This is a genomic window from Streptomyces sp. TRM68367, assembly GCF_014495685.1.
Classification (GTDB): domain Bacteria; phylum Actinomycetota; class Actinomycetes; order Streptomycetales; family Streptomycetaceae; genus Streptomyces.
Map to the genome: position 1 here is coordinate 69,690 of NZ_JACTVI010000011.1, position 57,671 is coordinate 127,360.

The 57,671-nt window shown below is 71.5% G+C and carries 44 protein-coding genes and 4 pseudogenes (1 of these 48 only partly in view); 19 read left to right on the forward strand and 29 right to left on the reverse strand.

The features are described 5' to 3' along the window. From H8R17_RS10835 to H8R17_RS10845, 3 genes are all read right to left on the reverse strand, one after another. Positions 1 to 655 (reverse strand): SRPBCC family protein (locus tag H8R17_RS10835; RefSeq protein WP_187822936.1); only part of this gene is annotated, 655 nt, incomplete at its 3' end. Beyond that, complete coding sequence (locus H8R17_RS10840; RefSeq protein WP_187822937.1) at positions 636 to 1,013, reverse strand: helix-turn-helix transcriptional regulator; 378 nt, start codon at positions 1,011 to 1,013, stop codon at positions 636 to 638. The genes H8R17_RS10835 and H8R17_RS10840, both read right to left, overlap by 20 nt. Before the next feature lie 70 nt (positions 1,014 to 1,083). Further along, on the reverse strand, positions 1,084 to 1,536 hold the full coding sequence (locus H8R17_RS10845) for a phospholipase (RefSeq protein ID WP_187822938.1): 453 nt from the start codon (positions 1,534 to 1,536) through the stop codon (positions 1,084 to 1,086). 186 nt (positions 1,537 to 1,722) lie between these two features. Here H8R17_RS10845 and H8R17_RS10850 point away from each other — a divergent pair, with 186 nt between their 5' ends. Further along, positions 1,723 to 2,823, forward strand: coding sequence for a glycerophosphodiester phosphodiesterase family protein (locus H8R17_RS10850; RefSeq protein ID WP_187822939.1), 1,101 nt, complete (start codon positions 1,723 to 1,725; stop codon positions 2,821 to 2,823). Positions 2,824 to 3,350: 527 nt separating this feature from the next. On the opposite strand, the gene H8R17_RS10855 is transcribed toward H8R17_RS10850, so the two are convergent. The 3 genes from H8R17_RS10855 to polX form a co-directional block, all read right to left on the reverse strand. Continuing rightward, complete coding sequence (locus H8R17_RS10855) at positions 3,351 to 4,007, reverse strand: dienelactone hydrolase family protein (RefSeq protein WP_262505179.1); 657 nt, start codon at positions 4,005 to 4,007, stop codon at positions 3,351 to 3,353. A 196-nt stretch (positions 4,008 to 4,203) separates the two neighbouring features. Further along, complete coding sequence (locus H8R17_RS10860; RefSeq protein ID WP_187822983.1) at positions 4,204 to 4,662, reverse strand: TIGR03668 family PPOX class F420-dependent oxidoreductase; 459 nt, start codon at positions 4,660 to 4,662, stop codon at positions 4,204 to 4,206. Between the two features lie 34 nt (positions 4,663 to 4,696). Continuing rightward, complete coding sequence (gene polX, locus H8R17_RS10865) at positions 4,697 to 6,460, reverse strand: DNA polymerase/3'-5' exonuclease PolX (protein ID WP_187822941.1); 1,764 nt, start codon at positions 6,458 to 6,460, stop codon at positions 4,697 to 4,699. A gap of 127 nt (positions 6,461 to 6,587) precedes the next feature. Here polX and H8R17_RS10870 point away from each other — a divergent pair, with 127 nt between their 5' ends. Further along, positions 6,588 to 6,890 carry a hypothetical protein gene (locus H8R17_RS10870; protein ID WP_316959373.1) on the forward strand — a complete coding sequence of 101 codons (303 nt, stop codon included), beginning with the start codon at positions 6,588 to 6,590 and terminating at the stop codon, positions 6,888 to 6,890. A 30-nt stretch (positions 6,891 to 6,920) separates the two neighbouring features. Here H8R17_RS10870 and H8R17_RS10875 read toward each other — a convergent pair whose 3' ends face one another. The 9 genes and pseudogenes from H8R17_RS10875 to H8R17_RS10915 form a co-directional block, all read right to left on the reverse strand. Then, positions 6,921 to 7,376, reverse strand: a complete 456-nt coding sequence (locus H8R17_RS10875) for a hypothetical protein (RefSeq protein WP_262505180.1) — start codon at positions 7,374 to 7,376, stop codon at positions 6,921 to 6,923. Beyond that, a pseudogene (locus H8R17_RS10880) lies at positions 7,363 to 8,031 on the reverse strand (carbohydrate ABC transporter permease); the annotation flags it as partial. The pseudogene H8R17_RS10880 and the gene H8R17_RS10875, both read right to left, overlap by 14 nt. After that, positions 8,026 to 8,775, reverse strand: a pseudogene (locus H8R17_RS10885) (carbohydrate ABC transporter permease); the annotation flags it as partial. The pseudogenes H8R17_RS10885 and H8R17_RS10880, both read right to left, overlap by 6 nt. Further along, positions 8,772 to 9,227: pseudogene (locus H8R17_RS10890) on the reverse strand (carbohydrate ABC transporter substrate-binding protein); the annotation flags it as partial. The pseudogenes H8R17_RS10885 and H8R17_RS10890, both read right to left, overlap by 4 nt. 50 nt (positions 9,228 to 9,277) lie before the next feature. Further along, positions 9,278 to 10,039: a cupin gene (locus tag H8R17_RS10895; RefSeq protein WP_187822985.1), complete on the reverse strand. Its 762-nt coding sequence runs from the start codon at positions 10,037 to 10,039 to the stop codon at positions 9,278 to 9,280. Beyond that, positions 10,036 to 10,962 (reverse strand): PmoA family protein, encoded by a 927-nt coding sequence (locus tag H8R17_RS10900; RefSeq protein ID WP_187822942.1) that lies wholly within the window; start codon positions 10,960 to 10,962, stop codon positions 10,036 to 10,038. The genes H8R17_RS10895 and H8R17_RS10900 overlap by 4 nt, the downstream gene beginning before the upstream one ends. After that, positions 10,959 to 12,074: a Gfo/Idh/MocA family protein gene (locus H8R17_RS10905; protein ID WP_187822943.1), complete on the reverse strand. Its 1,116-nt coding sequence runs from the start codon at positions 12,072 to 12,074 to the stop codon at positions 10,959 to 10,961. The genes H8R17_RS10900 and H8R17_RS10905 overlap by 4 nt, the downstream gene beginning before the upstream one ends. Positions 12,075 to 12,329: 255 nt before the next feature. Continuing rightward, positions 12,330 to 13,079: a response regulator gene (locus tag H8R17_RS10910; RefSeq protein ID WP_187822944.1), complete on the reverse strand. Its 750-nt coding sequence runs from the start codon at positions 13,077 to 13,079 to the stop codon at positions 12,330 to 12,332. Further along, a complete protein-coding gene (locus H8R17_RS10915; protein WP_187822945.1) occupies positions 13,076 to 14,707 on the reverse strand; it encodes an ATP-binding protein in 1,632 nt (543 codons plus the stop codon). The genes H8R17_RS10910 and H8R17_RS10915 overlap by 4 nt, the downstream gene beginning before the upstream one ends. Positions 14,708 to 14,944: 237 nt before the next feature. Here H8R17_RS10915 and H8R17_RS10920 point away from each other — a divergent pair, with 237 nt between their 5' ends. The 3 genes from H8R17_RS10920 to H8R17_RS10930 are packed head-to-tail and all read left to right on the forward strand — an operon-like array spanning position 14,945 to position 17,959. Then, positions 14,945 to 15,931, forward strand: coding sequence for a tripartite tricarboxylate transporter substrate binding protein (locus H8R17_RS10920; protein WP_187822986.1), 987 nt, complete (start codon positions 14,945 to 14,947; stop codon positions 15,929 to 15,931). Continuing rightward, positions 15,928 to 16,464: a tripartite tricarboxylate transporter TctB family protein gene (locus tag H8R17_RS10925; protein WP_187822946.1), complete on the forward strand. Its 537-nt coding sequence runs from the start codon at positions 15,928 to 15,930 to the stop codon at positions 16,462 to 16,464. The genes H8R17_RS10920 and H8R17_RS10925 overlap by 4 nt, the downstream gene beginning before the upstream one ends. A 1-nt stretch (position 16,465) precedes the next feature. After that, positions 16,466 to 17,959 (forward strand): tripartite tricarboxylate transporter permease, encoded by a 1,494-nt coding sequence (locus H8R17_RS10930; protein WP_187822947.1) that lies wholly within the window; start codon positions 16,466 to 16,468, stop codon positions 17,957 to 17,959. A gap of 59 nt (positions 17,960 to 18,018) precedes the next feature. Here H8R17_RS10930 and htpG read toward each other — a convergent pair whose 3' ends face one another. Continuing rightward, positions 18,019 to 19,914 carry a molecular chaperone HtpG gene (gene htpG / locus H8R17_RS10935; RefSeq protein WP_187822948.1) on the reverse strand — a complete coding sequence of 632 codons (1,896 nt, stop codon included), beginning with the start codon at positions 19,912 to 19,914 and terminating at the stop codon, positions 18,019 to 18,021. Between the two features lie 241 nt (positions 19,915 to 20,155). Between htpG and H8R17_RS10940 the strand changes: the two genes are divergently transcribed. After that, a complete protein-coding gene (locus H8R17_RS10940) occupies positions 20,156 to 21,541 on the forward strand; it encodes a S28 family serine protease (protein ID WP_262505181.1) in 1,386 nt (461 codons plus the stop codon). Between the two features lie 631 nt (positions 21,542 to 22,172). Continuing rightward, positions 22,173 to 22,487 (forward strand): alkylmercury lyase, encoded by a 315-nt coding sequence (locus H8R17_RS10950; RefSeq protein ID WP_187822949.1) that lies wholly within the window; start codon positions 22,173 to 22,175, stop codon positions 22,485 to 22,487. 38 nt (positions 22,488 to 22,525) lie between these two features. Here the strand turns inward: H8R17_RS10950 and H8R17_RS10955 are convergent, their stop codons facing one another. Beyond that, positions 22,526 to 23,215 carry a class F sortase gene (locus tag H8R17_RS10955; RefSeq protein ID WP_187822950.1) on the reverse strand — a complete coding sequence of 230 codons (690 nt, stop codon included), beginning with the start codon at positions 23,213 to 23,215 and terminating at the stop codon, positions 22,526 to 22,528. 365 nt (positions 23,216 to 23,580) lie between these two features. Further along, on the reverse strand, positions 23,581 to 24,264 hold the full coding sequence (locus H8R17_RS10960; protein ID WP_187822951.1) for a hypothetical protein: 684 nt from the start codon (positions 24,262 to 24,264) through the stop codon (positions 23,581 to 23,583). A gap of 298 nt (positions 24,265 to 24,562) precedes the next feature. On the opposite strand from H8R17_RS10960, the gene H8R17_RS10965 reads away from it, so the two are divergent. Beyond that, complete coding sequence (locus tag H8R17_RS10965; RefSeq protein ID WP_187822952.1) at positions 24,563 to 26,017, forward strand: glyceraldehyde-3-phosphate dehydrogenase; 1,455 nt, start codon at positions 24,563 to 24,565, stop codon at positions 26,015 to 26,017. 224 nt (positions 26,018 to 26,241) lie between these two features. Here H8R17_RS10965 and H8R17_RS10970 read toward each other — a convergent pair whose 3' ends face one another. From H8R17_RS10970 to H8R17_RS10980, 3 genes are all read right to left on the reverse strand, one after another. Next, entirely contained in the window at positions 26,242 to 26,370 is a 129-nt protein-coding gene (locus H8R17_RS10970) for a hypothetical protein (protein ID WP_262505182.1), read from the reverse strand. A 121-nt stretch (positions 26,371 to 26,491) separates the two neighbouring features. Beyond that, complete coding sequence (locus tag H8R17_RS10975; protein ID WP_187822953.1) at positions 26,492 to 27,982, reverse strand: L-fucose/L-arabinose isomerase family protein; 1,491 nt, start codon at positions 27,980 to 27,982, stop codon at positions 26,492 to 26,494. Between the two features lie 49 nt (positions 27,983 to 28,031). After that, positions 28,032 to 29,336 (reverse strand): MFS transporter, encoded by a 1,305-nt coding sequence (locus tag H8R17_RS10980; protein WP_187822954.1) that lies wholly within the window; start codon positions 29,334 to 29,336, stop codon positions 28,032 to 28,034. Between the two features lie 208 nt (positions 29,337 to 29,544). Here H8R17_RS10980 and H8R17_RS10985 point away from each other — a divergent pair, with 208 nt between their 5' ends. Beyond that, on the forward strand, positions 29,545 to 33,513 hold the full coding sequence (locus tag H8R17_RS10985; RefSeq protein WP_187822955.1) for a glycosyl hydrolase: 3,969 nt from the start codon (positions 29,545 to 29,547) through the stop codon (positions 33,511 to 33,513). A 130-nt stretch (positions 33,514 to 33,643) separates the two neighbouring features. Here H8R17_RS10985 and H8R17_RS10990 read toward each other — a convergent pair whose 3' ends face one another. Together H8R17_RS10990 and H8R17_RS10995 are read right to left on the reverse strand one after the other, a co-directional pair. After that, entirely contained in the window at positions 33,644 to 34,663 is a 1,020-nt protein-coding gene (locus tag H8R17_RS10990; RefSeq protein WP_187822956.1) for a LacI family DNA-binding transcriptional regulator, read from the reverse strand. Positions 34,664 to 34,827: 164 nt separating this feature from the next. After that, positions 34,828 to 37,986, reverse strand: a complete 3,159-nt coding sequence (locus H8R17_RS10995) for a glycoside hydrolase (protein ID WP_187822957.1) — start codon at positions 37,984 to 37,986, stop codon at positions 34,828 to 34,830. Between the two features lie 175 nt (positions 37,987 to 38,161). On the opposite strand from H8R17_RS10995, the gene H8R17_RS45650 reads away from it, so the two are divergent. The 3 genes from H8R17_RS45650 to H8R17_RS11010 all read left to right on the forward strand — a co-directional run bounded on the left by H8R17_RS45650 (position 38,162) and on the right by H8R17_RS11010 (position 41,772). Continuing rightward, positions 38,162 to 38,515 carry a hypothetical protein gene (locus H8R17_RS45650; protein ID WP_223124875.1) on the forward strand — a complete coding sequence of 118 codons (354 nt, stop codon included), beginning with the start codon at positions 38,162 to 38,164 and terminating at the stop codon, positions 38,513 to 38,515. Further along, the gene (locus H8R17_RS48625; RefSeq protein WP_223124876.1) at positions 38,455 to 39,471 is read left to right on the forward strand and encodes an oligopeptide/dipeptide ABC transporter ATP-binding protein; all 1,017 of its coding nucleotides are present in this window, start codon (positions 38,455 to 38,457) and stop codon (positions 39,469 to 39,471) included. Before H8R17_RS45650 ends, H8R17_RS48625 begins: the two co-directional genes overlap by 61 nt. Before the next feature lie 84 nt (positions 39,472 to 39,555). Then, a complete protein-coding gene (locus H8R17_RS11010) occupies positions 39,556 to 41,772 on the forward strand; it encodes a VPS10 domain-containing protein (protein WP_187822958.1) in 2,217 nt (738 codons plus the stop codon). A 30-nt stretch (positions 41,773 to 41,802) separates the two neighbouring features. On the opposite strand, the gene H8R17_RS11015 is transcribed toward H8R17_RS11010, so the two are convergent. Both H8R17_RS11015 and H8R17_RS11020 read right to left on the reverse strand, forming a co-directional pair. Beyond that, on the reverse strand, positions 41,803 to 42,294 hold the full coding sequence (locus H8R17_RS11015) for a pyridoxamine 5'-phosphate oxidase family protein (protein WP_187822959.1): 492 nt from the start codon (positions 42,292 to 42,294) through the stop codon (positions 41,803 to 41,805). A gap of 51 nt (positions 42,295 to 42,345) precedes the next feature. Then, positions 42,346 to 43,137 carry a PIG-L deacetylase family protein gene (locus H8R17_RS11020; RefSeq protein WP_187822960.1) on the reverse strand — a complete coding sequence of 264 codons (792 nt, stop codon included), beginning with the start codon at positions 43,135 to 43,137 and terminating at the stop codon, positions 42,346 to 42,348. Between the two features lie 95 nt (positions 43,138 to 43,232). Between H8R17_RS11020 and H8R17_RS11025 the strand changes: the two genes are divergently transcribed. After that, a complete protein-coding gene (locus tag H8R17_RS11025; RefSeq protein ID WP_262505183.1) occupies positions 43,233 to 43,715 on the forward strand; it encodes a MarR family winged helix-turn-helix transcriptional regulator in 483 nt (160 codons plus the stop codon). Between the two features lie 203 nt (positions 43,716 to 43,918). Next, the gene (locus H8R17_RS11030; protein WP_262505184.1) at positions 43,919 to 46,411 is read left to right on the forward strand and encodes an MFS transporter; all 2,493 of its coding nucleotides are present in this window, start codon (positions 43,919 to 43,921) and stop codon (positions 46,409 to 46,411) included. A 175-nt stretch (positions 46,412 to 46,586) separates the two neighbouring features. On the opposite strand, the gene H8R17_RS11035 is transcribed toward H8R17_RS11030, so the two are convergent. After that, positions 46,587 to 48,758 (reverse strand): glycoside hydrolase family 36 protein, encoded by a 2,172-nt coding sequence (locus tag H8R17_RS11035; protein ID WP_262505185.1) that lies wholly within the window; start codon positions 48,756 to 48,758, stop codon positions 46,587 to 46,589. 118 nt (positions 48,759 to 48,876) lie between these two features. Here H8R17_RS11035 and H8R17_RS11040 point away from each other — a divergent pair, with 118 nt between their 5' ends. The 5 genes from H8R17_RS11040 to H8R17_RS11060 all read left to right on the forward strand — a co-directional run bounded on the left by H8R17_RS11040 (position 48,877) and on the right by H8R17_RS11060 (position 55,615). Then, positions 48,877 to 49,914 carry a LacI family DNA-binding transcriptional regulator gene (locus H8R17_RS11040; protein WP_187822962.1) on the forward strand — a complete coding sequence of 346 codons (1,038 nt, stop codon included), beginning with the start codon at positions 48,877 to 48,879 and terminating at the stop codon, positions 49,912 to 49,914. A gap of 56 nt (positions 49,915 to 49,970) precedes the next feature. Further along, positions 49,971 to 51,302 (forward strand): ABC transporter substrate-binding protein, encoded by a 1,332-nt coding sequence (locus tag H8R17_RS11045; protein ID WP_187822963.1) that lies wholly within the window; start codon positions 49,971 to 49,973, stop codon positions 51,300 to 51,302. A gap of 2 nt (positions 51,303 to 51,304) precedes the next feature. Further along, complete coding sequence (locus tag H8R17_RS11050; protein WP_187822964.1) at positions 51,305 to 52,228, forward strand: carbohydrate ABC transporter permease; 924 nt, start codon at positions 51,305 to 51,307, stop codon at positions 52,226 to 52,228. Between the two features lie 5 nt (positions 52,229 to 52,233). Continuing rightward, positions 52,234 to 53,058: a carbohydrate ABC transporter permease gene (locus H8R17_RS11055; protein ID WP_187822990.1), complete on the forward strand. Its 825-nt coding sequence runs from the start codon at positions 52,234 to 52,236 to the stop codon at positions 53,056 to 53,058. An 88-nt stretch (positions 53,059 to 53,146) separates the two neighbouring features. Continuing rightward, positions 53,147 to 55,615 (forward strand): CBM35 domain-containing protein, encoded by a 2,469-nt coding sequence (locus H8R17_RS11060; protein WP_187822965.1) that lies wholly within the window; start codon positions 53,147 to 53,149, stop codon positions 55,613 to 55,615. A gap of 155 nt (positions 55,616 to 55,770) precedes the next feature. On the opposite strand, the pseudogene H8R17_RS46590 reads toward H8R17_RS11060, so the two are convergent. From H8R17_RS46590 to H8R17_RS11075, 3 genes and pseudogenes are all read right to left on the reverse strand, one after another. Next, positions 55,771 to 56,181 (reverse strand): annotated as a pseudogene (locus H8R17_RS46590) (hypothetical protein); the annotation flags it as partial. A gap of 26 nt (positions 56,182 to 56,207) precedes the next feature. Next, on the reverse strand, positions 56,208 to 56,873 hold the full coding sequence (locus H8R17_RS46595) for a substrate-binding domain-containing protein (protein WP_316959374.1): 666 nt from the start codon (positions 56,871 to 56,873) through the stop codon (positions 56,208 to 56,210). Continuing rightward, positions 56,846 to 57,671, reverse strand: the 3' portion of a protein-coding gene (locus H8R17_RS11075; protein WP_316959375.1) for a protein kinase domain-containing protein. It continues 1,034 nt past the right edge of the window; only the last 826 of its 1,860 coding nucleotides appear in the window; the start codon falls outside the window, past its right edge; its stop codon occupies positions 56,846 to 56,848. Before H8R17_RS11075 ends, H8R17_RS46595 begins: the two co-directional genes overlap by 28 nt.

Here is a 57,671-nt window from a genome sequence, read left to right on the forward strand (position 1 = left end):
GCCCTTCGCCCGAGCCTTCACCGCCCTCTTCCGTGGCCGTGTAGGCCGCCGTCGTCCGGTCGGCCATCTCGCGTGCCGTCGGCTCCGCCTCGCCGCCCGCGACGTTCGCCGCGTACCAGGACTCGCTGCTGGCCGTCATGAACTGCCGGCCCTCCTCCGCGCCCACCCACGCCATGAACTGCCGAGGATCCACGGGCTCGCCGGTCGAGAGGTGCAGGAACAGCCCCCGGAGCATCATGTCCCAGCCGACGCCGACCGCGCCGGGCCCGAACTGCGCCCACTTCTTGTCGTCGACGTGGGCGATGTGCTCCAGCACGAAGCGCGTCCCGCTCTCCTCGGGCGCCAGCCGCAGCTCGATCCAGCTGACCTCGCCGCCGTACTCCCAGGTCGCGAAGAAGCTCCTGGGCGGGTCGCAGCGCTCGATGGTGCCGCCGGCGTTGCCCTCCAACTGGTAGCGGCCGCCCAGCCGTAGTTCGCCCGAGACCGGCAGGAGCCAGCGGGGGATGCGCTCGGCGTTCGTACAGGCGTCCCAGACGTCGTCGACCGTGGCGTCGTACGACCGGCTCAGGGTGACCACACGGGCCTCACCCGCCCTGAAGGTGCGCCGGCCGACCTGCCGGCTCACGGCGTTGATCTCATGTGTCACGTCGGTCATCAGTACTCCTCGGGGCTTCCTCGGCGCCGCGCAGCCGGCGCTCGCGCTTGCCGCGCGCCAGTTCCGTGGCCAGGGCGTCGAGATGGGGGGTCCAGAAACGGCGGAAGCGGTCGAGCCAGGCGTCGATGTCCCGCAGCGGTTCGGAGTTCACGGCGTACAGGCGCCGGGTGCCCTCGGGGCGCACCGTCGCGAAGCCGTTCTCCCGCAGCACCTTCAGATGCTGCGAGACCCCGGGCTGCGATATGCCGAACTCCTCCCGGATGACCTCACAGACGGCCCCGGAGGTCATCTCACCGTCGGCCAGCAGCTCCAGTATCCGGCGGCGCACCGGGTCCCCGAGCACATCGAAGGCGTGCATGGCGCCAATATACCAGGGGTTGCTTATATAAGCGACCCCTGATAATATCGGGGCGTACGGACGGCTCCCGTCAGCCGAAGGCGCGCACGGCCCGGTAGTACGTCCAGGCCGTGCTGTTGCACGCGGTCTTCGTGCCGCCGGTGTACCCGGCACACACCCGCTTGAGGTCCTCGTAGAAGGCGCTGTCGAGGCGTGTCTTGTTGGCGCTGAAGGTGCCCGCGGCCTTGTAGTTGCGGTAGCCGAAGTCATGCCGTGCGCAGGACAGGGTGAAGGGGAAGCCGAACGGGTTGTCCGGCGAGGAGGAGCAGTAGTCGGTGGACCAGTCGAACCCGTAGGCCGCCCAGGCGGCCTGGTTCGCGCGGGCGGCGGCCCAGAGGCTATAGCTCGACGCGCTGGTCTGGGTCCAGTTCGCGAGAACCCGGGCCTTGTCGGCGGGAGCGGCCCCGGCGGTCGCGGCTGTGCCGACGACGGTGACGAGGGCCAGGGTTGAGGCGGCGAGACCGGTGGCAAGTCTTCGGTGCATTCCTCACCTCCATGAGGCTGCGACCCGCCCTCGGGTCGCAGGTTCATGTCAAGAGAATGCGCACCGCGACAGGGGTTTCACACCGCAAGTGCCCTAATAGACCGTTAACTTATGGACATGACCGTCAATCGGAGTATGAACAGCTGTTCCGCGGGGCACTGACGACCGATCACAAGTGAGGATTCGATGCCCGCACGACTGCCCTCCCGCCGCGCCCTCGCCGGCCTGGTCCTGGCACCGGCGCTCGCCTTCCCCTCGGCCGCGCACGCGACGACCGCCGGGCCCGTCCCGGCGACGCCCCAGGCTTCCCAAGTCCCTCCCCGGAAGACCCATTTCGACCTCCAGGCCCACCGTGGCGGCATCGGCATGACGACCGAGTCGACGCTGGAGGGATTCGGCAAGGCCCTGCGCCTCGGGGTCTCCACCCTGGAGCTGGACACCCAGGTGACCAAGGACCGCAAGGTGGTCGTCACTCACGACCGGCAGGTCAGCGCGCAGAAGTGCCGCGACACGGCGCCGGTCGTGCCGGGCGACCCGATGTACCCGTACGTCGGGAAGTACATCAAGGACTTGACACTGACTCAGATCCGGACCATGGACTGCGGCTACCGGCAACTGCCCGGCTTCCCCGAGCAGGAGCAGATCAAGGGGGCCCGGATGGTGGAGCTCAAGGACGTGCTGAACCTGGTCAGGAAGTACCGGGCCAAGCACGTCGGGCTCAACATCGAGACGAAGGTCGAGGCGGGCGCGCCTGAACAGACCGCGCCGCGCGAGCTGTTCGTACGCCGGGTGTTCGAGGAGATCCGGGCGTCGGGCATCGAGCGCCAGGTCACCATCCAGTCCTTCGACTGGGGCGCGCTGAAGGCGATGCACAAGCTCGCCCCGAGGTGGCCGCTGGTGGCGCTCACCAACTACGACTTCCTCCAGGTGGGCAAGCCGGGAGCGTCCCCGTGGCTGGGCGGGATCGACGCCGACGACTACGGCGGCGACTTCGTGCGGGCCGCCGCCACCGTACCCGGCGTCAAGGTCCTCTCCCCCAACTACGGCTTCCCGCAGAGCGGCAAGGTCGGCGACCCGGACTTCCGCTTCTACGCCGACCGGACGATGGTCGCGAAGGCCCACGCCCGGGGGCTGAAGGTCGTCCCGTGGACCTGCGACGACCCGGCTACCGTGGCGGCGCTGATGGACATGGGCGTCGACGGCGTCATCACCGACCACCCCGACCGTGTCCGGCAGATCATGGCCGAACGGGGCATGCGCCTGCCCAGGCCCTACTACCCGCGCTGACCGGCGTGCGCCGGGCGGCCCCGTGCGGCCCGAGTGCGCTGCGGCCCGGTCATCCGGTCTCCAGCCCGAAGAGTGCGTGCACGTCGTCGGCGCCCAGGGTCAGGGCCCGGGACGATCCGGGGTCGAGGGCCCTCCGCGCGGTGCCGGACGACCGGCACTGGGACGGCGGCGGCCGAGTCGCCGGACAGGCCGACGTCGCCGACCTGCGGCACCAGTACGTCCTCCTCCGCGAGCGCAGGCCGGTGCGCGACCGCCGCCTCCAGTCCGCGCCCGGCCGCCGCCCGGGCGTGCAGGGCGGCGCGGATCCGCTCGGTGAGGGGGCCACTGGCGGGAACGTGCCGTGGGCCCCCCGCGGGACCGTGCCGAGGGCCCGGCGGCGGAGGAACACGCCCAGGGTCCGCCGCGCGAGCACGCCCAGGGTCGGGGGGCGCGGGAACATGCCGCAGCCCCGGAAGCACGCCCGGGGTCCTGCGCCGCGGAACCACGCCCAGGGTCCGGCGCGGGTCCGTCCCCCGGGTCCTGCCCGCTCACCGTGCCGACAAGCGGTCGTCGCACCACTCCTTGATCATCGCGACGACCTGCTCCAGCGTGCCCGGCTCCTGGAACAGGCGGGTCGCCTCGGGCACCACCCGCACGGAGTGCGGTGCCCCCAACTGTTGGGCGGCGTCCTCGGTCAGCCGCTGCACTCCCGGGTCCCGGCCGCCGGCGATGAGCAGCACGGGCACCTGGATCCGCCCGAGCGCCGCGCCCGCCAGGTCGGGCCGGCCACCCCACACGACCGCGCTCAGCACCCGGTCCGGCAGCTCCGCCGCGGCCTGGAGCACCGCGGCCGCCTCGGTGCCCGTGCCGCACAGGACGATCGGCAGGGCCCGGGAATCCGGCTGGATCTTCAGCCAGTCGGCCCCGGCCACCACACGGCGGCCCAGCAACTCGACGTCGAAGGGCTGTTGCGCCGTCACCGCGTCCCCGCGGTCCTCATGCTCGCTCAGCAGGTCGAGCGCCAGCGTGCCGAGGCCGGCCGCGCGCAGTTCGGCAGCGACGGAGCGGGTGCGCGTGCTGTGCCGGGAGCTGTCGATGCCGTGCGCCGACAGCACCATCGCCCGGGCCTGCGCCGGGACGAAGAAGTCACCGCCGAGCGTCACATGCCCGGCGGGCACCGACACCATCTCGGAGATCTCGGGCATCATCCGTCTCCTCAGGTCACTCGGCTCCACCGAGCCGATACGTCGCGTCCTCCTTCCTCTCACGTACCCCGTGAGCGGAAGGTGGATCGCCACGGTCACGCCATATCGCGGGCGGCCACAGCCGGTCTCCGACGGTCACGCCGGTTCACGGGCGGTCACGCCGGACCTCCCGACGGTCACGCCCGACCACGGACGGTCACTCCGGATCACCGTCGGACGCAGCCAGCCAGCCGGTCCAGTGCCGGACCGTGACCACGATCAGCGGCCCCTCCGGCGGCTGCTCCCGGTACTGGGGGTACTTCCGACGCAGCAGGTCGACCCCGGCGGCGTACTCGTGCTGTTCCGGCGTCCCGGACACGTCGGGAGGTACGGCGCGGGCGCCGCCGTCGGCACGGACCCACCACAGCTGGTTCCAGTCCTCGTCGTAAACGTCCGCCAGCAGGCACACGGCCGGGTTGACGGCGATGTTGTGCAGCCGACGGAGCCGCAGCGACCGCTTCGGTTTCCGGTCGACGGCCGTGACGACGCGGTCCCCGTCGCGGGCGAACACCACCGGCACGAGGTGGGGCCGCCCCTCGGCGTCCACGGTCGCGAGCCGTGCCACGCGGGCCTCGCCGAACCGCCCGCGCGCCTCCTCGCCGTCCATGTCCGGCACGTCCACTCCCAGTCCTGTGCGTCTCGTACTCCGGCTACGCGGCGGTGCTTCGCCGCGCCGAGCGCCCCTTGCGCAGGAAGCGCCGCAGCCGGGCCTCGGTCCAGGTGTTGATCACGTCGTCGCCGGTGAGCCAGCCGCGCTGCGCGGTGCCCACGCCGTAGCGCATGTTGGCCAGATGCAAGGTGGCGTGGGCGTCGCTGTCGATCGCGAACTTCACTCCGTACCGCTTCGCCCGCAGGATGTCCTCGTCACGCAGGTCGAGCCGGTCGGGGTGAGCGTTGATCTCCAGGGCCGTGCCGGTGCGGGCGCAGGCCGCGAACACCGCGTCGAGGTCGGCGTCGACGCCGGGCCGCTTGCCGAGGATGCGGGTGGTGGGGTGGCCGATGATGTTGACGTACGGGTTCTCGCAGGCCCGGACGATCCGCCGGGTCAGCGCGTCGCGCCCCTGGTTGAAGTGCGAATGCACCGAGGCCACGCACAGGTCGAAGCCGGCCAGGAACTCCTGCGGCCAGTCCACCGCGCCGTCGGGGTCGATGTTCAGCTCGGCGCCGTGCAGCAGCCGCATGCCGCCGCGCCTGCCTCGCTTGCCGTACGCGCCGTCGAGCTCGCGCACCTGCTCGCGCTGGGCCAGCATCCGCTCGTCGGTCATCCGCTGCATGTACAGGTTGGGCCCGTGGTCGGTGACCGCGTAGTAGGCGTAGCCGCGCTCGGCGGCCGCGGCGACCATCTCCGGCAGCGGGGCGAGCCCGTCGGTGAGGTCGGTGTGCGTGTGCAGGTCGCCCCGGATGTCCTGTTCGGTCACCAGCTCGGGCAGCTCGTCGCGCAGCCCGGCCTCGATCTCGCCCCGGTCCTCACGCAGGGTCGGCGCGATCCACGGCAGGCCGAGCCGAGCGTACACGTCCTCCTCCGTCTCGGAGACGATCTTCTCGCCGGTCTCGGCGTCGAACAGCCCGTACTCGGAGAGCTTGAGCCCCTGGTGCACGGCCAGCTCGCGGGTGCGGATGTTGTGCGCCTTGCTCCCCGTGAAGTACTGGAGCGCGGCTCCCCAGGAGTCCGGCGGTACGACCCGCAGGTCGACTGCGAGTCCCTTCGTCGTACGGACCGACGTCTTCTTCTCGCCGTGCGCGATGACCTCCGAGACGTACGGCAGCCGGGTGAACGCGTCCATCAAGGATCCCGACCTGCCCGCCGCGGCAAGCACGTCGATGTCGCCGACCGTCTCGCGGAAGCGGCGCAGCGACCCGGCGTAGGTGCAGCGGCGGCAGCCGGTCACCTCGGACAGGGCCGCGACGATGTCGTCGGCGAGGTCCATGGCGGCGTCGAGCAGGACGCGGTCCCCGGAGGACTGGAGCAGGGCGATGCCGTGGAGGATGTTCTCCTCCGTCTTGGGGCCGAAGCCCTTGAGGTCGCGCAGCCGCTCCTGGTGGATGGCGTCGGCCAGTTCGTCGACGGAGGAGATGCCCAGCTCCTCGTAGAGCGTCAGGGCCTTCTTCGGGCCGAGTGTGGGGATGGCCGTCAGCCGCCGCACGCCCGCGGGGATCTTCGCCCGCAGTTCATCGACGGCGGACACGCTGCCGCCCTGGAAGTACTCGATCACCTTGTCAGCGATCGACTTGCCGACGTTGGGGATCTCCTGGAGGCCCTTGGCGTCGAGCTTGTCGACCTCGGCGTGGTAGCCGCCGATCGACCGGGCAGCCTTCTCGTAGACGCGTGACTTGTACGCGTCTCCTCCGGTGATCGAGATCAGGTCCGCGTACTCGTAGAACAGCGCGGCGACCTCGTCGTTGGAACGAGCCACACCTTCAGGGTAGGCAGCGATCCGCGGATCATGCGTGCGTCTTCCCGGGAGTGCGGCTTGCCGTTTCCGGGGCGGTACGGTCCGCGGATCGCGGGTACTCGTGCTGACGGCACCACTCCCTGAGGAGATGACCACGATGTTCTTTCTCGGACTGCTCCTCCTCGCAGCGACGGGCGCCTTCGTCGGGCTGGTGATTGCCTACAACCTCTCCGGCGGCCCCGAATACACCGTGTCGATATTCGGATCCGACATCGCCACCCTGAACTCGTTGGCCGTCTTCTGCTCGGGCCTCGCCCTGGCGTTGCTGTTCTGTCTGGGCCTGGCGATGATGCTGAGCGGTAGGGGGCACGGGCGCCGTAGGAGCCCACGGCGGCGCGAGTCCGCCGACGCCCCGCGCCGCGGCATCCTTGGGCGTGGCAGCCACGCCTGAGAGAGGCCGTCCGCCGCATACCAGGCCTGACTACGCCGGCTTCCGCGCGCCCCGCGTGGCCGTGTGCCGTACGTCCACTGCGGTGAGCGCCAGCGCCAGCGGCCCGGGCGCCAGGAACGCGAGCGGCACCAGCATCCAGGCGCACAGCGCGGCCGTGGCCACGGCCAGCAGGATCAGGCCGCTGCCGCCGATGTCGCGTACGGCGGCCCGCACGGCGGCCCGCCAGTCCGTCAGGGACTCGGGCCGGGCGCAGGCCCGTAGACCGACCAGCAGGGCACACGCCCCGATCGCCGCGGCCGTCACCGCGAACAGGGGCGCCCCGGGCAGTCCCGCCCTGGCGAGCGCCAGGTCGGCCGCGAACAGCAGCAGGCCCGCGAGCGCGACGGATCCGGCGAGCAGGTCGCCGGCCCGCAGGCGCCGCCGCAGCAGCGCGACGTACTGTCCGGCCGTGACGGGCCGCTCCTCGCCCGCCTCACGTGCGCGCATCCCGCTCACCCCTTCCCTTGAGTCCGGAGCTGGCCATACCCTCCACCAGGAACCGCTGGAAGGCGAGGAAGAACAGCACGATCGGCAGCAGCGCGATCACCGACATGGCGAGCTTCGGGCCGAACGCCGAGGTACTGGAGGCGTCCACGAACTGCCGGAGCGCCAGCGTCAGCGTGAACTTGTCCGGATCGAAGAGATAGATCAGCTGGGTGAAGAAGTCGTTCCAGGTCCAGATGAACGTGAAGATCGCGGTGGTGATCAGCGCGGGCCGGGTGAGCGGCAGGATCACCCGGCAGAAACTGTGGAACGGGCCGCAGCCGTCGATGCGGGCCGCCTCCTCCAGCTCGCGCGGCAGACCGCGCATGAACTGCACGATGAGGAAGACGAAGAAGGCCTCGGTGGCGAGGAACTTCAGCAGGATCAGCGGCCAGTAGGTGTTCACCATGCCGAGCTGGTTGAAGATGATGTACTGCGGGATCAGCACCGCGTGGTGCGGCAGCATGATCGTGGCGATCATGAAGGCGAACAGCGGCCCGCGCATGCGGAACCGCAGCCGCGCGAAGGCGTAGGCGGCGAGCGAGCAGCTGATGACGTTGCCGAGGACCGCGCCGCCCGCGATCAGCAGCGAGTTGGACAGCAGCCGCCAGACGGACATCGCGAAGGCAGGCGTGAACACCTGGAAGGCCTGGATGGTCTGGAGCACCAGGTTGAAGAAGAGCACCGGGGACAGCATCGGCACGGTGACGGACAGGAACTGCCGCCATTTCCCGGCCCCGTCGGCCGCCGCCGCCTCGTACAGCTCGGCGGGGATCTGCTGGAGGCCGGCGAGAAAGATGACCATGGGCGCGCCGAACTGCCACACCGTCAGCAGCGCGACGGCGAGCAGCGCCCAGCCGGGCTTGTTGACCCAGCCGCCGGTACCGAGCAGGTTGTCCACGGTCCCGCCGTCGTTGAAGACCGCCCGCCACACCAGGGCGATGGACATCGACGCGCCCAGCAGCGAGGGGGCGTCGAACGCGGAGCGGTAGAAGGCCCGGCCGCGTTTCATGCCCTTCAGGGCGAGGGCGACGCCGAGGGCGAGCGCCAGCTGGAGGGGCACGGCGATGACGACGTACGTCACGGTCGTCACGACCGACCGCCAGTAGCGCGGGTCCTCGGTGAACATCTGCACGTAGTTGCGCAGGCCCACCCAGTTCGGCGGGTTGAACAGGTCGTAGTCGGTGAACGACAGGTACAGCGACACGGCCATCGGCAGCAGCGTGAGCACGATCGCGCCGAGCACCCACGGGGACAGGAACACCCAGGCGGCGCCCTCGCGTTCGCGCTTGGGGCGCTTCTTCGGCGGGATGGGGGACCGCCGGGCGGCGGGGGTGCGGGCGGGTATGTCGGTGGTGGTCATGACCTCAGCTCCGCCTTCGCCTCGGTGACGTAGTTCTCGGCCGCCTCGCGCGGCGACATGCGCCCGTACGACACCTGGTCGTAGTCGCGCTGGAAGGTGGTCTGCAGGGCGTTGTCGCCCGAGGGCGGGGCCTGCGGAGGGTCGTTGAGCGTGCCCTCCAGAGAGCCCTGGAAGTCGGCGACGGTCTTGTCGAAGTCCTTCAGCTTCGGCCCGATCTCCTCGCGGATGGTCTCGTTGACGGGGATGCCGCGGGTCGCCCCGAGGATTCCCGCGGCCTGCCGGTCGTTGAGGAGGAAGTCGATGAGCCGGGCCGCCTGCTCGGGGTGGTCGGTGTTGGCCGAGATTCCGAGGAACATCGACGGCTTGTAGTACTGGCCGGGCGTGCCGTCCTCGCCCGAGGGCATCGGCGCGAGCGCGACGCCGCTCGGGATGAGGGCGAGGTAACCGCTGGAGTTGCCCCCCGGCCCCCAGGCCCCCTGGTGCCCGCCTCCTCCGCTGGCTGCTACTCGCCGTGGTACGGCAGCGTGGTCCCGGGCAGGTTGTACTCGTCACGGCGGCCGCACATGCCGAAGCCACCGAGCCGGGTCGGGGCGGCCTCGTACGCCGTGGCCTCGCCGAGATACCCGGGCTCGCCGTCGGCCAGCGCGTCCAGCTGGGCGCCGGTGCGCTCGGCGGTGGCCAGGGCGCCCGCCCGCCACAGCTCGCGCCAGGTGGGCACCTTGGCCCGCACCAACCGGGCGGCGGAGCGCTGGAACTCCAGGTACGGGCCGTTGTCGCCGCCCTGGAGTGCCTCGCGCAGGGCGAGATAGCCCTCGACGGCGAGGTCCCTGCGTCGCCGGGCGGCCGCCTCCGTCTCCGGTCCCGTGCCGGGCGGCAGCGTGGCCGCGGCGGCGTACGTGTCGGGGTCGGCGAGCACCTCGGGCGGGAAGGTGAACACGGCGTCACCCGCCTCGGGCAGGCCGCTGTTCTGCATCAGCACGGTGATGCGCAGATCGCCGCCCTGCACCATGCGGTGCACGGTGCCCGGCGTGAACCAGGCGACCGAGCCCGGCTCCAGCGGGATGTCCCGGTAGCCGTCGGGGCTCAGCGTCTGCACGGCTCCCCGGCCGCCGGTGACGACGTACGCCTCGGTGCACACCAGGTGCAGGTGCGGGCTGCCGCCGCACACGCCGTCGGCGGCCTCCCAGGTGTAGGCGCTCAGGTGCGACAGGCCGACGGCGCCGGGCAGGGGGTACGGGAGAGTGGGTTTGGGCTCGTTGTTCACCACGGCAGGCCTCCCAGGTACGTGCCGACGCGCTCACTGTCCCAGGCGCCGTCGGCGACAACGACACGGTAGCGGTAGCCGAAGGACTCGCCCGGCGGCAGCTCGAACTCCTCGAAGAACGCCCACGAGAACGCCACGGTCGGGAACGGCTGGGAGCGCACGAACCAGTGCGAGTCGTGGATCGCGGACGTCCCGTCGAGGTTCTCCGGCGCGTGCGCGAAGACGAGCGTGGAGTGCCCGTCGACGTCGTCGTGCTCGGTGGTGAAGGCGAGCCAGGGGCCCTGGCTGCCCATCAGCTTCTCGGCATCGTTGTCGGTGTCCGGGGCGAAGACCCTGCCGCCGGTGAAGTCGCGCGGGCCGCGCCACTGGAGCCCGGTGTAACCGGCCAGTTCGCGGCCCGCGGTGGTCGGGGAGCCGAAGGCGAGCGGCTGGTCACGGACGTTGGTGAGGCGGATCGACCAGTCCAGCGCCCAGGTCCCGGCCTCCTCGTCGACCGAGTGGACGGTGATGCCGCGCACCTCGCGCGCCCACTGCTCGCCGCCGTTCTCGATCCAGGTAAGGTCCTCGGTGAAGGACACGCGCTCGTCCTCGACCGTGAACGCGGAGAAGCCGTCGTGCCGCATCGAGCCGACCCGCTCGGGCAGGGGCAGATAGCCCTCGCCGTGCACGTAGCAGTTGCCGCCCCAGAAGTTCTGGCCGGACAGATGGCTCGCGGTCATCTGCAGGCCCTTGTGCCAGCGGTGGTCGTTCGGCCGGTAGCCGGTGACCGTGCGCCCGGCGAGGGTGCGCACCGGGTGGGCGTACGGCTTGCGCGACTCGAACGCCCCGGGGTCGGGGCGGTAGACGTAGCGGAGGATCTCGGTACCGTTCGCCGCCGTGACCGCGATGTCCTCGCCGTGGGTGTGGCTGACGCGGATACTCATGCGCGCTCCTTGGGGGCCCAGTCGGGGTGATCGCCGTGCATGGCGTCGTAGAAGGGATCGCCCGGTGTGATCTCGCCGGCCCGCACCGGGTGGCCGGTGAACGCCGCCTTGTAGAGGGCGGCGGCGAACTCCAGGGTGGCACGGGCGCCGGGGCCGCTGCCGGGCGGCCGTACGCCCTTGTCGTAGGCGTCGAGGAGGCCGCCGAGCTGGGCCGTGTGGGAGCTGGGCACGTCGGCCGCGGGGGTCCGCCAGGCGGCGCTGCGGTCGGCGGGGACGTGCGGGGCGGGGGTGTAGACCCAGTTGTCGTTGCTGTGCCCGTACAAGTGGGTGAGCTCGACCGTGCCGTCGGCGCAGTCGACGCGGATGCGGCTGACCTCGTCCGGGGAGAGCACGCTGTTGACGACGGTGGCGAGGGCGCCGCCCCGGAAGCGCACCAGCGCGGTGGAGACGTCCTCGCTCTCGGTGTCGTGGACGAGCCGGGCGGCCATGGCCCGCACCTCGTCCCACTCGCCGAGCAGGTGCAGCAGCAGGTCGTACTGGTGGATGCCGTGGCCCATCGTCGGGCCGCCGCCCTCGCTGGCCCACTTCCCGCGCCACGGGACGGTGTAGTAGGCCGCGTCGCGGTGCCAGGTGGTCTGGCAGTGCGCGACCAGCGGGGCGCCCAGCCCGCCGCCGGAGATCAGCTCGCGCGCGTGCACGGCGCCGGAGCCGTAGCGATGCTGGAATACCACGGACGCGTAGGTGCCCGCCGCCTCCTCGGCCGCCGCGATCTGGTCGTATTCGGCGAGGGAGAGGCACAGCGGCTTCTCGCACAGCACCCAGGCGCCCGCCTTGAGCGCCGCCACGGTCTGCTCCCGGTGCAGGGCGGGCGGCGTCCCGATGAGGACCAGGTCGGGGCGTACGGCGTCCAGCATCGTGCCCACCGAGGTGTACCCGGCGACCTGGTCGCCCGCCAGGTCGCGGAAGGCGGTCAGCCGCTCCTCGTCCACGTCGACGGCGGCGACCAGCTCCACCCGGTCGGAGTGGGCCCGCAGCGCGGGCAGATGGCTGCCGCTGACGATGGCGCCGGTGCCGACGACGGCGACGCGGCGGCGGGCTGGGGACAGGGACATGCGGCGCTCCTTGTACGGCCGACGGACAGACGCTTAGAAAGCGCTTGCACACGGTAGGCGACCCTAGGTCGCGAGCGCATGTCAGGACAACCCCCCGTGAGCAACCTGCACAAGGTTCGCCCATGCGTTCTCCCAGCCCGTGGGCCTCCTGGATGCCGGTTCCCGATCTCGCAACCCACACCGACCCCAGGGGCCTCCTACCGTTTCAAGGACCACCCGAGGCGTGTCGCCCGTCACCAACCTCTCCGGTCACACCTAGGCCCGGGCCTCGTCGCCCGGTCGCACCCCGCCGGCCCGGTGCCCGAGGAACCGGTACCGGCGTTCGGGCCGTCCCGCCACGCCGTAGCGCAGGGTGACCTCGGCGGTGCCGACGGTGTGGAAGTGCTCCAGGTAGCGGCGGGCGCTGACGCGGGAGACGCCGGTGAGGTGGGCGCACTCGGTGGCGGACAGGGTGCCGTCGGCCTCCCGCAAGGCCTGCTCGATCAGCGCGGCGGTCTCCACGCTCATGCCCTTGGGCAGTGGGCCCGCCGCCGGCGCGGCCGCCTTGGCCAGCACGCGGTCCACGTCCGCCTGGCCGCGGACCACCGCCGTGAGCAGGCGCCCGCGCTGGGCGGCGTACCGCTCCAGGCGGGTCCGCAGGTCCTCGGCCTCGAAGGGTTTGAGCAGGAAGTCGACCACGCCGTGGCGGACCGCGCCGCGCACCGCGTCGGCTTCCCGGGCGGCGCTGATGACCATCACGTCGCAGTCGTGGCCCGCGGTGCGCAGCCGGGGGATGACGTCCAGGCCGAACAGGTCCGGCAGATACAGGTCGAGCAGGACCAGGTCGGGCCGCAGTTCGTCGGCCGCCGCGATGGCCTGCTCACCGGTGTGGGCCACGCCGACCACCCGGAACGGCTCGACCCGTTCGACGAAGCCGCGGTGCACCCGGGCCACCATGAAGTCGTCGTCGACCACGAGGACGTCGATCGCGCCGCGCCTGCCGGGCGTGCTGGGCGTGCCGCTCATCGGGGCGCTCCTTCCGCCACCGCTTCACTGAGGTGGCTGACGGTCATGCGGGCGGTGAACATCGCCCCGTCGGGAGTGTTGGTCACCGAGATCTCACCGCCGTGACGTTCGCAGACCACGCGGGTGAGCGCCAGCCCGATGCCGCGCTCGCCCTGCCGTGCGGCCTTGGTGGTGAAGCCGTGCGCGAACACCTCGCGGGCGAGTTCGGGGGCCACACCGGGGCCGGAGTCGCGGACCACGATCTCCACACTGGAGGCGTCCTGCCGCAGCCCGACCTCGACCCAGCCGTCCTGCGCCGCGGCGTCCACGGCGTTGTCGACCAGGTTGCCGACGACGGTCGCCACGTCGGCGGCGTCCTCCGGTTCGAGCCGGTCGAGCGCGGTGTCGTCGGAGATCCGCAGGGAGACCTTGCGTTCGGCGGCCTGGGAGGCCTTGGCCGTCAGCAGGGCGGCGACGGCGGTGTCACGCACCCGGCGGCTGAGGGTGACGTCCAGGGACTGGCGGCGCCGGTTCAGCGCGCGGATGTAGCGCACGACCTCGTCCTGTTCGCCGATCTGGATGAGCCCGGAGATGGTGTGCAGCTGGTTGGCGAACTCGTGCGCCTGGGCGCGCAGCAGTTCGGAGGAGCTGCGGAAGGAGCCGATCTCCCGCTCCAGGCGGGCCAGTTCGGTGCGGTCACGCAGGGTGGTGACGGAGCCGAGGAGGCGGTCGTCCTTGGTGACGGTCATCCGGTTCATCACCAGGACGCGGCCGCGCCGGATGACGACCTCGTCGGGCCGTTGGTCGGCGTCCGCGGTGGCTCCGGCGAGCACGTCCCGCAGGCGTCCTTCGATGCCGAGGGCGTCCAGGCTCTGGCCCACGCAGTCCTCCGGCAGGTCCAGCAGGCGGCGGCCCATCTCGTTGACCAGGGTGAGCCGGTGCTGCGGGTCCAGGGCGATCACGCCCTCGGCGATGCCGTACAGCATGGCCTCGCGGTGTTCGGCGAGCCCGGCGATCTCGCGCGGTTCCAGGCCGAAGGTCTGCCGTTTGACGCGCCGGGCGAGCAGCCAGGACCCGGCGACGCCCAGTCCGCTCGCGATGCCGAGGTAGGCGAGCAGGAAGGAGGAGGCTCCGCTGAGGCGCTGCCACACGGTCGGGTCGGCCTCGCCGATCATGACCGTGCCGAGGAGTTCGCCGACATTCTCCTTCCGCGCGCCGAGCACGGGCACCTGGGCGGCGAGTTCCCGGCTGCCGTGCAGGGTCAGCGGGCCGCTCCAGCCGCGCCCCGCGACGGCGCCGCTGCCCCGGGGCAGCCGGTCGCCGATGACGGTGGGGTTGGTGGAGCTGACGATCCGGCCGTCGGCGTCGGCGATCGTCACCGAAGTGACCCCGGACTGGGTCTGTGTGGAGTTCACCAGCGGGGCCAGCGCCGCGAGCGGCGCCGGCTGCGTGAGCTGGCTGCGCACCAGCGGGGTGGCGGCCAGCTGCTCGGCCAGCGCGCCGACCCGGCGTCCCTCGACGCGCTTGAAGGTCGCCTCCGACTGGGCGAGCGAGACGGCCGCGACCGCCAGCAGCACCACCACGACGATGCCGAGCTGGAGCACCAGCATCTGGCCCGCGAGGGTGTGACGACGGAAGGTGGCGGCCACGACGTACTCAATCTCTCGTGCTCTCGTGCTCTCGTGCCGGGGTCGCCCCATGATGGCGCCGACCTGCACGGAGCGAAAGGGAGGTGCACGCACTGCCGGTGACCACAAAGACCACAACCTCCGTTGGTTCCGGAAGAGAGACAGGCCCGACAGGTGCGGGCACCATGTGGCGCATCTCACCCTCCCCCACAGGGCCTTCCGATACCCGCATCGACGTACCGACAGGTGGTGGCACTCGTGCGTCTGCGCACTCCCCTCGCCCTGCTCGGGGCCGCCGTGCTCGTGCTCGTGGGTCCGCCGCTCCTCGCGGCGGGCAGCGGCACCGAGACCGGCACACAAATCCCTGGTCTGCGCTTCATGGTCCCCAACACGCCCGGCGGCGGCTACGACATCACGGCCCGCACGGCCGCGAAGAACGCCGAGGACGCCGGGCTCACCCACAACATCGAGGTGTTCAACCTGCCCGGCGCCGGCGGCACCGTCGGGCTCAGCCGGCTGGTGAGCGAGCACGGCAACGGCAAACTGGCGATGTCCATGGGCCTCGGCGTGGTGGGCGCCGTCCGCTCCAACGACGCGCCGAAGACGCTCGCCGACACCACACCGATCGCCCGGCTCACCGAGGAGCAGGACGTCGTCGTGGTCGCCAAGGACTCGCCGTACAAGACCATCGACGACCTGATCGGCGCCTGGAAGAAGGACCCCGGCAAGCTGCCGGTGGGCGGCGGGTCGTCGCCCGGCGGACCGGATCATCTGGCGCCGATGCTGATGGCGCAGGCCGCCGGGATCGCCCCGAAGCGGGTCAACTACATCCCGTTCGACGGCGGCGGTGAGCTGCTCGCCTCGATCCTGGGCAACAAGGTCGGCTTCGGGGTGTCCGGGGTCGGCGAGTACCTCGACCAGATCAAGGCAGGCGAGCTGCGGGTGCTCGCGGTGACCGGCCCGGAGCGGGTGGACGACCTGAAGGACGCGCCCACGCTTCGGGAGTCCGGCTACGACGTGAGCTTCACCAACTGGCGCGGCGTCGTCGCCCCGCCCGGCCTGTCGGACGCCGAGCGCGACAAGCTCGTCCGGCTGTTCGAGGAGCTGCACGACTCGCCCGAGTGGCAGAAGTCCATGGCGCAGAACGGCTGGGACGACGCGTTCCTGACCGGCTCGGAGTTCGGCGCGTTCCTGGACGCCCAGGACAAGCGCGTGGTGTCGGTGCTGAAGGAGCTGGGACTGTGACGACACAAACCGAGACTCCCCCCGCCGGGGCGGGCGCGCGCCGCTCGTGGCTGCGCGAGCGCTCCGAACTGGGCGTGTGCGTCCTGCTGCTGGCCCTGGGCGTGCTGGTGCTGACCGACGCGCTCACCATGGACGTCGACATCGCCCAGCGCGGGCCGGTCGGCCCCAAGACGGTGCCGGTCGTCGTCGGCATCGGCCTGCTGGTCGTCGCCGCGCTGCTCGCCGTGGACGTGCTGCGCGGCGGGCGCGGCCAGGCGGAGAGCGGTGAGGACGTCGACCTGTCCGAGCCCGCCGACTGGCGCACGGTGCTGCTGCTCGCCGGGGTGTTCCTGGGCGCGGCCGTGCTGATCGAGCCGCTCGGCTTCCCCGTCGCGGGTGCCCTGCTGTTCTGGGGCGCCGCGTTCACCCTCGGCAGCCGCCGGACCGACCGTGACGCGCTGATCGCCGCGGCCCTCTCCCTGGTCACCTACGTCGTCTTCAACAACCTGCTCGGGGTGCCGCTGCCCGGCGGACCGCTGATGGGAGTGCTGTGACATGGATCCTCTCAACTCCCTTCTGGACGGCTTCGGTACGGCCCTGACCCCGCTCAACCTGCTGTGGGCGGCCGTCGGTGTGCTCCTCGGCACGGCGATCGGTGTGCTGCCCGGCATCGGCCCGGCGATGGCGGTGGCGCTGCTGCTGCCGGTGACGTACGGGCTCGATCCGATCGGCGCGTTCATCATGTTCGCGGGCATCTACTACGGCGCGATGTTCGGCGGCTCGACGACCTCGATCCTGCTCAACACGCCCGGCGAGAGCGCCGCCGTGGTCGCCGCCATGGAGGGCAACCCGATGGCCAAGTCGGGGCGCGGCGCGCAGGCGCTGGCCGCGGCGGCGATCGGTCACTTCGCGGGCGGCATGGTCGGCACGATCCTGCTGGTGGCGCTCGCGCCGACGGTCGCGGAGCTGGCGGTGGACATCGGCGCGCCGGACTACTTCGCGATCATGGTGCTGGCGTTCATCGCGGTGACGTCGGTGCTGGGCTCGTCCCGCGTCCGGGGCATGGCGTCCCTGCTGATCGGCCTGACCATCGGTCTGGTGGGCCTGGACCAGATGACCGGGCAGCAGCGGCTGACGTTCGGCTCGCTGCAACTCGCCGACGGCATCGACGTGGTGATCGTCGCGGTGGGCCTGTTCGCGATCGGCGAGGCCCTGTGGGTGGCGTCGCACCTGCGGCGCCGGCCGCCGGAGCCGATCCCGGTGGGCCGCCCGTGGCTGGGGCGCGGTGACGTGCGGCGCACGTGGAAGTCGTGGGCACGCGGCCCGTTCATCGGGTTCCCGTTCGGCGCGATCCCGGCGGGCGGCGCGGAGATCCCGACCTTCCTGTCGTACGTCACGGAGAAGCGCCTGTCCAAGCACAAGGACGAGTGGGGCAAGGGCGCCATCGAGGGCGTGGCCGGGCCGGAGTCGGCGGCCTCGGCCTCGGCGGCGGGCACGCTGGTGTCGATGCTGACCCTCGGCCTGCCGACCACGGCGGTCGCCGCGGTGATGCTGGCCGCGTTCCAGCAGTACGGCATCCAGCCGGGCCCGCTGCTGTTCGAGCGGGAGCCCGACCTGGTGTGGGGCCTGATCGCCTCGCTGTTCGTCGGCATGGTGCTGCTGCTCGCGCTCAACCTGCCGCTGGCACCGCTGTGGGCGAAGCTGCTGCGCATTCCGCGGCCGTACCTGTACGCGGGGATCATGTTCTTCGCGGCGGTCGGCGCGTACGCGGTCGGCGGCGAGGTGATCGACCTGGTGACGCTGCTGATCATCGGCCTGGTCGGGTTCGGGATGCGGCGCTACGGCCTGCCGATCCTGCCCGCCGTCATCGGCGTCATCCTCGGCCCGAACGCCGAGCAGCAGCTGCGCCGCGCCCTGCAGATCAGCGACGGCAGTGTCACGGGCCTGGTCAACACGCCGTTCGCGGTGACCGTGTACGCGGTGGTCGTGGTGCTGCTGGCCTGGCCCCTCCTGAAGCGGCTCGTGACCCGCTCGCGGGTCGGAGTCTGACCGGCCGGCGGCCCGCCCCAAATCGCCCCTCGGGGGCGGGCCGCCGGTCTCCGGCGCGGTTACAGCGCGCGCTCCATCCGCTCCGCCACGAGCTTGACGAACCGTGCGGGCTCCTTCGGCTGGCCGCCCTCGGCGAGCACCGCGAGCCCGTGCAGCAGCTCGGCGGTGTCGGCGAGGCCCGTACGGTCCTCGCGCTCCTTGTAGGCCTGGTTCAGGCCCTTGACGAGTTCGTGGCCGGGATTGAGTTCCAGGATCCGCTTGGCCCGCGGCACCTCCTGGCCCATCGCGCGGTACATGTTCTCCAGCGCGGGCGTCAGGTCGTGCGCGTCGGAGACGACGCAGGCCGGGGAGACGGTGAGCCGGGACGACAGGCGCACCTCCTTGATGTCCTCGTCCAGCTGCTCCCGCATCCAGCCGAGCAGCCCGGCGAAGTCCTCGCTCTGCTTCTCCCGCTCGCTCTCGTCCTTCCCGTCGTCCTTCGCGTCGAGGTCGATCTCGCCCTTGGCGACGGACCGCAGCTTCCTGCTGTCGAACTCGCCGACGGCGTCCACCCACACCTCGTCGACGGGGTCGGTGAGCAGCAGCACCTCGATGCCCCGGTCCCGGAAGGCCTCCATGTGCGGGGAGTTCTCGATGCTCTGCCGGGACTCGCCGGTCAGGTAGTAGATGTCGTCCTGCCCGTCCTTCATCCGCTCCACGTACTGCGCGAGCGTGGTGGGCTCGCTGTCGTCGTGGGTGCTCGCGAACGAGGAGACGGCGAGGATCGCCTCACGGTTCTCGGCGTCCATGACCAGGCCCTCCTTCAGGGCCGCGCCGAACTCCCGCCAGAACGTGGCGTACTTCTCCAGGTCCTTGGCCTTCATGTCCTTGACCGTGGACAGGACCTTCTTGGTCAGTCGGCGCCGCATCATCTCGATGTGGCGGTCCTGCTGGAGGATCTCGCGGGAGACGTTGAGCGAGAGGTCGGCCGCGTCGACGACGCCCTTGACGAAGCGCAGATACGGCGGCAGCAGCGCCTCGCAGTCGTCCATGATGAAGACGCGCTTGACGTACAGCTGCACGCCCCGCTGGAAGTCCCGCGTGAACAGGTCGTGCGGGGCGTGCGCGGGCAGGAACAGCAGGGCCTGGTACTCGAAGGTGCCCTCCGCCTGGAGCCGGATCGTCTCCAGCGGGTCGCGCCAGTCGTGGCCGATGTGCTTGTACAGCTCGTGGTACTCGTCGTCGGACACCTCGTCGCGCGGGCGCGCCCACAGGGCCTTCATCGAGTTCAGTGTCTCGGGCTCGGGCGGGTCGTCGCCGTCGCCCTGCTTCTCCGGGACGAGCCGGATGGGCCAGGTGATGAAGTCCGAGTAGCGCTTGACGATCTCCTTGATCTTCCAGACCGAGGTGTAGTCGTGCAGCTGGTTCTCGGGGTCGGCCGGCTTGAGGTGGAGCGTGACCGAGGTGCCCTGCGGCGCCTCGTCGACGGTCTCCAGCGTGTACGTGCCCTCGCCGCGCGACGTCCAGCGGGTGCCGTGGCCCTCGCCGGCGCGCCGGGTGAGCAGGGTGACCTCGTCGGCCACCATGAAGCCGGAGTAGAAGCCGACGCCGAACTGGCCGATGAGGCCCTCGGCCGCCTCCTCGGCGTCCTTCAACTCCTTCAGGAACTCGGCGGTGCCGGAGTTGGCGATCGTGCCGATGAGCTGCCCGACCTCGTCGTACGACATCCCGATGCCGTTGTCCCGCACGGTGAGGGTACGGGCGTCGTCGTCGATCTCGATCTCGATGTGCAGGTCGGACACGTCGGCGTCGGGCGCGTCGTCCCGCAGCGCGGCCAGGCGCAGCTTGTCCAGCGCGTCGGAGGCGTTGGAGACGAGCTCGCGCAGGAAGACATCCTTGTTCGAGTAGACCGAGTGGATCATCAGCTGGAGCAGCTGACGGGCCTCTACTTGAAACTCAAACGTTTCGGTCGGCATGGTTGACGAATACCTCACAGGCTCCCAGGTCACCGGAACGGGCGGTAGTCACTGTAGATCACCGAGTGGCGGGGCCATCACCGTGTTTCGGCCATGCCGGGCTGGAGGTGCCCGGTTCGCGTCTCCCCCGCCCGGGGGAGCCGGGCCCCCCGCGCGGGATCCCGCCCGGCCGCCCGTCGGCTGCACTGGAACGGTCGGCGACGGGCCGACGGAACCAAGCAGCGTACGGGGAGGAATCATCATGCGTCCGTGGACGAGGCGGCGTCTGCTGGTGTCGGCGGCGAGCGGACTGGCTGCCACGACGGCAGCACCGGCGACGGCTGTGCCCGCAGCGGGCCGGAGGGACGACTTCCTGGCCGCCCTGAGAGCGCTGCCGGGGCTGCGGGTGATCGAGGAGCGGCCGGGGGCCGAGTTCGGCTACCGATTCTTCCTCCTCGGCATGCGCCAGCCCGTCGACCACAGGAACCCCGCGGCCGGCACCTTCGAGCAGCGCCTCACCCTGCTCCACACCTCCGCCAGCCGTCCCACCGTGCTGTTCACGACCGGGTACAAGGCGGTGCTCACGCCCGGGCGGTACGAGCCGACGGTGCTGCTGGGCGGCAACCAGATCGGCGTCGAGCACCGCTACTTCGGCACCTCCCGCCCGGCCGAACCCGGCTACCGCAACCTCACGATCCGCCAGGCCGCCGACGACCACCACCGCATCGTCCGGGTCTTCCGCCGGCTGTACCCGGACGCCTGGATCTCCACCGGCGGCAGCAAGGGCGGCATGACCAGCGTGTACCACCGGCGCTTCCACCCGCACGACGTGGACGGCACCGTGGCCTACTCCGCGCCGAACAACGTCGACGACCGCGACAACTCCGCCTACATCCGGTTCGTGGAGACGGTCGGCACCGCCGCCTGCCGAGACGCCATCAAGGCGGTGCAGCGGGAGATCCTGCTGCACCGGGGCGAGATGGTCGCCCGCTACGAGGCGTGGGCGGCTTCGGAGCACCGTACCTTCCGCCTCGTGGGGAGCGCCGACAAGGCCCTCGAAATCGCCGTCCTGCGCGCGCCGTTGATGTTCTGGCAGCGCGGCACGGCGGCGGACTGCGCCGCCATCCCGGCCCCGGACGCCGGCACCGACGCACTGTACGCGTGGCTGGACCGCACCGCCCTGCTGCCCCTCTACACCGACACGGTGGCCCGGGACTTCATCCCGTACTTCTACCAACTCGGCACCCAACTGGGGTACGTCGACGTCCCCACCCGCCACCTGGCCGGCCTGCTGCGCCACCCGGACGCCATCAAGCCACGCACATTCGTGCCCCGCGACATCCCGATGCGCTTCGACACCGATGCCATGCCCGACATCGACCGCTGGGTCCGCCGCCACGGCGAGCGCCCACGCCCGCATCGAGATCCTCGACGGCGTCGGCCACACACCCGTGTTCGAGGACCTCCCCGTGGGTGCGCTCGTCGAACCGGTCAGCCGGTGCGGGGCTTGCGGTGGGCGGCTCTGCGTTCGGCCTCGGCCTTGACCGAGGCGAGCGAGGCCGCGACCGTCCGCTCCCAGCGGGCGCCCACCTGCGCGCCCCACCACGCTCCGGCCCGCCACAGATCCGTGCCCAGTTCTCCCTCGTAGACCAGGCGAGTCCCCTGCGCCTGCTCGGTCAGGACGAAGGCTTCGATCACGTGCGGCACCGGTCCGCGGACCAGCCGGAAGTCGACGCGCTCGGGCGAGGTGAAGCGGACCGTCTCCACCGTCACGGCGCGGAACCTGTCCCTTGCCAGCGGCGTGACGTGGGCCGCCAGCACCATGTCGCTGCCACGCTCAAGGACGTTCACCTTCTCCCGCATCGCACGCGTCGCACGCCCCAGGTACGGCTGGGCGATCACCTCGAACACGATCTCCCGGGGCGCGGCGACATCCAGCGTCTGCGGGCCAAGCGGCCGGGTGCGCCGGCCGACGCCCACGTCGAGCGGCAGCGCCCCGCTGACCAGCCCGGCGTACCCGCCGGCGACGACGGCCGTGGCCCCGGCGGTCCAGGCGGCGGCCCTGGCCAGGCGGCCGATCACCGCGTTGTTCCCAACAGCCAGCAGCATGGCCGTGCTCCTCGTCGCTTCTGGAGACTTTGCTTCGCGGGACTTTCGTGCGCCCTGCCAGGCTATGCACGACCCGGCTCCGGTTCGGTGAGCGCGCTCACGGTTCTTCGCACGACGCGAGGTCTACCGTGACCCGCATGACGTCACCCTGAGCCACAGGAGGGAAGGCCATGGAGCTCGTCGTGCTCGCGGTCCCCGACTGCCCGAACGCGCCCGCGATGCTGCAGCGCCTGGAGCAGGTGCTCCCCGGGAGCGCCGCGTCGGTGGACGTACGGGTGATCAGCAGCGAGGAGGAGGCTGCCCGGTACGGCATGCACGGCTCCCCGACTCTGCTGGTCAACGGCGCCGACCCGTTCGCTCCGCCGCGGGCGGCCGTCAGCGTCTCGTGCCGGATCTACCGTGACGCCGGCGGGCGTGCCGCCGGCGCCCCGAGCGTGCAGCAGCTTGCGGCGGCGCTCCAGCAGGCCCGCCCCACCGGTGGCTGAGACGTCAGGTCGCGGCGGGTCCGGCGGGAAGATGGCGGTCAAATCAGGTGGGCGAAGACCACCAGGTTCTCGGTGTAGTCCTTGGCCTCGCGGTCGTAGTCCCCCGCGCACGTGATGAGGCGGACCTGGGCGCGCGGAGTGTCGGCGTACACGCGCTCGTCGGGGAAGTCGTCCTTCTCGAACGTCTCCACGCTGTCGACCACGAACGACGCCCTGCGCCCGTCGGCCCGCGCCACGTGGAACCGGTCCCCCTTCTTCAGGTCACCCAGCTCCGCGAACACGGCCGGGGACGTCGTCGTGTCGACGTGCCCCGCGATGATCGACGTACCGGTCTCGCCGGGCGAGGCGCCCTTGGCATACCAGCCGACGAGGTTGACGTCGTCGGCCGGAGGGGCGTCGAGCCGGCCCGAGCGGCCGATGGCCAGCGGGATGAAGGGCGCGCTGACCGAGATCTTGGGGATGACCAGGCGGGTCGGCCGGGACCGGGGCAGGTGCTTGCCGACCGGGCGGACGGCGGCCGGGGGCGACGCGGAGGCCGGCGGGGCGTGCGGGGCGGAGCGGGCGGCGGAGGGCTGCTCACGATCGTCGGAGGACTCGTCACCGCCGCCGATCAGACTCACGGCCAGCACCAGGGCAGCCGCGCTCCACAGCAGGGTCGCCCACGTGCGGGCTCTTCGCCTCGTCCGCACGGGGTCGTTTTCGGCAGGGGAAGGAGGGCTGGCTGCCATCGGACACCACCTCATTCGGGCACGGCAGCGGACACGACACGGGGGAAGGTGAGCCGGGCCGCCGCGACTCGAGGGGACGCGCGACGGCCACGGCCGCTGTGACGCCGGGCATCGGCATGAGCCGGGCGTCGCTGCAACGCCGGACGCCCACAGGACGCCGGGCACCGCTGGGACACCGGACGCCCGCACGACACCCGGCATCGCTGGGACGCCAGGCATCGGCGGGACGCCAGACATCCACACGACGCCGGGCACTGCCGGGACACCGGACGCCCGCACGACACCCGGCATCGCTGGGACGCCAGGCAACCGCACGGCACCAGCACCCCTATGACACCGGGCATCGATATGACGTCAGGCATCGGTCAGGCCACGTCTTCGGTGACCTTCTTGCGCCGCAGGGCGTACAGGCCCGTGCCGGCCACCGCCAGCACGGCGAGGCCGCCGGCGGTCACGGCCGGTGTGGCGAGACCGCCGCCGCCGGTGTGCATCCCGCCGTGCGGCTTGTCGTGCTCGCCGTGCCCGGAGCTCTTGTCGTGGTCCCCCTTCCACTCGTCCTTCTCGTGGTCACCATGGCCCGAGTCCTGGGCGTGCCCGTGCTCCTTCTCGGGGGCCGGGTCCTGCTGCTTCTCCTTGTGGCCGTCCTGGCCCTTGTAGGTCTCCGGGTCGTGCTTCGGGTCCTTGAAGTGGCCCCAGTCGTCCTCGTTGACCGCGGCCAGCGCTCCGCCACCCGTGTGCATTCCGCCACGGGGCGCGTCATGCCTGCTGTCCTTGTCGTGCTCCTTGCTGTACGAAGAATCGTGCTCCTTGCTGTGCGCGGAGTCGTGCTCCTTGCTGTGCGCGGAGTCGTGCTCCTTGCTGGGCGCAGAGTCGTGCTCCTTGCTGGGCGCAGAGTCGTGCTCCTTGCTGGGCGCAGAGTCGTGCTCCTTGCTGGGCGAAGAGCTGTCGTGTCCCCCGTCACCCGCCGAATCGGCGAGGGCGACGGGCGCGGCGATCGCGAGGGCGGCCGTAGCCGTTGCGGCAGCCAGCACCATGCGGGCAGAGCGCATCGAAGAGTCCTTCCGTCGCGGCCCGGGCAGCCGACACGGCATCAGCTGAGGTGACCCGGCCTTGACGTGATCCACCGTCAGCCACTCCGGCCGGACACACCATCCGGGACGCTCACACGGGTTACGCCCCCCACCCCGACGGCGGCACACGGCCCTCGTACGGCGGACCGCCGACCGAGCACGCCTCGCTCCCCCGCGCCACCGCGACGAACGCACTGGTCGTCGGGCGGTACCCCCCGCACGGCCGGAAGGGGAGGTGGTTAGCATATGAGCGCCGCCTAGCTCGAAAGAGAATTCTGTGACTGCAAACGACGACTCGTTCACCAACTGGAAGAACCGCGAGGAGATCGCGGAGTCGATGATCCCGATCATCGGGAAGCTGCACCGGGAGCGTGACGTCACCGTTCTCCTGCACAGCCGCTCCCTGGTGAACAAGTCGGTGGTCAGCATCCTCAAGACCCACCGGTTCGCCCGTCAGATCGCCGGTGCGGAGCTCTCGGTCACCGAGACCATGCCGTTCCTCAAGGCGCTCACCACGCTCGACCTCGGGCCCTCCCAGATCGACCTCGGCATGCTCGCCGCCACGTACCGGGCCGACGACCGGGGCCTGCCGGTGGAAGCCTTCACGGCCGAGGCCGTCGCCGGTGCCACGGGCGCCGACAAGATCGAGCGCCGTGAGCCGCGCGATGTCGTCCTGTACGGCTTCGGCCGCATCGGGCGGCTCCTGGCCCGGCTGCTCATCGAGAAGGCCGGCTCCGGCAACGGCCTGCGGCTGCGCGCGATCGTCGTGCGCAACAGCGGCGGCCGGACCGCCGAGGATCTCGTCAAGCGGGCCTCTCTGCTGCGCCGCGACTCCATCCACGGCCAGTTCCAGGGCACGATCACCGTCGACGAGGCCGCCGAAACGATCGTCGCCAACGGCAACGAGATCAAGGTGATCTACTCCGACGACCCCACGTCGGTGGACTACACGGCGTACGGCATCAAGGACGCCATCCTGATCGACAACACCGGCAGGTGGCGTGACCGCGAGGGGCTGTCGAAACATCTGCGCCCCGGCATCGACAAGGTCGTGCTGACCGCGCCGGGCAAGGGCGACGTGCCCAACATCGTGCATGGCGTCAACCACGACACGATCAAGCCGGACGAGCGGATCCTGTCCTGTGCGTCCTGCACCACCAACGCGATCGTGCCGCCGCTGAAGGCGATGGCGGACGAGTACGGCGTGCTGCGCGGGCACGTGGAGACCGTGCACTCGTTCACCAACGACCAGAATCTGCTGGACAACTACCACAAGTCCGAGCGCCGCGGCCGTTCGGCGCCGCTGAACATGGTCATCACCGAGACGGGTGCGGCCTCGGCCGTGGCCAAGGCGCTGCCCGGCCTCAAGGCGAGGATCACCGGCAGCTCGATCCGGGTCCCGGTGCCGGACGTCTCGATCGCGATCCTCAACCTGCAGCTCGCGCGCGAGGCGACCCGCGCGGAGGTCCTCGACCATCTGCGCGAGGTGTCGCTGACCTCGCCGCTCAAGCGCCAGATCGACTTCATCAGCGCCCCGGACGCGGTCTCCAGCGACTTCATCGGCTCGCGCCACGCCTCGATCGTCGACGCCGGTGCCACAAAGGTCGAGGGCGACAACGCGATCCTCTACCTCTGGTACGACAACGAGTTCGGTTACTCCTGCCAGGTCGTCCGCGTCGTCCAGCACGTCTCGGGGGTGGAGTACCCGACGTACCCGGCACCGGCGGTCTGACGCTGAGGCCGGGCACGGTGGTGGCCCGCCATCGCCGTGCCCGGTGGGGCTACAGCGTCACGTCTCCGCACAGGTGGTCAGCAGGCCGACCAGGCCGGGGACCTCGCCGCCTCGCCGGCCACGGTGTAGACGGTGTGCGGCTCGGTGGCGGGCGGCCGGTTGGGCTCGGGCGGGGCGTACGTGGTCATGCGGTCTTCCGTTGATCGGTCGTGCGGGGCGGACGGTCAGCGCTCCTGCAGTGCCGCCAGAGCATGGACGGTCGCCGAGGTCTCCGGGTACAGCTGCCCGTACAGCGCGTACAACGCGTCGTAGCGCTCGCGGTGTTCGGCGCGCGGCGTCACCGTCTCCCGCACCGGGTTCCAGTCGTCGATCGAGGCGTCGAGCGTGTCCTACAGCGGGGTGCACTGGCTGGCCGAGTGGTGGTCCAGGACGTACGTCCCGGTGAGCTGCCGCGCGGCTACGGGCCCGCCCCGGTCACACCTCCCGGTGGTCGATGCCGAGGAGGCTCGCGGCGGTCCGGAAGTCGGCGGCGTGGCGGCCGACGGCGAGGGACCAGTGGTGGCCCACGCCGGTGGCGCTCCAGGCGTCGACCCACTCGCCGGGGTCGCGGCCGAAGTCGACCCGGCTGGTGGTGTTGCCGATCTCCAGCAGCGGTCCGGGTACGACGGTGCCCTCGGCGGTGACGAAGGACAGGCTGCCGTCGGCGTCCTGGCCGAGTCCCAGCAGGGTGACGGGCCCGTGCTGCACGTCGAACTCGACGCTGACGCCCCAGCCGCGCTTGCCGTGATAGACGCCGAGCCCGCGCAGCAGGGGGTCACGGGAGCTGACCGCGAGGTGGCCGGGGCCGTCGTGGCCCATCTCGACCACGCCGTCCTCGAAGTTGAGGGCCTGGATCTCGGTGAAGGATCCGCCGGCGCCGACGCACTGGGAGGCGAGCTGGGCGAGGCTGGTGCGCAGTTCGTACTCGCCGGCCGCGGGCACGCCGCGCGCGGTGAGCAGGGAGGCACCGAGGATCATGCCGGCGCCGAGCCGCTCGTACAGTTCGCCGTCGAGACCGCGGTGGTAGTAGGCGAGCGTGTCGAGCCCGAAGTCCTCCACGAGCCGGTCCAGGGCGACCGACACGGTGGCGCCCCAGGCGAAGTCCTCGTCCACCACGCTGTCGTCGAGGGTGAAGACCTTGCGGGCGAGCTCCATGCGCTCCCGGGTCTCCGCCTCGGTGACCTTCTCCACCCGGTGGCGCAGGTCGTCGAACTCCAGCACCTCCACATGCGAGCCGAACGTCGCGGGCAGCAGGGTGAGGTCGGTCGACACGTCGAGCATGCCCGGATACACGTGCCCCATCAGTCCGTGCCGGGCGTGCCGGAGCGCGGCGCGGACGTGGGCGGCGCGGATCCACTGCTCGATGCGCCGCCAGGCGGACTCCTGGCGCAGCCAGCCCGACACCGACCGGAACGGGATGCCGGCACGGCGGAAGACGTTGCCGACCTCGGGCACCGGGCACTGTCCGCAGTAGGCCAGCCAGGCCCCGGTGTCGAAGGAGGCGTGGTCCATCTTCTCGGACGGCTGGAGGTCGATGACCAGGACGGGGGCGTGCGAGCGCTTTGCGATCGGCAGCACCATCGACGAGGTCAGATACGTCGTCAGGAACAGCACGATCAGGTCGCAGTCGGCGCGGCGCAGCTGCTCCGCGGCGGCCGCTCCTTCCTGGGCGTCGGAGATGAAGCCGACGTCGGTGACCTCGGCGTCCATCTGCCGGAAGCGGTCGGCGACGTAGGCGGCCGACTCCTTCAACTGCGGGAGGAGCCCGGGAAACTGCGGCCAGTAGGTGCCGAGTCCGCCGGCGACCAGTCCGACCCGGGTGCGGCGCCGGGCGGGCGCGGGGAGCAGGTCGCGCAGCAGGGCGGTCCGTTCGGCGGCGGGGCCCGCGGTCGCGGTCGTCGCCGTCGTGGGCTGGGGGGTTGCCATGGTCGGCGCTCCTTGCGAGTGCTGTGACGTCTGGTGGGTCCGGCCCCGCTCAGGTGTGGACGGCTTTCGGGTCCGGCTGGACCTGGCCGGCGCCGGGGGCTCGCGGGACGAGGACGCGGATGATGAAGGCGCCCGCGAACGCCGCCAGCGCCATCAGGGCGGTGATCGACCAGAGCAGGACGGACGCGCTGTACTCGGCCAGGGCGGGGGTGAAGAACGCGGCGACGGCGAAGACCCCGCGCGACAGGGCGTAGGTGAAGCCCTGGGTGGTGCCGCGGGTGTCCGCGGGCAGCGTGAGCTGCGACCAGACCTTGTAACTGGCCTCTCCCGCGAAGGGGTTGGAGAGCTGGTAGAGGACGAAGAAGACGAGCATGCCGGCGAGGGCCCCGGCGGTCAGGGAGGCGACGACGAAGGCGAGCACCTGCACGGTGGCGGCCAGGTAGAACAGCCGGTCGCGCCAGTGGGTGTCGGCGACGCGGACGAACGCGATGGTCAGCACCACGCCGATCGGGATGAACGCCAGGTTGATCCCGGTGGCGAGGCTCTGTGAGGCGTCGCTGACGGTGACGAGCAGGTAGGTGCCGAACTGGCCGAAGGTGTTGGCGCCGAGTCCCCAGGTGACGTAGAAGACGAACGTCGCGGTCATCGGCAGCAGGGCGGCCCGCGTGAAGATGCTGCGCAGCGCGATGCCGCGCGGGGCCGCCGGGTCGTCCGTGGCCTGCGCGGCGCGCTCCTCGACCTCGTCCTGTTCGTGGGACAGCTTCAGACGGGAACGGAAGTGCCAGGTCAGCAGAGCGGAGACGGCCAGTTGGCCGGTGATGATGCGCGCCCCGGTCATGCCCGTGGTGGACAGCACGAAGCCGAGGAATATGGCGACGGCGATCCCCAGCATCCACATGACCTGCGTGAACGCCACGAGCCGTCCCCGCGCCCAGGCGGGCGCGGCGTCCGAGACCACGGCCAGGGAGGTCGGCAGGTCGGCGCCCGCGGCGAGTCCCGCGACGAGGACGCCGATCAGCAGCGTGATGTCGTCCGGGGCCAGCGTGATGATGATCGCGCCCAGGGCGAAGCAGAAGATGTCCCAGTTGTAGACGCGGCGGCGGCCGAACAGGTCGGCGAGCCGTCCGCCGACCAGGGAGCCGACGGCGATGCAGATGGTGACGATCGCGCTGATCGCGCCCGCCATCCACACGCCCATGTCGAAGTTGTCCCGGTAGATGGCCAGGTTGACGGAGATGCTGACGATCAGCCCTGCGTCGAGGTAGGAGGCCATGCCCGACAGGGCCGCGGCCTTCCACAGGGGTTTCGGAATGGGTCGTTCGGCGGGTCCTGATGCGGTCGGGGTACGGGCCATGATGCGACTCCGTCGTCTTGTGACATCGCGGCTCCGGGGCCAGGTCGCAGCGAATATAGGGGCGGAAAAACGTTCCAACAAGGTCTCGCGCACAGATCCGCCGAACGGCCCCGGTTCGTTCCACCCGTTCCGCGGATATGGTGCGATCCATCGAGGTCGCCTACGGTGATGTCGGTCCCAAAACGTTTTTAGGGGAAGGACCGCTTCCGTGATCTCCCCCGCGCTGCAGCAGCTCTTCGAGGATCCACCCCGCGACTTCGGCCCCACTCCGCTGTGGTGGTGGTCGGGTGCGAAGGTCACCCGCGCGCGCCTGGAGTGGCAGATGCGCCGGTTCGCGGACGGCGGTGTGCGCAACCTCGTGGTGATCAACCTGGCGCCGTCCGGACCGAGTTGGGGCGCCCCGGCCGACGATCCGGCGTGGTTCGGCGAGGAGTGGTGGGCCCGCTTCACCGACGCCTGCGAGATCGCCGCAGAACTGGGCATGCGCCTGTGGTTCTACGACCAGATCGGTTTCTCCGGCGCCAATGTCCAGGGTGCCGTCACCCGGCGGCACCCCGATGCGCGGGGCCTGGCCCTGCGCACCCGCACGGCGGCCGTGTCGGGGGGCACGGTCGCCCTGCGGGACGCCGAGACGCTGGTGGGCGCGTACGACGCGGGGGGCCGCCGGCTGCCGGTCACCGGCACCGCGCGGCTCGCGGTCCCCGACGGCACGGACGTACAGCTGGTCACCGCCGTACCCACGGCGTTCGACTACCTGGACCCGCAGGCCGTCGGCCTGCTGATGGAGGCCGTCCACCACGAGTACGACCGCCGTGTGCCGCAGTACCTGGGCAACGTGCTCGCGGGCAGCTTCCAGGACGAGTTGCCGGGCACGAACTCCTGGGGCCGCCGCTTCCCGGAGGAGTTCCGGGCCCGGCGCGGCTACGACCTGCTCGACCACCTGCCCGACCTGTTCGCCCCGGCGGCCGCCGGCCGGGCGGCGAAGGTCCGCGCCGACTACTACGCCGTACGGGCGGAGCTCACCGAGGAGGCCCTGTTCCGGCCGCTCGCCGGCTGGCACCGCGAGCGCGGCATGCTGCTGGGCTGCGACCAGAGCAGCCCCGCCCGCGCGGGCTACCCGGCCCAGTCGACGCAGCTGTACACCGACTACTTCCGCACCCACCGCTGGTTCAGCGCCGCGGGCAGCGACCACCACGGCGATGCCAAGGTGCACTCGTCCATGGCCCACCTGTACGGCCACGAGCGGGTGTGGATCGAGGCGTTCCACTCCTCCGGCTGGGGCGGCACGCTGGAGGACACCTACGACTGGCTGCTGCCGTTCCTGCGCAGCGGCGCCAACCTGTACAACCCGCACGCCAGTTACTTCGGCACCGCGGGCGGCTGGTTCGAGTGGGCACCGCCGTCCACGGACTGGCGTCAGCCGTACTGGAAGCAGTACCCGGCGTTCTCGCGGGCCGTGGCCCGGATCTGCTCGATCATGTCGTGGGGCGGCTACGACGCAGAGGTGGCGGTCCTGCACCCGACGGCAACGATGCAGGCGCTCGTTCCGCTGGACGCGCCCGTGCACCACTTCGGCGACGGCCGGCTGGGCGACGGCCATGAGGAGGCCGACGAGACGCAGCGGCACTACCTGGAGGTGTGCGGCACGAACAACTGGCTGAAGCCCCAGGCCGGCGCCCTGGATCTGCGCCGAGTCTCCTTCGACGTCATCGACGACGACTCGGTCCAGCGGGCCAAGGCCACCGACGGTGCCCTGCGGATCCGGGATCTGGCGTACCGGGCGGTGCTGCTGCCGTCGGCGAGCGTCCTGGAGGAGGAGACGGCGCGGCGGCTGACGGAGCTGCTCGACGCCGGCGGGCGTGTGGTGGTCGTGGGGCGTTCCCCGGAACAGGCGGCCGGTCTCACGGGCGACGACTCCGTCGTGGCGGCGCTGCTCGCCCATCCGCGGCTGGAGCGCGTGCCCGATGCGGAGGACGCGGCAGCGGCCGTCGAGGGCGGACACGTCACGGGTGAGGTGCCGTTGCTCGTCCGGCGGCAGGGCAATGAGGCGGTCGCGCTGGTGACGGGCGCCTTCCCCGACGCCGGGGTGCCCGAGGCGCGCACCAATGCTCCCCGGCCGCGCCGGAACCACATCACCGATCCGGCGCGGTACGCCCGCACCTCGTCCGTCACCGTGCGCGCCCCGGTCGCCGAGGCCGAGGTCTGGAACCCTGCGACCGGCGCCCGGCACCCCGCGCGGGTCACCGTCTCCGACGGCGGCGTGTCGACCATCGACGTGCCGTTGGACGGCGCCCCGGCGGCGCTGGTCGTCTGGCGCGAGGGGACGCCGACGGGCAAGGCGGCGGCCGTACCGTCCGAAGCGGTGGAGACGGTCGACGTCTCGGCCGGCTGGCAGGGCCGTCTGGTGCCCACGATGGACAACATCTGGGGTGACCTGGCGCTGCCCGCGGGTTCGTCCGTCGACGAGCCGCAGATCTGGGACATGGAGTGGGCCGAGGCCGACGCGCCGTGGCGGCCGGTGCGGGTCACGTACGGCAACCGGGTCCGCGTCCTGCCGCCGGTGCCCTCCGCCGGGGCTCCCGAGCCGCTGGGCGCCGCGTCCGTCGAACAGGTCCTGGACGGCGAGCTGTCCCTCGCACCGGCGGACGCGGGCTGGGACGCGGCGGTGTACTCGTCGAGCCGGGGGATCCCGGATCCGGGCGGGGTGCTCGGCACGAAGGGGCTGGTGGACGAGGAGTTCGTGCGCGTGCCGGTGCCGGGGAAGGGACAGGTCGCCCGGGTCCGGGCGATCGTCGAGACGGACCACCGGGGGCCCGCCGACCTGCACGTCGGTGCGGAGGCTGTCAAGCGCGTGTGGTGGAACGGCGAGCGGCTGGATGCGGGCGGCCGCGGATATCTGGCCTCCGCGCGGGTGACCGTGGAGCGGGCTCGCAATGTGCTGGAGTACGAGCTGTCCGACGCCGAGGGCCGGCCGGCGATGATCTCAGCGAGCGTCGACACCCCGCTGGGCAGTTGTTTCTGCCTCTCCGCGCCGGACGGGTTCGGCCCGCGTCCGCAGTTCATGCGGCTGCCCGACGGGGTGCGGCCGGACGGCCCGGTGACCTATCGCGCGCGGCTGCGGATTTCGGGCGACGGCGGGGAGACGGTGCTCGTCGTGGGCGCCGCGACCGGCCTCACCGTGCTGGTCGACGGCGCGGTCGTGGCCCGGCAGGAGAAGGTGGAGTACTACGAGTCCGACTGGGGCGCGGTGCCGATGTTCTTCCGGCACGATTTGGTCCTCGGGGCGGGCGAGCACGTCCTCGACGTGGTGACCGACGGTGTACGCGACCGGGACGCGGTGTTCGTCGACCTTGTCGCGCGGGCGGGCTGCGACGTGACCGCGCTGGTCAGCGGCGCCGGCTGGGAGGCCGGGACGGGCGGCTGGCAGGGCCGTACGGTCGAGGACGACGGCAGGCGGGGCGAGCTGCGGCACTGCCACGCCGTCGTACGGCCGCATCCGCTGCCGGACACCGAGTGGCTCCACGGCCCGCCCGTACTGGGCAGCCCCGCGCTGCCGGTGCGGTGCACCGACGACGTCCGCGCGGCGGCACAGCGTTTCCGCTTCACGGTGCCCGCGGGCACGGTGTCGGTCGACCTGCCGCTGGGGCTCCGGGCCCGCGTCCGCGTCGGAGACGGCACGGAACGCGCCCTCGACGGCCAGGCCCTCGCCCTGGACCAGCCGCTGCGGGAGGCCACTCGGATCGAGGTCGTCACCGCGCCCACGGCCGTACTGCGGGGCGGCTCCGCCTGGCACGGCCCGGCACGCGTGCGCACCGTACCGGCGCCGCTGCCCCTGGGTGACTGGCGCTTGCTGGGACTGGCCGGCTGGAGCGGTGGCGTGACCTACTCACGGGCGCTCCAAGTGCCTCCCGGGGCGGAACCCGTACTGGATCTGGGCCGGGTGCGCGGCTGCGTGGAGGTCGCGCTGGACGGCGAGCCCGTGGGCGAGGCCTTCTGCCCGCCGTACCGCTTCCCGCTGCGCGGCACGGCCGGGCGCACGGTCAGCGTCGACGTGACGGTCCGCAACACACTGGCGCCGTACCTCGCCGAGGCGACGCCGACCGGCTGGGTCTTCCCGTCCCAGCTGGCGTCGGGGCTGCTGGGGCCGGTGACGCTGCGGATTCCGCGGACCGGTTGAGCGTCGGCCCCGCCGGGGCGCATGGCCGGCGGGGGCACAGGCTGCGCCGGACCGTGCGCCCGACCCGCCATCGGCCGCACGGGATCGCACGGCGCGCCAGCCGTCGGCCGCGCCGGGCCCCACAGCCCGGCTACGCGTCGGCCGGTGGGCGGGTCGAGTCGCGTATCACGAGGCCGGGGGCGAATACGCGGGTTTCGTGGGCGTGTTCGGCGCGGGCCTCGATCTCGTCGAGGAGCATCTCGACGGCCGCCCGGCCGAGGTCCTCCACCGGTTGCCGTACCGTCGTCAGGGTCGTCGCGCCGAAGCTGGCGATGTCGAGGTCGCCGTAGCCGACCACCTGTATGTCCCCGGGGATGCGCACGCCGCGTTCGGTCAGGCCGCGGCACAGGCCGGCGGCGAGGAAGTCGTTGGTGCAGAAGACCCCGTCGGGCAGCTCGTCGAGCTGGTCGGCGATCTTCGTGCCGTACGCCACCGTCATCTCCTCGGCGACGACCTGGTCGAGCCGTGCCGCGCGGCGGGTGCGCACGGACTGGCGGGCGCCCTGGTAGCGGTCGGCGCACTGGCGGATGCCGCGCTCGCCGTTGACGACGAGGATGTCGGTCGCCCCACGGTCCAGCAGGTGCTGTACGGCGATCCGGCCGCCGGCGACATCGTCGACGGAGACGGAGCAGCCCTCCTCGTCCGGCATCTCGCGGTCGGCCAGGACCAGTGGGATGCCGCGCTCACGCAGCCGGGTCAGCCGGCCGGGGTCCGCGCTGAGCGGGACGACCACGACGCCGACGGCCCGCTGCTGGACGAGCATCGTGAAGTAGCCCTGCTCCCGCTCCGGCGCGTCCCCGCTGTGGCAGAGCACGAGGGCGTAGCCGTGGTCGTAGGCCGCCTCGGCGGCGCCGCGTGCGATGCGCGAGTAGAAGGAGTTGGCCACGTCGGGCAGCACGAGCCCGATCGAGGAGGAGTGCCCGGTGCGCAGGCCGGCGGCGCCGGGGTGGGGGACGTAGTCGAGCGCCGCGACGGCGTTGCGGACGCGCTCGGCGGTCTGCGCGTTGACGCGCTCGGGCCGGTTGAGCACGTTCGACACCGTGGACACCGAGACGCCTGCGGCGGCGGCGACGTCCTGAATGCGGGCGGGGCGTGCCGGAATGGCGTCCACCCCCTCGCTGTGGAGCCGTGCGACCAGGCACGACAGTGGTCCTCATGGGTGACGCAAGTATAGCGTGGCTGTGCATAAAACGATTTTCCGCACGGGTTCGTTCGCGGCGGGCACAGGATTTCCCACGGGCGCAGGGGGCCGGTGTGACCGGCCCCCTGCGCGGGTCAGCCGCGGGTCAGCGTGACCTTGTACTGCCGGGTCTGCGAGCCGTCCTCGCTGCTCACGGTGACGACGTGCGTCGCGCTCGCCTCCCTGCGGACCCTCACGGTCGCGTACGGGTCGCGCGCCGTGGCCGTGACCTGGGCCCGGTCGGGACGTGCGGTCGTCACGCGGTAGTCCGTCCTGTCGGGGTCGAAGCCGTTGACGGGGACTCCGGCCACCTCGATCGACCCGGCCGCGGCGTCCGAGGAGACGCCGGGTGCCTTGGCGTACACCTCGATCTCGCCGAGGGTGATGTAGCCGCCGGGGCGTGCCGTCATGACCACGCGCACCGCGCTCACCGGTCCGTCGGCCGTCACCGGCACGTCGGCCACGGGTGTGCCCTCGGTGCCGACGTCGACGGAGTCGCTAGCGTCGGTCCAGGTGCCGTCGGCCTGCCGCACCTGCACCTTGAGCGACTGCGCGAAGCTGACGTTGCTGCCGTCCCGGTGGAAGTGGGTCACGACGCGGGTCAGGTCGCGCGGCTCCGGCAGCGTGAAGGTGATGGTGTCGGACGGGTTCTTCGTGCCCGGCTTCCAGTTGGACCAGGCCTTCTCGGTGAGGTCACCGTTGCGCAGGCGGTCGGCGGAGTAGCCGCTCTCGGTGAACGAGGCGCCGACGGTCACGTTCTCGTCGCGCGCGGCGTTCGCCTGGCGGGGTTCGGTGACCTGGACGCGGGCGGTCGCCGGGACCGTGGTGCCGTCGGGGACGCGGGCGGTGCCGCGCAGCGTCGTCACTCCGGTGTCGGCGAAGGCGCCGTCGGGTGCCGGGTCCCAGGTGACCGGGAGGTCGGGGGCGCCGCCGTTCTTGCCGACGCCCACGACCGTGGCGGGCAGGTCGGGCCGTCCGCCGGTGTAGGTCTTGGCGCGGGCGGGGAGAGTGGCGGCGATCGTGTCGACGGTGACGACCGCTTCGGCGGGGATGGTGCGCCCGCGTACGTCGGTCGCCTCGCCCTTCACCCGTACCGTTCCGGGCGTGCGCCACCGCGAGTCGGACGGGAGCTTCCACTCCACGGGGAGGGAGCCGCGGGCGCCGTCGCGATAGACGGGCCTGACAGTGGCGGGGAGTTCGGGTGCGCGGCCGGGGACGGTGAACGCCTTCGCGGGCTCGGTGCGCAGCGCGGTCTCGTCGATCACGGTCCACCGCTGGTTCGCGTTGGACGTGGGCGGGTATGCCGACACGCGGGCGCCGTCCGCGGTGGACCGCCCGGCGACGTCGATCAGCCGGCCGGTGGCGGCGTTGACGAAGGTCCAGGTGCCGTCCCCGGTCGTCGACATGATCCACTGCGCTTCCGGCCCGGAGCCGCCGGAGCCCTCCAGGACGGCCTCGTTGTCGCGCACGGCGAGGCGCTTGCCCGTCTCGGCGTTGACGAGGGCGTAGCGCTCGCGGTTGTCGCTGCCGCGGGTCAGTTTGCGCACCGACCACAGCTGGGACTGGGCGTTCGGGTCGTTCGTGCGGATGACGACGCCGGTGCCGTCGTCGGACGGGGTCAGGGACTTGCCGCTCTGCGCGCCCTGGAGCCGGTACTCGTGACCGGGCTGGACGAGCGCGGCGTCCTTGTCGGTGCCGGAGACACCGTCGACGAGGAAGGACGTCACCGACTTCGCGGGCACGGTGAGCGTGGCGGAGGCGTTACTCACCTTCACCGGCGTGCCCCGGACGAGCGCCCCGTCGGTGCTGGTGACCACGGGCGTCACCCTGGCGCCGGGCACGATGTGCCGGAAGCGGGAGAGGTCCAGGGTCACGGCGCGCGGGGTGGTGCCGTTGTTGACGTGCACCACGGTCGCTCCGCGGCCGGACCCCCGGACGGCGGCGACGGTGGACCGGTCGTCGACCTTCACGAAGTGGTCGCCGGGCCGGATGTGGTGGGTGAAGTTGCGGATCGTGTTGAACTTGGTGTTGGTACGGATCGGGCAGGTCTGCGGCGTGTCCTTGGCGGTGCAGTTGAACGGGATGTGGATGCTGCCCCAGTTCTTCCCTGCCTCCGCCTGCGGGATGGAGTCCTCGATGGGCTGCCACAGCACCCAGGCGGAGGGCTCCAGTTCCCGCATGTCGTCGACGATCCGGGAGGCGATGCCGAGGCCCGGCTCCATGCCGGTGAAGTCGGTGCCGGTGCCCCAGGTGCCCTCGACCTCGCTCATCCAGAACTTCTTGTCCGCGGCCTTGGCGCTGTCCCGGGCGCTGGTACGCATGCCGGTGCCGTAGGTGTGCACGTTGAGCTGGTCGACGGCGGCGCGCGCGGAGCTGTCGTAGGCGTTCCAGTTCTGGACGAAGGTGCTCGGGTTGGTCTCGTCCATCGCGGAGATCGTGGCGCGGGTCCTGGCGTCGGCCAGGGCGCGGCTCAGGGCCTTGACGACCTTCTGCTGGAGCTCGGGGCCGGCGTGCGCGCCTTCCTGACGGCCGCCGGTGGGCTGTCCGTCGGGGCCCAACTGGGTGCCCCAGTAATTGGTGTTGGGTTCGTTGAGCGGGGCGATGGTGTCGAACTTGATGCGGTGCTTCTTCTCCAGGTGGTCGGTCACCCGGGTCAGGTAGGTCGCGAAGTCGTCGACGCGGTCCGCGCGGATCTGGTCCGTGCTCGCGTCGAAGCCGCCCGAGACGTATCCGCTGACCGTCTGGAACCACGGCGGCGAGTTGCTGAACGCCTCCCAGCGGGTCACCTTGTCCTTGATCTGGTCCACCCACCAGCGCTGGCCCGCGTCGGCGTGCCAGTTCCAGTGGTCGGGGTTGTCGGGGTTCCACCAGTCCGTGTCTTCCCGGGTGGTGCCTTCCGGGGCCTTCCAGAAGCCCTCCATGGTCGCGCCGGTCTTCATGTAGTCCTTGCGGACGTCGGGGGCGTTGCCGCCGCCGATGTTGTAGCGCGCGATGTTGAGGCGGAGACCGTCCTCGCCGAACAGCATGTCGACGAGCTGCTTGCGGATGGGGTCCGGGTAGCCGCCGGTGGCGTTGGCGAACCACACCAGGCTCGTGCCCCACCCTTCGAACTCCTGCTGCTGGTACGACGGGTCGATGCGTACCGTGACCGCGTCGGCGGCAGCGGCCTGGGGTACGGCGGCCACGAGTCCCGCACCGAGGGCCAGCGGAACGGTGACCGCCAGTGCCCGGACGAGGCGATGTCTGCTGGACATGGATTCCCTTCAGAGGCGAACAGAACCGCACAGAACCAATCGATTTTCCCGAATGTTTTAGGACGGCAACCAACACGTCAAGAGATACGGCAGCTTCACACCCCTTGACGTGTGCAACATCAATGGTGTCCATATATCTAAACCACGTTTGCTGTTATGGACAGACGGAGGCACCGTGGCCGGTCCAGGCTTAACCCGCACCCCTCCGATCGTCACGTCCCTGGCCGTTCTGCTCACCGTCTGCGGATGCTCGGTGGCCGGTGCCGACCCCATCGGCGGCGGCCCGGACACCCTGCGCATCATCCTTCCCGAGGAGCCCCCGACCCTCGAACCCTGCGACGCCTCGCTCACCGCGACGGGCCGGGTGACGCGGGCCAACATCACGGAGGCACTCACCGAGCGCGAGGCGTCCACCGGGCGGCTTCAGCCGGCGCTGGCCACCAAGTGGAGCCGTACGTCGGCCACTTCATGGACCTTCACGCTCCCGACTGCAACGTCGACGGCTACATCTTGGCGGACAGCGAGCTGACCGCCGTACCGCTCGACGACACCACGCTCAAGGTCACCACCGCGAAGCCGGACCCGATCCTGCCGCTGCGCCTGTCCTTCGTCGAGGTTGTTCCGACGAGCACGGCGCCGAACTCCCGGGTGCGCGAACCGGTCGGCACGGGGCCGTACCGGATCGACGAGTGGAGCGAGGGCCGCTTCCTGCGCCTGAAGCGCTTCTCCGGGTACTGGGGCAGGGCACCGGAGTTCGCCGCGGCCACGTATGTGTGGCGGGCAGAGGGCAGCGTGCGCGCGGCCATGGTGACCAACGACGAGGCGGATGTCGCGATCGGCCTCGCGCCCGAGGACGGGGCGGGCGACCGTGCCGTGGAGTTCGCCACCAACGAGGTGTCGTACCTGCGGATGGACGCCACCAAGCCGCCCCATCGGCGGCGGCAACGCATCTGCGCGCGCCCGACGCGCGCCCCGGCGGCGCTGCTGCCCGCCGGGAAGGGGCGCAGCAGTGTGTGCGACGAGCCGGTCTCCGCGCTGGACCTGTCGGTGCAGGCGCAGGTGCTCAACCTGCTGTGCGATCTGCGGGACGAGCTGGGGCTGTCGTACGTCTTCATCTCGCACGACCTGTCCGTGGTGCGCCATCTCGCCGACCGCGTCGCCGTGATGTATCTCGGCCGGATCGTCGAGTCCGGTCCGGTCGAGGAGGTCTTCGACCGGCCACGCCACCCCTATACGGCGGCGCTGCTGTCGGCGGCGCCCTCGCCGCTGGCCGGCGGCGGGCGCGGGCGGCAGCGCATCCTGCTCACCGGCGAGATCCCCTCGCCGGCGAACCCGCCGTCCGGGTGCCGGTTCCGTACCCGGTGCCGGCGCGCACAGGACATCTGCGCCGAAGCCGTACCCGCACCCGCGCCTGCGCCCGGAGCCCCGCCGCACAGCGCGGCCTGCCACTTCCCGCTGGAGGAGGCGCCCACGGTCGCGGGCTGAGCGCCGGATGCGCTCTTCTGCTCAACTCGCCCTTCTCGTAACGTCGTTCGCGCTCGAAGTGGCTATAGTGACGGAAGGGTCTTCATGGGCAGAGGTCTGCTTGCGCTGGTGCTCACCGCGGTCACCGGCGCCTCGCTACTCACCCCACCCGCGAGCGCGGCGCCGCCCGGCCCCTCCGATGTGTACCGGCCAGTGCGTGGGCCGTCCGCGCCCGCGGAGTACCGCTACGCCCAGAAGGCCGTGCCGGGCGAGTCGATCCCCCGCCACGCGCACGAGCTGGCCGCGGCCCAGGCCCGGAAGCTGCCCGTCGTCGGCGGGCGCTGGAAGAACGTCGGCCCCACGAACATCGGCGGCCGGGTCGTCTCCGTCGCCCTCGACCCGCAGCGCGCCGACACCCTGTACGCGGCGGCCGCGAGCGGCGGTCTGTGGCGCAGCACGGACGCCGGGGCGACGTTCCACTCGGTGTGGCCCGACAGCTGGACGCAGGCCATGGGCGCGGTCACGGCAGCGCCGGACGGCACCCTGTACGTGGGCACCGGCGAGCCCAACCCGGGCGGCGGCAGCGTCACTTACGAGGGCACGGGCCTGTACCGGAGCCGGGACGGCGGCCGCAGCTGGACGCCGCTCGGCCTGCGCGACTCCGGGGCGATCAGCGCCATCACCGTCGACCCCGCGAACCCGCGCCGCATCTATGCTGCCGCGGCCGGCTCGCTCTACAACGGCGGCGGCGACCGCGGCGTGTACCGCTCGGAGGACGGCGGCGCGACGTGGGAGCGGATCCTCGCCGGTGCCAACGAGTTCACCGGCGCCACCGAGATCGTGGTGGACGGCGACCGCCTGTACGCCGTGCTGTGGGACAAGCGCCGCCGCCCCGATGTACGTACGTACGGCGGTGTCGGCTCCGGCGTCTTCCGCAGCACGGACGGCGGCGAGACCTGGCAGCGGCTGGGCGGTGGACTGCCCGCCGCGGGCCCCGACGTGGGACGCATCGGCTTGGGCGTCGCGGGCGACAGGCTCTACGCGATCGTCAACAAGGCGGGCGGCTCCTTCGAGGGTTTCTACGCCTCCTCGGACGGCGGCGACGCCTGGGCCCGCACACCCGCCAACGACGACCTCACCAACTCGCAGTCCAGCTTCGGCTGGTGGTTCGGCAAGGTGTGGATCGACCCCCGGGACACCGAGCACGTGCACGTGGCGGGGGTCGCTCTGCTGACCACGAAGGACGGCGGCGCCACCTGGAGCGCCGACGACACGAGCATGCACGTCGACCACCACGCCATGGTGTGGGACCCGCGCCGTCCCGGCCGCGTGTATCTCGGCAACGACGGCGGTGTCTACCGCTCCGACGCGCGCGGCGACGGCGGCTGGGTCAAGTCCCGCCACCAGCCCTACACCCAGCTCTACAGCGCGGCGATCACCCCGCAGGACGTCACCCGGATCTCGGGCGGCGCGCAGGACAACGGCTCGCTGCGCTCCTGGGGCGGGGAGAAGTTCAACGAGTACCTCGGCGGGGACGGCGAGGAGAACCTAATCAACCCGGCCGACGTGAACAACGTCTTCGCCTGCTACCAGTACGGCAACTGCTTCCGCTCCACCGACGGCGGCGACACCCTCACGTACTTCGCCGACCGGACGGCGTTCCAGCGCCGCAACTGGTTCACGCCGATGACCTTCGACCCGCGTGACCCGAAGGTTCTCTACTACGGCTCCGAGGTCCTCAACCGCTCCACGGACGGCGGCAGGACCTGGCGGCCCATCAGCCCCGACCTTTCCGGCGGCCCCGGCACCGACCCCCTCTACCCCAACTACGGCACCATCACCTCGATCGCCCCCGCGGCCGACGGCCGCACGGTGTACGTGGGCACGGACGACGGCCGCGTCTGGGTCACCAGGGACCGCGGCGCCACCTGGACGAAACTGGCCGAGGGGCGCCCCTGGGTCACCCGTGTGGTCGTCGACCCGAAGAACCCAGCCCGGGTGTGGACCACCCACTCCGGCTACCGCTCCGGCGACCCACTCCCCCACGTGTACGGCAGCACCGACGGCGGCCGGCACTGGCGCGACCTGTCGGGCGACCTCCCTGCGGCGCCCGTCAACGACCTGGTCGTGGCCCGCGGCGGCCTTCTCCATATCGCCACCGACCAGGGCGTGTTCACGTCCGTCACGGGCGGCGGGCACTGGCTGCGCCTGGGCCGTGGCATGCCGCAGGTGCCGGTGGACGACATCGAGTACGACGCGGTGCACCGCCGTCTGGTGGCGGCGACGTTCGGCAGGGGCTTCTACGAACTGACGACAGCGTGAGCCGCTGAGCGCGCGGACGGAGCGGGGCGCTCAGATCCGCACCGTCCGCCGGTGCTCGTAGTCCAGCCAGTGCTCGGCGCAGCGCCCTTCCTCGCGCGGGCAGATCATGGAGTACTCGCTGACCCGGGCCCGGTACACCCGCCACGGCGCCGGCGGCCGCACCTCTTCGGTGTCGATGGTGCGGCCGCCGCGCCCGGGCGGGCCCGGGATGATCCGCAGTCCTTCGAGGGCCTCCTCGCCGTGCACCTCCTGCGCCGTGGCGCTCAGGTACAGGGCGAGGGGGCCCGCCGTGCCGACGGGGGCCCGGGAGTCGTGGATGACGATTGCGACCCGGGGCTCGTGGGCGATGTTGCGGGAGTGCGTGACCTCGGGGGACGAGATCCAGTAGAAGTCCCGTCCGTCCTCGGTGGAGTAGAACAGGGGCGAGGCCCACGGGACGCCGTCCGCACCGACCGTGGCCAGCACCATGTACCGACTGCCGTCGATGATCGCGCGTGCCGCCGTACGGCCGTCCTCGGTCATGCGTCCCCCATGTCCTGTCGGGTGGGGCCCCACTTCAGGGCTTCGGCGGCGTTACTGCTCCCGGGGCGGCGGCCCCTCGAAGGCGAGTTGGTGCACGTCGTAGAGGACGGCTGCCTCGACGCCGAGTGCGGGGCCGCCCATCCTGGCCGCCCAGGTTAGCAAGGGCCGGGGCTCGAAGCCCTGCGCTCCGAGGCCCTTGGTGTACTCGGCGTGGGCGGCCAGTGAGGCGATGCCCCGCTCCAGCGGTTCGCCGGTGACCTCCACACCGTGGGTGGGTTTCTCGGCTCCCGCGAGGCACACGAACCGGACGCCGCCCCAGGGTTCCAGGCCCTCGTCGGCCAGCTCCGGGAAGATCCACCGGTTTCCGGCGTCGCGTGCCGCGTCCAGGGCCGCCAGTCCCACCACCCGGTGGTCGGCCTGGTTGGTGACCCCGGCGACCATCCGCACGGTGAACGCCCCGGACACCACGACCTCGGGCCGGTGGCGGCGGATCGCCCGCACGATGTCCCGGCGCAGCGCGGGGCCGTACTCGACGAGCCCGTCGCGATGGTCGAGGAACTCCACCGTGTCCACGCCGACTTCCCGCGCCCCGGCCCGCTCCTCGGCCTCCCGCAGCGGCGCCGCCTCGTCCGGGTGCAGCCCGTCGATGCCGGCCTCCCCGCGAGTGGCCAGCAGATACGTCACCCGCTTGCCCTGCGCCGTCCACCGCGCCACGGCGGACGCCGTCCCGTACTCGATGTCGTCCGGGTGCGCCGCCACGGCCAGACACCGCTCCCAGTCCTCCGGCAACAGCGGCAGTGCGGCGGCGGCACCGGACCCGCCCGCGTCGTCAAGTGTCGTCATGCGCCAAATCATGACGGACCTGACGTATGACCGCACAGCGTCCGGAACGCCGTTCCTTACCCTATTTTAATAGGGACACTATATAGGCACGTGATATGAATGAGGGCGTGGAGCACATGGAGCCGGAAGAGATCGCTCGGGCGCTGGCCGAAGTCGCGGGGACCGTGGTCCGGAGCCTGGCGGATCGCCGGGGCATGAGTTTCACGGCCGCCTCGACGCTGGGCCGGCTGGAGCGGGACGGCCCGGTTCGGCTGACGGTGCTGGCGGCGGCGGAAGGCGTCGCCCAGCCGTCGATGACCCAGCTCGTGCAGCGTCTGGAGAACCAGGGCCTGGCGACACGGGTCAGCGATCCCGGCGACGGGCGGGTCACTCTGGTCGCCGTCACGGACGCCGGGCGCGAGGTGCTGGCCGAGCGCAGGCGGGCGAGGGACGCGAGGCTGGTCCGCCTGCTGGACACCCTCTCCGAGGACGAGCGGCGAGCGCTGGGGTCGGCCGTACAGACAGCCCTGCCGCTCGTGCGCCGGATGGTCGACGAGCCGGCCCGCCCCGGCGACCTCGTCGAGCGCGACCCGGCCTGACCCCTGAGGACGGTCGCTCGCGCACCCCAAGCCGTCGGGTCTCACTGCCCTGCGCCGGGACCGGCTGGACGTCCACCACCGTCCGACGCCTTTCCTGCCTCCTTCCCACCCTCGCCCCGGAGTGCCCGCTCGCCGTCCGCCGCGGGTCCGACTCCGCCGGAGCCCCCGCAGGCTCCGGCGCAATGCAGCAGAGAGAGCAGCCCATGGCCACCGAGGAAACGCCCCACCACACAGCCGACGCACCCGCCGCCCGCCGCCGCGGACGCAACGCCTGGATCGGCGTCGGCCACCCCCGGTACAAGTGGGTGGCACTGACCAACACCACGCTCGGCATCCTGCTCGCGACCATCAACAGCTCGATCGTGCTGATCTCCCTGCCGGGGATCTTCACCGGTATCCGGCTCGACCCGCTCCAGCCGTCCAACGTCAGCTACCTGCTGTGGATGCTGATGGGCTACATGCTCGTCACGGCCGTCCTGGTGGTCGCCCTCGGCCGGCTCGGCGACATGTGGGGCCGGGTCCGCATCTACAACGCCGGATTCCTGATCTTCACCCTGACCTCGGTGATCCTCTCCCTCGACCCCTTCCACGGAGGGGGCGGGGCCCTGTGGCTGATCGGCTGGCGGATCGTGCAGGCCGTCGGCGGCGCCATGCTGATGGCCAACTCCGCGGCCATCCTCACCGACGCCTTCCCGGCCCGGCAGCGCGGCATGGCCCTCGGCGTCAACATGGTCGCGGGCATCGCCGGGTCGTTCCTCGGCCTGGTGCTGGGCGGGGCCCTGGTGACGTGGAACTGGCGCTCGGTCTTCTGGGTCAACGTGCCGATCGGCCTGATCGGGACGGTGTGGGCGTACAAGTCGCTGCACGAGACCGGCGTACGCACACCGGGGCGGATGGACTGGTGGGGCAACCTCACCTTCGCCGTAGGGCTGACCGCGCTGCTCGCCGGCATCACCTACGGCATCCAGCCGTACGGCGGCCACACCATGGGCTGGACCAACCCCTGGGTGCTGGCCGGGCTGATCGGCGGGGTGGTCGTACTCGCCGTCTTCTGCGCGATCGAGGCGAGGGTCGCCGAACCGATGTTCCCGCTGCGCCTGTTCCGGAACACCGCCTTCGCGGGCGGCAACGCGGCCGCTCTGCTGGGCGCGATCGCGCGCGGCGGGCTGCAGTTCATGCTCATCATCTGGCTGCAGGGCATCTGGCTGCCGCTACACGGCTACGACTACGCCGACACCCCGCTGTGGGCCGGGATCTACATGCTTCCGCTGACCGTCGGCTTCCTGGTCGCCGGACCGGTCTCGGGGTACCTGTCGGACAGGTACGGCGCGCGGTTGTTCGCCGCCGCCGGATTCGTGGTGATGGCCGCCTCCTTCGCCGGACTGCTCGCCCTGCCCACCGACTTCGGCTACCGGATCTTCGCGCTGCTGATCTTCCTCAACGGCCTCGGCGGGGGCCTGTTCGCCGCCCCCAACACGTCGATGATCATGTCGAGCGTGCCGGCCGGGGCCCGCGGCGCCGCCTCCGGCATGCGCGCCACGTTCCAGAACGCCGGCATGGTGCTGTCCATGGGCGTCTTCTTCTCCCTCATGGTGGCCGGGCTCTCCGGTTCCCTGCCGCAGACGCTCACCTCGGGGCTGACCGGACAGGGAGTTCCGGCACAGGCCGCACACGCCGTCGCCGAACTCCCGCCCGTCGGCGTGCTGTTCGCCGCCTTCCTCGGCTACAACCCCGTCCAGAACCTGCTCGGCCACAGCATCCTCGGCCACCTCCCGGCGGCCAACGCCGCCAAGCTGACCGGACAGGAGTTCTTCCCGCACCTGATCTCGCATCCCTTCCACGACGGCCTGGTCGTGGTCTTCTCCCTGGCGATCGCGATGTCCCTGGCGGCAGCGGCCGCGTCCCTGATCCGCGGGCGCGTCCAGGAGGCGCCCGCCACGACCGCCGGCGTGTCCGTCCCACCGCCCGTCGCGGGCATCTCCGTCCCGCCACCCGTGGCGGGCGCCGCCACGAGTTCCGGAACCGCCCCCGCCCTCGTCGGCCGGGTGACGGACCCCTCGGAGCGTCCCCTCGCCCGTGCCGCACTCACCCTCGTCGACCAGCGCGGTCACCAGACGGCCCGGGCCCGCACGCGCGAGGACGGCACCGGCACGCTGCCCCTGCCACAACCCGGCACCTACCTGCTGGTGGTGTCGGCCGAGGGCCACCAGCCCCGGGCCGTCGGCCTCACCATCGGTGACCAGCCGGCCTTCTGCGAGGTGACGCTGGCGGGCGCCACGGGACCGCAGGGCGTCGCCGCCGCCCTCCGGCTGACCGTGGGGCGGATCACCCGGCGGCTGCGCCAGGCCCATGCGGTGGGGGACGTGTCACTCTCCGGCGTCTCGGTGCTGGCCCGCCTCTCCGGAGGGCCGGACTCGCCGGGGGCGCTGGCCGAACTGGAGCGCGTCGGACCGCAGGTCATGGCCAGCACGCTCGCCGGGCTCCAACAGCGCGGGCTGGTGAGCCGGACGACCGAGGCGGCGGACGCCCGGCAAGCCCTCGTGACGATCACCGACGCAGGCCGGGCCGTGCTGGACAAGCGCCGGTCGGAGTCGGTCCACCGCCTCACCCGCGCCCTCGACGAGTTCACTCCGCAAGAGCGGCGGGTGCTCCTCGACGCCCTTCCTCTCCTCGACCGCCTGGCGGAACGCCTGTGAGCGCGCACTCCTCCGACTCCACCGGCCGGCCCACGCCCGAGGGCACACGCCGGTGCCACGAGCGGCGGCCTCCTCACCCGCTTCGCGCGCCGCAGGGACACGCCGGCGTCGGTGCCGTACGCTGCCGGGCCTGCGATGCCTGCACCGGAGGCGGTCACACAGCACCGCAACACCGCTACGCCAGTGGGTCCGCGGCGAGCCGGACCAGCAGCACACCGGGCGTGCGCGGCAGGGACACCCTCAGTCCGGTTCCGTCCCAGACGGCCGAGCCCGCGGCCGGTTCCGACGGGTGCAGGATCTCCGCGCACACCGTGTGGCCTGCCAAGTGGCCGACGGGCAGGTGGAGTTCGGTTTCTGCGCCGCGGCGCCACACCGAGAGGTACGCCGTCCGGTCGCCGGGCACCCGCATGCCCAGTGCCAGCCAGTCGTCCGTCCAGGCGGGCAGGCCCAGCGGCCAGAACGGCACCGCCTGCGCGAGGTCCGGGCGGATCGCCTTGTAGACGCTCACGGCGTGCCGTACGAGGGCGAGTTGGTGCTCGGTCATGCGGTTGAGGTGGCCGGAGAGGTGGATGCGGCCGAGCAGGGCGCCGCCGAGGGTGAAGGCGATCAGGTCGTCGTCGAACTCGGGCTGCGGGTAGGCCCAGACGGCGCCCTGCTCGGGTGGGACGGCGGTCGGTGCGGCGGCGGCGATCGGCGGGTAGCGCAGCGGGTCCTGCTGGTCGCTGGTGGACTGGAGCTGGGTGACGGCGAGGGTGGCGCCGTCCATGCGCATGCCGCCCGAGGCACAGTTCTCGATCACCAGTCCGGGGTGGCGGTCCAGGACGCCGGACAGCCAGTCGAGGTAGGCCTGGGCGTGGCCGAGCAGGCCCGCGCCGGGTGCGAGGTCGCCGGGTGCGCAGGTGCCCGGGTCGACGACGATGTTGTAGTCGAGCTTGAGGTAGCCCACGCCCCACTCGCCTACGATCCGGTCCACGGTCTTGTCGAGGTGCGCGCGGGCGGCCGGGTGCCGCAGATCGAGCTGGTGGCGGCCCTGCTCGCTCAGCCGGACGCCGTCGCGCTGGAAGAACGCCTCCGGGGGCAGCTCCGTCACCATCGGGCTGCGCACCCCGATGACCTCCGGCTCCAGCCACAGCCCGGGCACCATGCCGCGCTCCCGGATGCGGTCCAGGACGACCCGGATGCCGCCGTCGGGGAAGCGGCGCGGCGAGGGGAGCCATTCGCCGACGCTGTCCCACCAGCCCCGGGTGTCGTCGTCGTACCAGCCGGAGTCGATGCAGAAGTACTCCGCGCCGGCCTCGGCGGCGGCGTCGATCAGCGGGAGCAGCTTCGCCGTGGTCGGGTCGCCCATCAGGGTGTTCATGTAGTCGTTGAAGACGACGGGGAGGCCGGTGTGGTCCGGGTGCGGGCGGCGGATCGTGCGGCGGTACGAGGTGAGGGCGGCCAGTGCTTCGTCGAGGTCGGAGCCCAGCGCCAGCGCTGCCGGCACCGTGGTGAACTCCTCGCCCGGCGCGAGCTGGACGCGCCACTGGTGCTCGGCGTCGGTGGGGCCGTTCAGCGCCAGACAGGTGCCGTGCGCGCGTTCGCTCAGGTCCCAGCGCCAGCCCGCCGGGGACTCGATCTGCCACGCCCAGGCACGGCCGCCGTCCCGCCGCGTCAGCGCCCCCATCGCCAGGTGGCCGTCGGTGGGCCAGCTGCCGCGCCCGGTGAGGGCGAGGGCGGCCCGGCTGTCGTGCTGGTGGGCGCGAACGTTGATGTCGGCGACGGTGTCGCGCAGCGGCTCGGTGTACCAGCGACACTCCGCGAGCCAGTCGTTGCGGGCCCGGTGCACGTCGAGGACGTCCAAAGCGGGCAGGCCGCCGAGCAGCAGGCTGCTGACGGACTGGACGACCAGGGGTTCGGTGCCGTCGTTGCGCAGCCGGACGCGGGAGCGCAGCACGGGCAGTCCGGTGGGCGAGGACAGTTCGGCGAACGCGGTCAGGCCGGTTGCCGGGTCGTGGAGTTCGACGGTCAGCCACTCCTGGTCGGCGCGTCTGCCGGTGCGGTGGTCCCGGTGGCGGAGCCGGGAGCCGAGCGCCGTACCCGTGAACCGCGGGCCGGACCAGCCGCTGCCCTGGCCGAGGGCGGTGAGCTCGACGAGCGGGAGCGCCGCTGCCACGTCGGCGGGCCCGAGATCGGCGGGCCCAGGATCATCCGCGGACCGGGAGTCGCCGGGGCAGGCCAGCCGTACCAGCCGCAGCGTCCCGTCGGAGGCGGTGGCGAAGTCGGCCTCCAGCGCCGGGTGACGCCAACTGATCGTGTCCTGTGCCTGGTTGGAGGCGTTCCGCTCCGCATCCGCCGTACCGGTCAAGGTGCTTCCCCTCCTGGCCCCGCCCTGCCCGGGCACGGGCGGTCCGCGTCCGTCGCGTGAATCCATCGTTACGTCACGGTCTCTTGACGACCCTGGTGTGACCGGTCACAATCCTCGCATGAATGTGACCGGTCACACAAGGCGCCCGGCGAGCATCAGGGACGTGGCGACCGCCGCCGGGGTCTCGTACCAGACCGTCTCCCGGGTGATCAACGGCCATCCCAGTGTCCGGCCGTCGACCCGGGAGCGGGTGCTCGCGGCCATCGACGAGCTGGGCTTCCGCCGCAACACCACCGCGCTCGCGCTGGCCAGCGGGCGCAGCCGGGCCGTGACCGTACTCACCGCCAACACCACCCACTACGGCTACGCCTCGATCCTCCAGGGCATCGAGGAGGCCGCGCGCGCCGCGTCGTACGCGGTGGGGATCGGCGTCCTGGAATCAGCGGACGAGCCCGCGGTGGCCGCCGAGGTGCAGCGGGCGGCGGACGCGGGCGGCGGGCTGATCGTGATCGCATACGACCCGGCCGGCGTCCGGGCCCTGGCCGCCGTCCCCGACGAACTACCGGTCGTCGGTGTCGTCGAGACCCCCGCGAGCCCGCCCGGCGGCGACCGCCCCTGGGTGTGGACCGACGACCGCGAGGCCGCCTACCAGGCGACCCGCCACCTGCTCTCGCTCGGCCACGAGACCGTGCACTACGTCGCGATCCCCTCCAGCACCCGCCGCACCAGCGCCCGCACCAGCGGCTGGCGGCAGGCACTGAAGGAGACCAGGGCCCCACAGCCCCGCCCGGTGCAGAGCAGTTGGGGACCGGCCGGCGGCCACGCGGCGGGCCTCAAGCTCGCCGAGGACCCGGCCGTGACCGCGATCCTGTGCGGCAACGACGACCTCGCGCTCGGCGTGCTGCGCGCGCTACACGAGGCCGGGCGCGCGGTGCCGGACGAGGTGAGCGTGGCCGGGTTCGACGACGCCCCGCACTCCGCCTATCTGACCCCGTCGCTGACGACCGTACGCCTGGACTTCACCGGCCTGGGGCGGGCCGCGTTCGCCCTGCTGCACGGGGTGCTGGAGGAGTCCGCGCAGATCGCCCCGCACCCCGTCTCCGTGCCGGAGCTGGTGGTGCGGGAGAGCTCCGGGCCGCCGCCCGCCCGCACCTGAGACCCCGCTACCGCCGTCCTGAACCACCCGTCCGCGAAAGGCACTTGAGGTACCTGATGAAGAGAACAGCTCTCCCCGCGCTGGCCCTGATATGCGTCTCCGCCCTGGCCGTCACCGCATGCAGCGATCCCACCGCCGGGGACTCCGGCGACTCCGGTTCGGGCGGGAAGAAGGCGGCGGTCGATCCGACGGCCCGGCTGGACGGCGTGAAGCTGACGATGTGGACCGCGCAGAACACGGTCAACGCGCCCAAGCAGGTCATCGACGCCTTCAAGAAGGCCACCGGAGCCACGGTGGAGACGCAGGCGATCCCCGACCTGTACGAGCAGAACGTGCCCACCAAGCTGGCCTCCGGTGACCGCCCCGACCTGATGTTCTGGCAGCCGTCCATCTCCACGCTGCCGTTCGTCCAGCCACAGCAGAACCTGCTCACCCTCGACGGGGAGCCGTGGGAGTCCAAACTCGGCGACACCGAGAAGTCGCTCGGTGTGATCGACGGCAAGCGGTACGCGGCGATCGTGACCAGCCCCGCCATGCTCGGCGTCTACTACAACAAGGACGTCTTCAGGCAGGCCGGGATCGCGGAGAAGGACTTCCCGAAGTCGTACGACGAGCTGCTGGCGCTCGGCCGCAAGGTCGTCGACAGGACGGACGCGGCGGGCTTCTACGAGGCCGGCGGCGACAAGTGGCCGCTGCAGTGGCAGATGCAGGTCCAGCTCACCGATCTCGACAAGCAGTGGTGGGACGGGCTGAACCAGAACAAGAACAAGTGGACCGACCCGGTCGTGGTCGGCGCGATCAAGAAGTACAAGGAGAAGCTGCTCGACGCCGGGCTCGCCCAGAAGAACTACAAGACGGGCACCTTCACCGGGCAGGCCGACGCGCTGTGGAACGGCGATGCCGGCATGGTCCTCAACGTCACCTCCTTCCAGAGCCAGTTGCAGGCCAAGCACTCCACCGCCGAGATCGACAAGAAGATCGGCTGGTTCCCGGTCGCCAACTCCTCGGCCACCGGCCTGTACTCCCCCGACCAGACCAACGGCGTCGTCGCCTTCAAGACGGGTGACGAGAAGCGGCAGAAAGCGGCCCGGCAGTTCCTCGCCTTCTGGCTCGGCCCCGACTACGCCGACTACATCGAGGCGATGAAGATCCCGTCCGTGCAGCCGTCCGTGCCGACGCCCGGCGGGCTGCCGCAGACGTCCAAGGACCAGGTGGCCGCGCTGCCCTCGGCGATCGGCGTCTTCCAGGCGAAGGCGATCGTCGCCCCGGAGACGCATCTCTACCTCGCCGACATGATCTTCGGCAAGAAGAGCCCGCAGCAGGTCGCGCAGGCGATCCAGGGCCAGTTCGCGCAGGTGGCCAAGGCCCAGGGCGCATCCGGGTTCTAGCCATGGCGGACACTGTCGTACGTACCCGCAAGCAGCCATCTGCGCAAGGCGCGCCAAAGGGCGTGGGGCTACTGCCGCGCGCCGCCGTGCACCACCCGTGGTGGTTCGCGCTCCCCGCGATCGTCGTCTTCGCGGGCTTCTTCCTGGTGCCGAACCTGCTGAACTTCTACTACCCGTTCACCAACTGGTCCTCGTACCACGCGGACATCGCCTTCACCGGCCTGGACAACTTCAAGACGATCGCCGAGGACGGTTCGCTGCTGCGCGCGATCCGTACGACGCTGCTGTACGCGCTGCTGGCGGCACTGTTCCAGAACGGCTTCGGGCTGGTGCTGGCGCTGCTGCTGGAGGACGACAGCCGCTTCAACCGGTTCTTCCGCGCGGTGTTCTTCCTGCCGGTGCTCATCTCGGCGCTGGCGACCGGGTACGTCTTCCAGGCCCTGCTCGACCAGGACGGCGCCGTCAACTCCCTGCTCGGGACGGACGTTCCGTGGCTGGGCTCGACGACGTGGACGCTGGTCGTGGTCACGCTCATCCACGGCTGGAAGTGGATGGGCCTGTCCATGCTGATCTATCTGGCGGGGCTGAAGGGCATCCCCGGCGACATGCTGGAGGCCGCGCGGATGGACGGCGCGGGGCCGTGGCGGACGTTCTGGTCGGTGCGCTGGCCGATGCTCGCGCCGGCGGTCACCTTCAACGTCACCACGGCGCTGATCGGTTCGATGAACACCTTCGACATCGTGCAGGCCACGACGGGCGGCGGGCCCGCGGCCTCCACGGAGGTCTTCAACATCTACATGTTCCGGATCTTCGGACAGGGCCTGTACGCGCAGGCCTCCGCGATGAGCCTGGTGCTCTTCCTGGTCGTGGTGGCCATCGCGATTCCGCTGGTCATCGGGCTGCGGCGAAGGGAGCAGATGCTGTGACCTCGGTGACTCCTGCGTGGCGGTACGGCCGCCCCGCCCTCGTCGTGCTGCTGGCCGGGCTGGCCGTCGGCGTCCCGCTGTGGCTGGTCGCCGTCACCTCGGCCAAGCCGCAGGCGGAGGCCATCAAGCCGAACCTGGAACTGCCGCGGCACTGGCAGTCCGGCGGCAACTACGCGGACGCCGTCAGCCAGGGCGAGATGCTGCGCGGCTTCCTCAACTCCCTGCTGGTCGTGGTGCCTTCGGTGGTCCTTGTGCTGATCCTCGGCGCGGGCGCCGCCTGGGTCTTCGCGCGCCGCACGTCGAAGCTGGTGTCGGCGGCGTACGCGCTGTGCATCAGCGGGCTGCTGCTGCCGCCCGCCGTCATCACCATCGTGATGGAGCTGCGGCAGCTGGGCCTGGCGAACACCCGGCCCGGGATGATCGCCGTCTACACCGGCATGTACCTGTCCACGTCGATCTTCTTCATGACCGGCTTCATCCGCGCCATCCCCACGGAGCTGGAGGAGGCGGCCCGGATGGACGGGGCGACGCCGGCGCGGATCTTCTGGCGGATCATCCTGCCGCTGCTCCGGCCGGTGATCGCCACCGCGACGATCATGGTGATGCTCTACGCCTGGAGCGACATCTTCTACGCGTTCTTCGTCCTCGGCGGCGGAGAACGGGCGACCCTGCCGCTCAACCTCTACCAGGTCGCCAGCGCCCAGCTCTACCTCAACAACTGGCATCTCGTCTTCGCGTACGTCGTGGTGATGAGCCTGCCCATGGTCGCCGTGTTCCTCGTCGGCCAGCGAAAGATCGTGTCCGGAATCACCAGTGGAGCCGTCAAGTGACTGGAGGTCCAGCAGCGTGATCACCCGAGTGAGAGCCCGTACGAGATCCCGAACCGCGGTGCTAGCAGCCGCCCTTGGAGTATCTGTCATGGCAGCCACCCTCCCCGCGACGGGTTCCGCGGCAGCCGCCGCAGCCCCGCAGCGCCTCACAGTCGACCTCGCCGCATCCGAAGGCCCGGTGATGCTCGGCGCCAACGGTTCGCTCTACGGGCTGAGCGACGACGGGGTGCCCAGCGACGCCGCGATGGAACCGCTGAAGATCACCAGCGTCTCGCAGAAGCCGGAGGGCGGCGCCCAGCACCCCAACGGCGACGCGCTCACGGTCTCGAAGTCGTTCTTCCGCAACAGCAGCGGCGAGATCAACGTGATGATGCAGGACATCTACGCCAAGTGGCCGTACGAGGACCTCGGCATCGACGACTACCTCCCCAAGGTCGACAGGATCGCCAAGGAGGTGTCGGCGGCCCCGAACAGCGACCGCTTCGTCTACATCCCGTTCAACGAGCCCGACCAGATCTGGTACAAGCTCGGCGTCTCCGACCAGGCCGAGTACGAGAAGAACCGCGACCGGTTCTTCAAGGACTGGAAGACGGTGTACCACCGGATCCGCGCGATCGACCCGGACGCGAGGATCGCGGGCCCCAACGAAGCCGCCTACCACACCCGCCTGCTGAAGGACTTCCTGGCGTTCGCCAAGCGGGAGAACGTCCTGCCGCAGGTGATGACCTGGCACGAGCTGGGCTCCGGTTCGCTGCGCGACTTCCAGGCGCACTACGACAACTACCGCTCCCTGGAGCGCGAGGCGGGCATCGCACCGCTGAAGATCAACATCGACGAGTACGCCAACCGCCGTGACCTGTCCGTACCGGGGCAGCTCGTGCAGTGGGTGTCGATGTTCGAGCGGAACAAGGTGTACGCCAACATGGCCTACTGGGATGCCGCGGGCAACCTCAGCGGCCATGTGGTGCGCTCCAACATCCCCAACGGCGGCTGGTGGTTCTTCCGCTGGTACGCCGGGATGACCGGCGACACCGTGAAGGTGACCCCGCCGCAGCCCAACACCATCGACACCCTCCAGGCTCTCGCCTCCCTCGACACCTCCCGCCGCCAGGCGCAGGTCCTGCTGGGCGGCTCGGCGGGTGACTCGGACGTCGTGGTCAGGAACGTCTCCCCGTCCGTCTTCGGCCGCACGGTCACCGCGACCGTCGCCGAGGCCGCCTGGTCCGGGTACGAGGGTCAGCACGCGGCGCCGCGCGTGCTCGCCCGTACGAAGGTGAACGTGGCCGACGACGGCACGGTGACCGTCCCGCTGCGCGGCCTGCACAAGATGTCCGCGTACCGGGTCGTCCTCACTCCCGGCGGCTCCGGCACCCCGTCCGCCGCAGACGTCCCCTGGTCGGCGTCGTACGAGGCCGAGGACGCGGCGATCACCGCCGGGCAGGTCTACACCCAGGGCACGGTCAGCAACGCCAACGGCTACGCGGCCTCCGGCACCAAGGACGTGGGCTCGCTCAACCAGGCCACCAGCAAGGTCGGCTTCACGGTGACGGTCCCGAAGGACGGCACGTACGATCTGGCGATCCTGTACGGCAACCAGTCCGGCGGCCCGGCCACGCAGAAACTGTCGGTCGACGGCGGGGAGGCGACCACCGTCACCTATCCGTCCACCGAGAACTGGACCTACCGCGCCAAGAAGGACGTCACGGTACGGCTTTCGCAGGGCAAGCACGTGCTGACGCTGGCCAAGGGCGACGCCGAGGTGACCCTCGACCGCATCGACCTGACGGCCCGCGCGGGCGCGGCCTCCGCGTCGTACGAGGCGACGCTGGCGGACATCAGCGGCAGGCCGGCGTACGACTACTCCTCGTCGGCCGGTGTGGGCACGGGTGCCCTGGTCCTGCGCTCGGGCGACAAGGCGGTGTTCGACGTCTACGCGCCGCGCGACGGCTACTTCACGGTGGTGCCGCGGTCCTCGGCGGCCGTGCAGCTGAGCCTGCACGGCGAGACGGTGACGGCCGCGCCGGGCCGCCCCCTGCGGCTCTACCTCGTGGCGGGCAACAACCGCGTCGCGATGACCTCGCAGAACGCCGCCGTCCGCTCGCTCGACGTCTCGGGTGAGGGCTCCACGGCCGGTGTGCTCTCGTACGAGGGCGCCCAGGCGAGTCTCGCCGGCGGTGCCAAGCTCGTCGACTCGGCGCACGCCTCGGCCGGTTCGTACATCGGCTGGCTGGGCAACAGTCCCTCCAGCACCGCCGAGTTCACGGTGGACGCGCCGAAGCCCGGCCGCTACATGCTCGTCGTCCACTACGCGCACAACGACCGGCGCGACAACGGTCACGCCTACAACACGGACATCATGTCCCGTACGGCGGACGTCACCGTCGGGTCCGGGGCTCCGCAGAAGGTCACCTTCAAGAACACGTGGAGCTGGGACGACTACTGGACGGTGGGCGTCCCGGTCGACTTCGAGCAGGGCGCCAACAAGGTGAGGTTCGGCAACGCCACAGCCTGGGCGCCGGACATCGACCGCATCGAACTGGGCCGCGTGGCGCAGTAGGCACCGCTTGCCGCTCCACGCCGGGAGGCCGGCCCTTCCGGCGTGGGGCGCGACCGGGGCCACGAGCCGAAGTACCACCGGACCGGGCTGTGCTGGGACCGCGCGGGCGTCGCAGTCGTCGTCACGACCGGCCGTACCCGATAGCTGTTGCTGCGCGTCAGGTCGGCGGTGGCGTCGACGAAGTTGGTGCCGCCGGTCAGGACCTGGGAGTTGAGCTTGGCGTAGGCGCCCCCGGCGGTGGAGCGGTACACGTTGAAGCCGATGCCGTCCGGGTCGAGCCCCAGCAGGCGCCAGGAGACGAGCACCTCGGTGCTGCTCCTTGCGGACGGCCACGACCCCGCGGCCCAGGTTCTCCATCGTGCGCGCGGCCGCCTGCGCCGTGGCGCCGGAGGACGCGGTGTGCGGGGATGCGCTCGGCGAGGTGAGGTTCGTGGCGGTGAGGGCGAGGACGGCCGAGGCTGTGATGGCGGGCCACCGTAAGGCCCGCAGCCGGCGTGTGCGGTGGTGCGTGAAGACCTCCGTCCCAGTGGTGCATCATGCTTCGTTTTGGTGCATGTTGCTCGCACTGAGTGACGTGAGTCAATGGAGTGCGTCAAGTTGAAGCATGGAAACCGCAGGACGCCCTGACGATCAGGCGGGGTTGCAGGAAGAGCTGGTGGACGGGGCCCGCAGCGGGGTCGGGGATGTCGAGGCGGTCCAGGAGTATCCGTGCGGCTCGCTCGCCCAGTTCGTGCTTGGGCGGTGCGACGGCGGTCAGGGGCACGTCGGCCAGCGAGGCGATCTCGTCGTCGTAGGCGATCAGCGCCAGGTCCTCGGGCGCGCGCAGGCCGCGGGTGCGCAGGCGCCGCATCACCTCGATCGCGTCGTGGTCGCACGGCCATGAGGTCCTGACGGTACAAAGTGAGGTTCCTGACGGTCCGGGTGCGGTCCTGACGGCCGGTCGAGCGCGCCCACGGTTCCGGATCCCCGAACGGCCGGCCCCACAGCCGACGCCGAGGACGTGCCCATGCGCCTCTCCCCCACCCCACACCGCGACACCGCGCGCAGGCTCCTGCAGGCCCTGCGCTGCCCCCACCGCTGTCCTCTCCTCCTCCGGTCCGGCTCCGGGTCCTCCCGGAAACCTCCTGCACACGGAGGACGACCAGAGGGGGCTGTGAGTTGCCTGTGCGCAGACGAAGACGGTGTGAACGGGGAGAGTGCAGTGGGCAGTTGTGCAGGGCTGCCGTGGCGTCAGTCCGTGCTGCGCAGCGCGGACCACGTCGCGCGGCCCACGATGCCGTCGGCGTCGAGACCCTTGTCGCTCTGGAAGCTGCGCACCGCGGCCTCCGTGCCGGGTCCGAACTCGCCGTCCACGCCGTTGCCTCCGACGCCGTACCCGCGCTTCGTCAGCATGCACTGCGCCTGCAGCACGCGTTTGCCGCTGTCTCCTTGCCGCGTGCGTCCGATGCCGGAGTAGTACGTGCAGTCGGAGATCCAGGGCGGGGTCTCCGGCTCGGGCGGTGGCGGGTTGGTGGAGGGCGGGGTGGCGTCGGTGGGCGCGCTGGGCTCGGCAGTCGGCGCGGAGGGATCGTTGGGGCGGGCGCCGTCGTTGGTGCCGGACGCGTCGGGACGCGGAGTGGCGCCCGCCTCGACGGGGTCGCGCCGGCCATCGGCAGCGGCGCCGCCAGGGCTCGCCGCGGCGCCGCCGTCCGGGCCGGGCATGCCGTACGACGCTCCGGGCTTCGACGGGGCGGCGGGGTCGCCGGATGTGCTGGCCACGGGGGCCGTCGCCCGGTCTCCGGGGGTGGAGGCGGTCGCGGGCGCGTCCTGGCGGGTGAGGACGAGGATGCCCGCGGCGACCGCGCACACGGCGAGGCCTCCGGCGAGGGCCAGCACCGACTTCTTCCGTTCTCTGAGGCGAGTGCCCATCAGGCGTAACTGTCCCAGGGCAGGGGTGGCTGCCGGATGCGCCTGCTCGGCCGGTGGTTCGGAACCGGACGGGGCAGGCTGCTCCGTCCGCTCGGCCGATACCGGCGGTACGGCATCCCGTCCGGCGGGGATCGAAGGCGCCGTCCGC

Bases quoted from the DNA above. Each gene is read 5' to 3' on its own strand.
- H8R17_RS10850 (WP_187822939.1), top strand. From the start codon at position 1,723: ATGCCCGCACGACTGCCCTCCCGCCGCGCCCTCGCCGGCCTGGTCCTG.
- H8R17_RS10930 (WP_187822947.1), top strand. From the start codon at position 16,466: ATGGATCCTCTCAACTCCCTTCTGGACGGCTTCGGTACGGCCCTGACC.
- H8R17_RS10855 (WP_262505179.1), bottom strand. From the start codon at position 4,007: ATGCCCGAGATCTCCGAGATGGTGTCGGTGCCCGCCGGGCATGTGACG.
- H8R17_RS10845 (WP_187822938.1), bottom strand. From the start codon at position 1,536: ATGCACCGAAGACTTGCCACCGGTCTCGCCGCCTCAACCCTGGCCCTC.
- H8R17_RS10960 (WP_187822951.1), bottom strand. From the start codon at position 24,264: ATGCGCTCTGCCCGCATGGTGCTGGCTGCCGCAACGGCTACGGCCGCC.
- H8R17_RS11050 (WP_187822964.1), top strand. From the start codon at position 51,305: ATGGCGGACACTGTCGTACGTACCCGCAAGCAGCCATCTGCGCAAGGC.
- H8R17_RS11020 (WP_187822960.1), bottom strand. From the start codon at position 43,137: ATGACGACACTTGACGACGCGGGCGGGTCCGGTGCCGCCGCCGCACTG.
- H8R17_RS10980 (WP_187822954.1), bottom strand. From the start codon at position 29,336: ATGGCCCGTACCCCGACCGCATCAGGACCCGCCGAACGACCCATTCCG.
- H8R17_RS10995 (WP_187822957.1), bottom strand. From the start codon at position 37,986: ATGTCCAGCAGACATCGCCTCGTCCGGGCACTGGCGGTCACCGTTCCG.
- H8R17_RS10870 (WP_316959373.1), top strand. From the start codon at position 6,588: ATGACCACGATGTTCTTTCTCGGACTGCTCCTCCTCGCAGCGACGGGC.
- H8R17_RS10875 (WP_262505180.1), bottom strand. From the start codon at position 7,376: ATGCGCGCACGTGAGGCGGGCGAGGAGCGGCCCGTCACGGCCGGACAG.
- H8R17_RS10910 (WP_187822944.1), bottom strand. From the start codon at position 13,079: ATGAGCGGCACGCCCAGCACGCCCGGCAGGCGCGGCGCGATCGACGTC.
- H8R17_RS10940 (WP_262505181.1), top strand. From the start codon at position 20,156: ATGCGTCCGTGGACGAGGCGGCGTCTGCTGGTGTCGGCGGCGAGCGGA.
- H8R17_RS11060 (WP_187822965.1), top strand. From the start codon at position 53,147: ATGGCAGCCACCCTCCCCGCGACGGGTTCCGCGGCAGCCGCCGCAGCC.
- htpG (WP_187822948.1), bottom strand. From the start codon at position 19,914: ATGCCGACCGAAACGTTTGAGTTTCAAGTAGAGGCCCGTCAGCTGCTC.
- H8R17_RS10975 (WP_187822953.1), bottom strand. From the start codon at position 27,982: ATGGCAACCCCCCAGCCCACGACGGCGACGACCGCGACCGCGGGCCCC.
- H8R17_RS10900 (WP_187822942.1), bottom strand. From the start codon at position 10,962: ATGAGTATCCGCGTCAGCCACACCCACGGCGAGGACATCGCGGTCACG.
- H8R17_RS10950 (WP_187822949.1), top strand. From the start codon at position 22,173: ATGGAGCTCGTCGTGCTCGCGGTCCCCGACTGCCCGAACGCGCCCGCG.
- H8R17_RS11015 (WP_187822959.1), bottom strand. From the start codon at position 42,294: ATGACCGAGGACGGCCGTACGGCGGCACGCGCGATCATCGACGGCAGT.
- H8R17_RS10955 (WP_187822950.1), bottom strand. From the start codon at position 23,215: ATGGCAGCCAGCCCTCCTTCCCCTGCCGAAAACGACCCCGTGCGGACG.
- H8R17_RS11030 (WP_262505184.1), top strand. From the start codon at position 43,919: ATGGCCACCGAGGAAACGCCCCACCACACAGCCGACGCACCCGCCGCC.
- H8R17_RS10840 (WP_187822937.1), bottom strand. From the start codon at position 1,013: ATGCACGCCTTCGATGTGCTCGGGGACCCGGTGCGCCGCCGGATACTG.
- H8R17_RS48625 (WP_223124876.1), top strand. From the start codon at position 38,455: ATGGACCTTCACGCTCCCGACTGCAACGTCGACGGCTACATCTTGGCG.
- H8R17_RS11045 (WP_187822963.1), top strand. From the start codon at position 49,971: ATGAAGAGAACAGCTCTCCCCGCGCTGGCCCTGATATGCGTCTCCGCC.
- H8R17_RS11040 (WP_187822962.1), top strand. From the start codon at position 48,877: ATGAATGTGACCGGTCACACAAGGCGCCCGGCGAGCATCAGGGACGTG.
- H8R17_RS10905 (WP_187822943.1), bottom strand. From the start codon at position 12,074: ATGTCCCTGTCCCCAGCCCGCCGCCGCGTCGCCGTCGTCGGCACCGGC.
- H8R17_RS11010 (WP_187822958.1), top strand. From the start codon at position 39,556: ATGGGCAGAGGTCTGCTTGCGCTGGTGCTCACCGCGGTCACCGGCGCC.
- H8R17_RS11025 (WP_262505183.1), top strand. From the start codon at position 43,233: ATGAATGAGGGCGTGGAGCACATGGAGCCGGAAGAGATCGCTCGGGCG.